Source organism: Stenotrophomonas sp. VV52 (assembly GCF_002893095.1).
In the GTDB taxonomy this organism is placed as follows: Bacteria; Pseudomonadota; Gammaproteobacteria; order Xanthomonadales; family Xanthomonadaceae; genus Stenotrophomonas; species Stenotrophomonas aracearum.
On the sequence record NZ_PKQQ01000009.1, the window covers coordinates 57,205 to 112,473 of the forward strand.

At 67.6% G+C, this 55,269-nt stretch carries 56 protein-coding genes (1 of these 56 only partly in view); 24 read left to right on the forward strand and 32 right to left on the reverse strand.

Annotation, left to right across the window (positions count from 1 at the left end; all coding sequences use genetic code 11):
- Nucleotides 1-106 precede the first annotated feature (106 nt).
- Nucleotides 107-1,186 carry a DNA polymerase IV gene (dinB, locus tag C2U58_RS14730; RefSeq protein ID WP_102946536.1) on the reverse strand — a complete coding sequence of 360 codons (1,080 nt, stop codon included), beginning with the start codon at nt 1,184-1,186 and terminating at the stop codon, nt 107-109.
- 242 nt (nt 1,187-1,428) lie between these two features.
- Here dinB and fabA point away from each other — a divergent pair, with 242 nt between their 5' ends.
- Entirely contained in the window at nt 1,429-1,944 is a 516-nt protein-coding gene (gene fabA, locus C2U58_RS14735; protein WP_102946537.1) for a 3-hydroxyacyl-[acyl-carrier-protein] dehydratase FabA, read from the forward strand.
- Nucleotides 1,944-3,152: a beta-ketoacyl-ACP synthase I gene (gene fabB / locus C2U58_RS14740; RefSeq protein WP_070208983.1), complete on the forward strand. Its 1,209-nt coding sequence runs from the start codon at nt 1,944-1,946 to the stop codon at nt 3,150-3,152. The genes fabA and fabB overlap by 1 nt, the downstream gene beginning before the upstream one ends.
- A 57-nt stretch (nt 3,153-3,209) precedes the next feature.
- Here fabB and C2U58_RS14745 read toward each other — a convergent pair whose 3' ends face one another.
- Genes C2U58_RS14745 through C2U58_RS14755 form a run of 3 tightly spaced genes read right to left on the reverse strand, consistent with a single transcriptional unit; the run spans nt 3,210 to nt 5,670 of the window.
- Nucleotides 3,210-3,890: an HAD family phosphatase gene (locus C2U58_RS14745; RefSeq protein ID WP_102946538.1), complete on the reverse strand. Its 681-nt coding sequence runs from the start codon at nt 3,888-3,890 to the stop codon at nt 3,210-3,212.
- Entirely contained in the window at nt 3,887-4,591 is a 705-nt protein-coding gene (locus C2U58_RS14750; protein ID WP_102946539.1) for a pseudouridine synthase, read from the reverse strand. Before C2U58_RS14750 ends, C2U58_RS14745 begins: the two co-directional genes overlap by 4 nt.
- Complete coding sequence (locus C2U58_RS14755) at nt 4,588-5,670, reverse strand: class I SAM-dependent methyltransferase (RefSeq protein ID WP_102946540.1); 1,083 nt, start codon at nt 5,668-5,670, stop codon at nt 4,588-4,590. The genes C2U58_RS14750 and C2U58_RS14755 overlap by 4 nt, the downstream gene beginning before the upstream one ends.
- 152 nt (nt 5,671-5,822) lie before the next feature.
- On the opposite strand from C2U58_RS14755, the gene C2U58_RS14760 reads away from it, so the two are divergent.
- The gene (locus C2U58_RS14760) at nt 5,823-6,086 is read left to right on the forward strand and encodes a hypothetical protein (RefSeq protein WP_102946541.1); all 264 of its coding nucleotides are present in this window, start codon (nt 5,823-5,825) and stop codon (nt 6,084-6,086) included.
- 24 nt (nt 6,087-6,110) lie between these two features.
- Here C2U58_RS14760 and C2U58_RS14765 read toward each other — a convergent pair whose 3' ends face one another.
- The gene (locus tag C2U58_RS14765; RefSeq protein WP_102946542.1) at nt 6,111-6,401 is read right to left on the reverse strand and encodes a DUF3247 family protein; all 291 of its coding nucleotides are present in this window, start codon (nt 6,399-6,401) and stop codon (nt 6,111-6,113) included.
- Between the two features lie 68 nt (nt 6,402-6,469).
- Entirely contained in the window at nt 6,470-8,488 is a 2,019-nt protein-coding gene (locus C2U58_RS14770) for an ATP-binding protein (protein ID WP_102946648.1), read from the reverse strand.
- 216 nt (nt 8,489-8,704) lie between these two features.
- Here C2U58_RS14770 and C2U58_RS14775 point away from each other — a divergent pair, with 216 nt between their 5' ends.
- Complete coding sequence (locus C2U58_RS14775) at nt 8,705-9,274, forward strand: DUF3016 domain-containing protein (protein ID WP_102946543.1); 570 nt, start codon at nt 8,705-8,707, stop codon at nt 9,272-9,274.
- Here C2U58_RS14775 and alr read toward each other — a convergent pair.
- Both alr and C2U58_RS14785 read right to left on the reverse strand, forming a co-directional pair.
- Nucleotides 9,261-10,337, reverse strand: a complete 1,077-nt coding sequence (alr, locus tag C2U58_RS14780) for an alanine racemase (protein ID WP_102946544.1) — start codon at nt 10,335-10,337, stop codon at nt 9,261-9,263. The two genes, C2U58_RS14775 and alr, sit on opposite strands and share 14 nt — an antisense overlap.
- Nucleotides 10,316-11,629: a D-amino acid dehydrogenase gene (locus C2U58_RS14785; RefSeq protein ID WP_102946545.1), complete on the reverse strand. Its 1,314-nt coding sequence runs from the start codon at nt 11,627-11,629 to the stop codon at nt 10,316-10,318. Before C2U58_RS14785 ends, alr begins: the two co-directional genes overlap by 22 nt.
- A gap of 148 nt (nt 11,630-11,777) precedes the next feature.
- Here C2U58_RS14785 and C2U58_RS14790 point away from each other — a divergent pair, with 148 nt between their 5' ends.
- Both C2U58_RS14790 and C2U58_RS20080 read left to right on the forward strand, forming a co-directional pair.
- Complete coding sequence (locus C2U58_RS14790) at nt 11,778-12,257, forward strand: Lrp/AsnC ligand binding domain-containing protein (RefSeq protein WP_070208992.1); 480 nt, start codon at nt 11,778-11,780, stop codon at nt 12,255-12,257.
- Nucleotides 12,254-12,556, forward strand: coding sequence for a hypothetical protein (locus C2U58_RS20080; protein WP_172448153.1), 303 nt, complete (start codon nt 12,254-12,256; stop codon nt 12,554-12,556). Before C2U58_RS14790 ends, C2U58_RS20080 begins: the two co-directional genes overlap by 4 nt.
- A 75-nt stretch (nt 12,557-12,631) precedes the next feature.
- On the opposite strand, the gene C2U58_RS14800 is transcribed toward C2U58_RS20080, so the two are convergent.
- Nucleotides 12,632-13,039 (reverse strand): classical arabinogalactan protein 4, encoded by a 408-nt coding sequence (locus C2U58_RS14800; RefSeq protein ID WP_102946547.1) that lies wholly within the window; start codon nt 13,037-13,039, stop codon nt 12,632-12,634.
- Between the two features lie 125 nt (nt 13,040-13,164).
- Here C2U58_RS14800 and msrB point away from each other — a divergent pair, with 125 nt between their 5' ends.
- The 5 genes from msrB (at nt 13,165) to C2U58_RS14825 (ending at nt 16,448) form a co-directional block, all read left to right on the forward strand.
- Nucleotides 13,165-13,632, forward strand: coding sequence for a peptide-methionine (R)-S-oxide reductase MsrB (msrB, locus tag C2U58_RS14805; protein ID WP_102946548.1), 468 nt, complete (start codon nt 13,165-13,167; stop codon nt 13,630-13,632).
- Between the two features lie 126 nt (nt 13,633-13,758).
- On the forward strand, nt 13,759-14,613 hold the full coding sequence (gene motA / locus C2U58_RS14810; RefSeq protein WP_102946549.1) for a flagellar motor stator protein MotA: 855 nt from the start codon (nt 13,759-13,761) through the stop codon (nt 14,611-14,613).
- A 9-nt stretch (nt 14,614-14,622) separates the two neighbouring features.
- Nucleotides 14,623-15,600, forward strand: a complete 978-nt coding sequence (gene motB / locus C2U58_RS14815) for a flagellar motor protein MotB (RefSeq protein WP_102946550.1) — start codon at nt 14,623-14,625, stop codon at nt 15,598-15,600.
- 51 nt (nt 15,601-15,651) lie between these two features.
- Complete coding sequence (locus tag C2U58_RS14820; RefSeq protein WP_102946551.1) at nt 15,652-16,152, forward strand: hypothetical protein; 501 nt, start codon at nt 15,652-15,654, stop codon at nt 16,150-16,152.
- Between the two features lie 14 nt (nt 16,153-16,166).
- A complete protein-coding gene (locus C2U58_RS14825) occupies nt 16,167-16,448 on the forward strand; it encodes a DUF4031 domain-containing protein (RefSeq protein WP_102946552.1) in 282 nt (93 codons plus the stop codon).
- A gap of 82 nt (nt 16,449-16,530) precedes the next feature.
- Here the strand turns inward: C2U58_RS14825 and C2U58_RS14830 are convergent, their stop codons facing one another.
- Entirely contained in the window at nt 16,531-17,073 is a 543-nt protein-coding gene (locus tag C2U58_RS14830) for a hypothetical protein (protein WP_102946553.1), read from the reverse strand.
- 136 nt (nt 17,074-17,209) lie between these two features.
- On the opposite strand from C2U58_RS14830, the gene C2U58_RS14835 reads away from it, so the two are divergent.
- Nucleotides 17,210-17,461: a DUF3297 family protein gene (locus tag C2U58_RS14835; protein WP_102946554.1), complete on the forward strand. Its 252-nt coding sequence runs from the start codon at nt 17,210-17,212 to the stop codon at nt 17,459-17,461.
- 246 nt (nt 17,462-17,707) lie between these two features.
- Here C2U58_RS14835 and C2U58_RS14840 read toward each other — a convergent pair whose 3' ends face one another.
- The 3 genes from C2U58_RS14840 to C2U58_RS14850 all read right to left on the reverse strand — a co-directional run bounded on the left by C2U58_RS14840 (nt 17,708) and on the right by C2U58_RS14850 (nt 23,274).
- Nucleotides 17,708-19,351: a Na+/H+ antiporter gene (locus tag C2U58_RS14840; protein WP_102946555.1), complete on the reverse strand. Its 1,644-nt coding sequence runs from the start codon at nt 19,349-19,351 to the stop codon at nt 17,708-17,710.
- Between the two features lie 71 nt (nt 19,352-19,422).
- On the reverse strand, nt 19,423-20,217 hold the full coding sequence (locus C2U58_RS14845) for a class III extradiol ring-cleavage dioxygenase (protein WP_102946556.1): 795 nt from the start codon (nt 20,215-20,217) through the stop codon (nt 19,423-19,425).
- A gap of 108 nt (nt 20,218-20,325) precedes the next feature.
- Nucleotides 20,326-23,274, reverse strand: a complete 2,949-nt coding sequence (locus tag C2U58_RS14850; protein ID WP_102946557.1) for an EAL domain-containing protein — start codon at nt 23,272-23,274, stop codon at nt 20,326-20,328.
- A gap of 315 nt (nt 23,275-23,589) precedes the next feature.
- On the opposite strand from C2U58_RS14850, the gene C2U58_RS14855 reads away from it, so the two are divergent.
- Nucleotides 23,590-25,713, forward strand: a complete 2,124-nt coding sequence (locus C2U58_RS14855; RefSeq protein WP_102946558.1) for a M13 family metallopeptidase — start codon at nt 23,590-23,592, stop codon at nt 25,711-25,713.
- A gap of 189 nt (nt 25,714-25,902) precedes the next feature.
- Here C2U58_RS14855 and C2U58_RS14860 read toward each other — a convergent pair whose 3' ends face one another.
- Nucleotides 25,903-26,817, reverse strand: a complete 915-nt coding sequence (locus C2U58_RS14860) for an oxygenase MpaB family protein (protein ID WP_102946559.1) — start codon at nt 26,815-26,817, stop codon at nt 25,903-25,905.
- 322 nt (nt 26,818-27,139) lie between these two features.
- On the opposite strand from C2U58_RS14860, the gene C2U58_RS14865 reads away from it, so the two are divergent.
- On the forward strand, nt 27,140-27,754 hold the full coding sequence (locus tag C2U58_RS14865; RefSeq protein ID WP_172448154.1) for a hypothetical protein: 615 nt from the start codon (nt 27,140-27,142) through the stop codon (nt 27,752-27,754).
- Between the two features lie 45 nt (nt 27,755-27,799).
- Here the strand turns inward: C2U58_RS14865 and C2U58_RS14870 are convergent, their stop codons facing one another.
- The 11 genes from C2U58_RS14870 to C2U58_RS14920 all read right to left on the reverse strand — a co-directional run bounded on the left by C2U58_RS14870 (nt 27,800) and on the right by C2U58_RS14920 (nt 39,159).
- Nucleotides 27,800-28,573, reverse strand: coding sequence for a LytTR family DNA-binding domain-containing protein (locus tag C2U58_RS14870; RefSeq protein ID WP_102946561.1), 774 nt, complete (start codon nt 28,571-28,573; stop codon nt 27,800-27,802).
- The gene (locus C2U58_RS14875) at nt 28,563-29,825 is read right to left on the reverse strand and encodes a histidine kinase (RefSeq protein WP_102946562.1); all 1,263 of its coding nucleotides are present in this window, start codon (nt 29,823-29,825) and stop codon (nt 28,563-28,565) included. Before C2U58_RS14875 ends, C2U58_RS14870 begins: the two co-directional genes overlap by 11 nt.
- A 126-nt stretch (nt 29,826-29,951) precedes the next feature.
- Entirely contained in the window at nt 29,952-31,601 is a 1,650-nt protein-coding gene (locus C2U58_RS14880) for a M28 family metallopeptidase (protein WP_102946563.1), read from the reverse strand.
- A 196-nt stretch (nt 31,602-31,797) separates the two neighbouring features.
- Nucleotides 31,798-33,432, reverse strand: coding sequence for a CsgG/HfaB family protein (locus C2U58_RS14885; RefSeq protein ID WP_102946564.1), 1,635 nt, complete (start codon nt 33,430-33,432; stop codon nt 31,798-31,800).
- An 18-nt stretch (nt 33,433-33,450) separates the two neighbouring features.
- Nucleotides 33,451-34,113 carry a hypothetical protein gene (locus tag C2U58_RS14890; protein WP_102946649.1) on the reverse strand — a complete coding sequence of 221 codons (663 nt, stop codon included), beginning with the start codon at nt 34,111-34,113 and terminating at the stop codon, nt 33,451-33,453.
- Nucleotides 34,114-34,157: 44 nt separating this feature from the next.
- Complete coding sequence (locus C2U58_RS14895; protein WP_102946565.1) at nt 34,158-35,258, reverse strand: hypothetical protein; 1,101 nt, start codon at nt 35,256-35,258, stop codon at nt 34,158-34,160.
- Complete coding sequence (locus C2U58_RS14900; RefSeq protein ID WP_253256745.1) at nt 35,249-36,451, reverse strand: hypothetical protein; 1,203 nt, start codon at nt 36,449-36,451, stop codon at nt 35,249-35,251. Before C2U58_RS14900 ends, C2U58_RS14895 begins: the two co-directional genes overlap by 10 nt.
- A 100-nt stretch (nt 36,452-36,551) precedes the next feature.
- Nucleotides 36,552-37,805 (reverse strand): sigma-70 family RNA polymerase sigma factor, encoded by a 1,254-nt coding sequence (locus tag C2U58_RS14905; protein ID WP_102946566.1) that lies wholly within the window; start codon nt 37,803-37,805, stop codon nt 36,552-36,554.
- 57 nt (nt 37,806-37,862) lie between these two features.
- Nucleotides 37,863-38,270, reverse strand: coding sequence for a VOC family protein (locus C2U58_RS14910; protein WP_102946567.1), 408 nt, complete (start codon nt 38,268-38,270; stop codon nt 37,863-37,865).
- Between the two features lie 16 nt (nt 38,271-38,286).
- Nucleotides 38,287-38,712, reverse strand: a complete 426-nt coding sequence (locus C2U58_RS14915) for a VOC family protein (RefSeq protein ID WP_102946568.1) — start codon at nt 38,710-38,712, stop codon at nt 38,287-38,289.
- A gap of 27 nt (nt 38,713-38,739) precedes the next feature.
- Nucleotides 38,740-39,159 (reverse strand): YciI family protein, encoded by a 420-nt coding sequence (locus C2U58_RS14920; protein WP_070208768.1) that lies wholly within the window; start codon nt 39,157-39,159, stop codon nt 38,740-38,742.
- A gap of 213 nt (nt 39,160-39,372) precedes the next feature.
- On the opposite strand from C2U58_RS14920, the gene C2U58_RS14925 reads away from it, so the two are divergent.
- Nucleotides 39,373-39,747: a YciI family protein gene (locus tag C2U58_RS14925; protein ID WP_102946569.1), complete on the forward strand. Its 375-nt coding sequence runs from the start codon at nt 39,373-39,375 to the stop codon at nt 39,745-39,747.
- A gap of 9 nt (nt 39,748-39,756) precedes the next feature.
- On the opposite strand, the gene C2U58_RS14930 is transcribed toward C2U58_RS14925, so the two are convergent.
- Nucleotides 39,757-41,841 carry a gluconolaconase gene (locus tag C2U58_RS14930; protein ID WP_102946570.1) on the reverse strand — a complete coding sequence of 695 codons (2,085 nt, stop codon included), beginning with the start codon at nt 41,839-41,841 and terminating at the stop codon, nt 39,757-39,759.
- 142 nt (nt 41,842-41,983) lie between these two features.
- Here C2U58_RS14930 and C2U58_RS14935 point away from each other — a divergent pair, with 142 nt between their 5' ends.
- Complete coding sequence (locus tag C2U58_RS14935) at nt 41,984-43,492, forward strand: tetratricopeptide repeat protein (protein WP_102946571.1); 1,509 nt, start codon at nt 41,984-41,986, stop codon at nt 43,490-43,492.
- A gap of 15 nt (nt 43,493-43,507) precedes the next feature.
- Here C2U58_RS14935 and C2U58_RS14940 read toward each other — a convergent pair whose 3' ends face one another.
- Nucleotides 43,508-44,281, reverse strand: coding sequence for a lytic transglycosylase domain-containing protein (locus C2U58_RS14940; protein WP_102946572.1), 774 nt, complete (start codon nt 44,279-44,281; stop codon nt 43,508-43,510).
- Between the two features lie 197 nt (nt 44,282-44,478).
- Between C2U58_RS14940 and C2U58_RS14945 the strand changes: the two genes are divergently transcribed.
- The 3 genes from C2U58_RS14945 to C2U58_RS14955 all read left to right on the forward strand — a co-directional run bounded on the left by C2U58_RS14945 (nt 44,479) and on the right by C2U58_RS14955 (nt 48,416).
- Nucleotides 44,479-46,080: an EAL domain-containing protein gene (locus C2U58_RS14945; RefSeq protein WP_253256746.1), complete on the forward strand. Its 1,602-nt coding sequence runs from the start codon at nt 44,479-44,481 to the stop codon at nt 46,078-46,080.
- A 175-nt stretch (nt 46,081-46,255) separates the two neighbouring features.
- The gene (locus C2U58_RS14950; RefSeq protein ID WP_102946573.1) at nt 46,256-47,866 is read left to right on the forward strand and encodes an ABC-F family ATP-binding cassette domain-containing protein; all 1,611 of its coding nucleotides are present in this window, start codon (nt 46,256-46,258) and stop codon (nt 47,864-47,866) included.
- A 178-nt stretch (nt 47,867-48,044) separates the two neighbouring features.
- Nucleotides 48,045-48,416, forward strand: coding sequence for a MerC family mercury resistance protein (locus tag C2U58_RS14955; RefSeq protein WP_102946574.1), 372 nt, complete (start codon nt 48,045-48,047; stop codon nt 48,414-48,416).
- A gap of 94 nt (nt 48,417-48,510) precedes the next feature.
- Here C2U58_RS14955 and C2U58_RS14960 read toward each other — a convergent pair whose 3' ends face one another.
- Nucleotides 48,511-48,786 carry a metal-sensing transcriptional repressor gene (locus C2U58_RS14960; RefSeq protein WP_102946575.1) on the reverse strand — a complete coding sequence of 92 codons (276 nt, stop codon included), beginning with the start codon at nt 48,784-48,786 and terminating at the stop codon, nt 48,511-48,513.
- A gap of 52 nt (nt 48,787-48,838) precedes the next feature.
- Between C2U58_RS14960 and dmeF the strand changes: the two genes are divergently transcribed.
- The gene (dmeF, locus tag C2U58_RS14965; protein ID WP_102946576.1) at nt 48,839-49,894 is read left to right on the forward strand and encodes a CDF family Co(II)/Ni(II) efflux transporter DmeF; all 1,056 of its coding nucleotides are present in this window, start codon (nt 48,839-48,841) and stop codon (nt 49,892-49,894) included.
- Nucleotides 49,895-50,069: 175 nt separating this feature from the next.
- Here dmeF and C2U58_RS20315 read toward each other — a convergent pair whose 3' ends face one another.
- The gene (locus tag C2U58_RS20315) at nt 50,070-50,411 is read right to left on the reverse strand and encodes a hypothetical protein (RefSeq protein WP_253256747.1); all 342 of its coding nucleotides are present in this window, start codon (nt 50,409-50,411) and stop codon (nt 50,070-50,072) included.
- A gap of 111 nt (nt 50,412-50,522) precedes the next feature.
- Between C2U58_RS20315 and C2U58_RS14975 the strand changes: the two genes are divergently transcribed.
- Complete coding sequence (locus tag C2U58_RS14975; RefSeq protein ID WP_102946577.1) at nt 50,523-50,948, forward strand: hypothetical protein; 426 nt, start codon at nt 50,523-50,525, stop codon at nt 50,946-50,948.
- 258 nt (nt 50,949-51,206) lie between these two features.
- Here the strand turns inward: C2U58_RS14975 and C2U58_RS14980 are convergent, their stop codons facing one another.
- Together C2U58_RS14980 and C2U58_RS14985 are read right to left on the reverse strand one after the other, a co-directional pair.
- Nucleotides 51,207-51,743: a transposase gene (locus C2U58_RS14980; RefSeq protein WP_253256748.1), complete on the reverse strand. Its 537-nt coding sequence runs from the start codon at nt 51,741-51,743 to the stop codon at nt 51,207-51,209.
- An 82-nt stretch (nt 51,744-51,825) separates the two neighbouring features.
- On the reverse strand, nt 51,826-52,632 hold the full coding sequence (locus C2U58_RS14985; RefSeq protein WP_102946579.1) for a hypothetical protein: 807 nt from the start codon (nt 52,630-52,632) through the stop codon (nt 51,826-51,828).
- A gap of 162 nt (nt 52,633-52,794) precedes the next feature.
- Here C2U58_RS14985 and C2U58_RS14990 point away from each other — a divergent pair, with 162 nt between their 5' ends.
- The 3 genes from C2U58_RS14990 to C2U58_RS15000 all read left to right on the forward strand — a co-directional run bounded on the left by C2U58_RS14990 (nt 52,795) and on the right by C2U58_RS15000 (nt 55,125).
- Nucleotides 52,795-53,175, forward strand: coding sequence for a hypothetical protein (locus tag C2U58_RS14990; RefSeq protein ID WP_102946580.1), 381 nt, complete (start codon nt 52,795-52,797; stop codon nt 53,173-53,175).
- A gap of 27 nt (nt 53,176-53,202) precedes the next feature.
- Entirely contained in the window at nt 53,203-54,081 is an 879-nt protein-coding gene (locus C2U58_RS14995; RefSeq protein ID WP_102946581.1) for an MnmC family methyltransferase, read from the forward strand.
- Between the two features lie 114 nt (nt 54,082-54,195).
- Nucleotides 54,196-55,125, forward strand: coding sequence for a GAF domain-containing protein (locus C2U58_RS15000; RefSeq protein WP_102946582.1), 930 nt, complete (start codon nt 54,196-54,198; stop codon nt 55,123-55,125).
- A 75-nt stretch (nt 55,126-55,200) separates the two neighbouring features.
- Here C2U58_RS15000 and C2U58_RS20085 read toward each other — a convergent pair whose 3' ends face one another.
- On the reverse strand, nt 55,201-55,269 hold the 3' end of the coding sequence (locus C2U58_RS20085; protein WP_172448155.1) for a hypothetical protein. The gene runs 105 nt beyond the window's last position; the window shows 69 of its 174 coding nt (coding positions 106-174); its start codon lies beyond the right edge, outside the window; it ends in the stop codon at nt 55,201-55,203.

Genomic DNA, 55,269 nt, shown 5'->3' on the forward strand with positions numbered 1-55,269 from the left:
TTCCCCGGTAGGGTCGCGTCCCAATCGACCGCCGATAACGGTGATCACACCGGCGAAGGCATGACCCCGGATCGAAGCAGCACCCACCCGACAAGCACGCCCACGGTCACCCGTTCAGCGGATCGAACAATCCCAGCTGCATCACGCCTTCACGTTCGCGGAATCCCCCCAACCCCACGCCCACCAGGCGATAGCGCGTCTCCGCCGGCAGGTCTACCCGCGCGCGCAGTGCCAGCGCGATGTCGCGCAGCTCTTCCAGCGTTTCCGGCGGCGATTCCGGGGTGAAGCTGCGGGTGATGATGCGGAACTGCGAGGTCTTCAACTTCAGCACCACCGTGTGCCCCACCCGCTCGGTCTTGCGCGTGGCCTGCCAGGTCTTGCCCGCCAGTTCCACGATGGCCGGCTCCAGCGCCTCCAGCGGCAGATCCTCGGCGAAGGTGTCTTCAGAGGAAATCGACTGCACCTGCTGGTCCGGCTCCACCGGCCGCTCGTCGATGCCGCGCGCGCGCCGGTACAGGCTGCCGCCATAGCTGCCGAAGCGCGCTTCCAGCAGCTCCAGCGGCAGCGCGCGCAGGTCGCCGACGGTGACGATGCCAAGCTCGGCCAGCTTGCCCTCCATCACCTTGCCCACGCCCGGCACGCGCTTCACCGGCAGTGGGGTGAGGAACTGCTCGATCCGGTGCGGCGGCACCACGAACTGGCCGTCCGGCTTGCGCCAATCCGAGGCGATCTTGGCCAGGAACTTGTTCGGCGCGATGCCTGCCGACGCGGTGAGCTGGGTCTCTTCACGTATCTGCGCGCGGATCTGCTGGGCGATCTCGGTCGCCACGGTCATGCCGCCCTTGTGCACGGTCACGTCCAGGTAGGCCTCGTCCAGCGATAGCGGCTCCACCAGGTCGGTGTGGCGCAGGAAGATCTCGCGCACCTGGCGCGATACCGCCTTGTAGCGCACGAAATCGGGCGGCACGAACACCGCGTCCGGGCACAGCCGTTCGGCGCGCAGCGCGGGCATCGCCGAGCGGATCCCGAACACGCGCGCCTCGTAGGAAGCCGCGCAGACCACTGAGCGCGCACCCTTCCACGCCACCACCACCGGCTTGCCGCGCAGCGACGGATCGTCGCGCTGCTCCACCGACGCGTAGAACGCGTCCATGTCGACGTGGATGATCTTGCGTTGTGCGGACACGGCGGTGGCTCAAGGCCCAGGGCGGAAGAAAGATATGAACAGATTACAGCCACACGCCTGGGTATGGTCTTTTCATAACAACAACATGCGTTTTTCAAGCTGAAAACACTACGCCGGCGTACGGTTAAAACGTTTGATTGAATGAAAAATACGCTGCACTCTTGGGCACTTTCATTGGCAACCAACAGCCGCCTCCGGGCCGGCGCCAACACGATGTCACCTTCCTCAGGATTGCGTTTTCCATGACTCGTCTCCACGCGTTCTCGCGCGAACAGCTGCTGGCCAGTGCCCGTGGCGAACTGTTCGGGCCGGGCAGCGGTCGCCTGCCCAACGATCCGATGCTGATGTTCGACCGCATCACCGACATCCGCGATGAAGGCGGTCCACACGGCAAGGGCTACGTGCGCGCTGAGCTGGATATCCGCCCCGACCTGTGGTTCTTCGGCTGCCATTTCATCGGTGACCCGGTGATGCCCGGTTGCCTGGGCCTGGACGCGATGTGGCAGCTCACCGGCTTCTACCTCACCTGGCTGGGCGCGCCCGGCCGTGGCCGCGCACTGGGTTGCGGTGAAGTGAAGTTCACCGGCCAGGTGCTGCCGGACGCCAAGCTCGTCACCTACGAAATCGACATCACCCGCGTCATCAACCGCAAGCTGGTCATGGCGCAGTCCGATGCGCGCATGCTGGTCGATGGCCGCGAAATCTATACCGCAAAGGACCTCCGCGTAGGTCTGTTCACTTCCACCGAGAACTTCTGATGCGTCGTGTCGTCATTACCGGAATGGGCATCACCTCGTGCCTGGGCAACGATCTGGACACCGTGTCCGCCGCACTGCGTGAAGGCCGTCCCGGCATCCGCAACCTGCCCGACCATGCCGAAGCCGGCCTGCGCAGCCACGTCGGCGGCAACGTCGAGCTGGACCTGGACGCGCAGATCGACCGCAAGCTGAAGCGCTTCATGAGCGATGCCTCGGCCTACGCCTACATCGCCATGCGCGACGCCATCGCCGACGCCGGCCTGGACGAGTCGCAGGTGGTGAATCCGCGCACCGGGCTGATCGCCGGTTCCGGCGGCGGTTCCAGCCAGTGGCAGGTGGAGTCGGCCGACATCCTGCGCGCGCGCGGCGTGCGCAAGGTCGGCCCGTACATGGTGCCGCGCACGATGTGCTCGACCGTGTCGGCGTGCCTGGCCACCGCGTTCCAGATCAAGGGCCTGAGCTATTCGCTGTCGGCCGCGTGCGCGACCTCGGCACATTGCATCGGCGCCGCCGCGGACCTGATCCGTCATGGCGCGCAGGACGTGATGTTCGCCGGTGGCGGTGAAGACCTGCACTGGTCGATGAGCGTGATGTTCGATGCGATGGGCGCGCTGTCGACCCGCTTCAATGAGACCCCGGCTACTGCCTCGCGCCCGTACGACAAGGACCGCGACGGCTTCGTCATCGCCGGTGGCGGCGGCATGCTGGTGCTGGAGGACTACGACCACGCTGTTGCCCGTGGCGCGCGCATTTACGCCGAGCTGATCGGCTACGGCGTGACCTCCGACGGTGCCGACATGGTCGCCCCGTCCGGTGAGGGCGCGGTGCGCTGCATGCACATGGCGATGAAGGATGTGAGTGGTCCGATCGACTACCTCAACACGCATGGCACCTCGACCCCGCTGGGCGACGTCACCGAGCTGAAGGCGGTGCGCGAAGTGTTCGGCGAATCGATTCCGCCGCTGTCCTCGACCAAGGCGCTGTCGGGTCATTCGCTGGGCGCGGCGAGCGTGCATGAAGCGATCTACTGCCTGCTGATGATGCGCGATGGCTTCATGGCCGGTTCGGCCAACATCGGCGAACTGGACCCGGCCGTGGAAGGGTTCCCGATCGTGCGCGAGAGCCAGGACGTGCAGTTGAACACGGTGATGTCCAACAGCTTCGGCTTTGGCGGCACCAATGCGGCGCTGGTGTTTGGCCGGGTGTAATTCCGGCCCGCATCCACAGAAAACCCGGCCATGTGCCGGGTTTTTTGTGCACGCGACTCAGCGCGACAACAGCGGCAGCAGCAATGCGTGGGCGTCGTGCAGGGAATTCACGATGCGGTGGCCGAGGGCGCGCAGCGCTTCGTCCGGGTGCACCAGGTCGGGCACCTGGATCGCGGTCATGCCGGCGGCGAGCGCGGCGCGGGTACCGGCCGGGGAGTCTTCCAGCGCCAGGCAGCGCGCGGGGTCCTTGCCCAGCTTGTGCGCGGCCAGCAGGTAGATGTCCGGCGCCGGCTTGGGGTGGGCGACCTGATCGCTGGTGACCACGTGGTCGAAGTACGGCAGCAGGCCGGCCGCAGCCAGCTTGCGGTTGGCGCGCGGCTGCCGGGTGGAGGTGGCCACCGCGCGCGGAATGCCGTGCGCCTGCAGCAGCTGCAGGAGCTCCATGATGCCCGGGCGCAGCGGCAGGCCCTGCTGGGTGCGCGCTTCGTACAGGTCGTGGCAGCGCGCGTACAACGCGGCCACCTGGTCGGCGCGGATGTGCTGCAGCAGCAGCTGTTCGCAGTCGCGGTCGCCCAGCCCGACCAGCCCCAGCCAGAAGTCATCCGCGAACGGCAGCTGCAGCTCCTGCGCCGCCTGCGACCAGCAGGCGATGGAGACCCGCTCGCTGTCGATCATCAGGCCATCCATGTCGAAGATGACCGCCTCGGGCAGGAACGGCAGCGCGGGGATCATGGTCATGGCACGTTGAACAGCGTTTCCAGGTCGGCCGCATCGAGGATGCGCCACTCGCCTTCCGGCAGGTCGCCCAGCGAGAGCCCGCCAATGCGGCTGCGGTGCAGCGCCTGCACGTGGTTGCCCACGGCAGCGAACATGCGCCGTGCCTGGTGGTAACGCCCTTCATGCAGCACCAGTTCGGCCTCGCGCGGCGAGCGCACGTGCAGCTCGGCCGGCAGCAGCGGTTTGTCGTCTGATTCCAACATCAAGCTGCCGCTGGCGAAACGCGCGGCCTCGTCGCCGTGCAGGTCCTGCGCCAGGGTCACCTGGTAGGCCTTGTCCAGGCGCGACTTGGGCGAGACGATCCGGTGCAGCAGCGCGCCGTCGTCGGTCATCAGCAGCAGCCCGCTGGTGTCGCGGTCCAGCCGGCCCACCGACGACAGCAGCGGCGAGCGCTCGCGGTAACGCGGCGGCAGCAGGTCGTAGATCAGCCGGCCCTTGTCCTTGGTCGAACAGGTGTAGTCGCGCGGCTTGTGCAGCATCAACGTAAGCCCCGCCGGCGGATCCAGCGGCTCGCCTTCCACCCGGATCGCGGCGTGCTCCACCTGGTCGTCGGCATACAGCACCTCACCTTCCGCATCGGTCACCAGGCCCTCGCGGAACATCAGCTGGACCTGCTTGCGGCTGCCATAGCCGAGGTTGGCCAGCAGCTTCACCAGCTTCATGCGCGCTTCCCGCTGCGGACCGGAGCCGCCTTCGCCTTGGTCGCTTCGATCAGCTTGAAGCCATCGCGCTCGGCGGCGACGCGAACGTCGCCAAAGCTTTCATTGAGGATCTGCTCATACGGCAGGTGGCGGTTGGCTACCAGCCACATCCGACCACCCGGGCGCAGCGCCTCGGCGGCCACGGCAATGAAGCGACGGCCGATGTCCGGGCGGTCGCCACGCGACGGGGTGTGGAACGGCGGGTTGGTCACGATGAAGTCGTACTGGCCGGTAATGCCGGCAGTGACGTCGTGCCAGTGGAAGCCCAGCTTGGCCGGCGACGCCAGCTTTTCCAGATTCTCCCGGGCCAGCGCCAGCGCGCGGCCTTCGGCCTCGAACAGGTCAAGCCCGGTCACCTGCGGGCAGCGCTGCAGCACCTCGGTGGAGAGGTAGCCGTAGCCGGAGCCGAGGTCGGCGCCGCGCCCGGCCAGGTCGGCCGGCAGCTGCTCCACCAGCAGGGCGGACGCCGGGTCGATCCGGTCCCAGGCAAAGATGCCCGGGCGGCTCTGGAAGCGCCCGCCCAGGATCGCGCGCGGCGCGTCCAGCGCGGCCCAGCGCTGGGCCAGCGCGGCGTCGTGCTGGCCGTTGAGCGGCGCGGTCCAGTACACCCGGCAGTGGTTCTTGGTCATCTTGCCGCCCAGCCCGGCCAGCTGCTGCAGGTCGCCTTCGCCGGAGCGCGCGCCTTCGTTGTTGTGCTGGCAGGCCACCACGATGCCGCCCGGGGCGGCCAGGGCCAGGGCCCGGGCAAACAGGGCGCGGGCTTCCTCGCGCTGGCGCGGCGGCAGCACCAGCACCACGGCGTAGCGGGTCGCGTCCTCGCCCAGCTGCTGCTCATCACGCACGGTCCAGCCACTGGCTTCCAGCGCGTCGGCGAACGGGCGGAAGCTCTGTTCGCAGACCAGCTGGCCCGGCTGCGCGCGTTCACGCAGCGGCCAACCGTCGCGGGCGCGCAGGAACAGCACCGGACCGGCCGGCCAGGTGAGCGCGCCGCCGAAAGGCAGGAACAGGGTTTCCAGGGGAGCGTCGTGCTGGGCAGCCATGCGGGGGCAGATCTTGAAAAGTGACCGCCATTCTAACGTTTTGCCCGATCCGCCTCGTTCCTGTCGCGATTTGCGTTTATTCAACGCTGTCTTGATGCCACCGCAACATGCCGTCGGTCAGGGTGAAGGCTCACTTGCAACGGAGGTAGCTCATGCGCGCATTGTTCGTCGGGGGCGTGGTCGACAACAGCGAGATGGACCTGGAAGGCGCACAGCCGCCGGTTCATTACCCGGAAGACACCGGCGGCGGGCACGCGCGGTACCGGCTGCACCAGGTGGGCAAGAAGGACGACGGCGCGGTCGCATACGCGGTGTACGGCGCGCCGGACCTGGCGGACGAAGAGGTGTCACGCGTGGCGGACGAACGTGCGTACGCGCGCCGGTTCGAGGCGACACCCGAGGTTTTCCAGCACTGAAGCAGCGCCGGGCCCTGCCCGGCGTTACGGGTGCGGCGGCAGCTCGCTGACCGATGCGATCTGGTCCAGCCACAGCAGATGCTGCTGGGCCGGGTCGTTCAGGTCGTCCAGGCGCAGTTCGCCGTTGGTGCCTTCGTTTTCATCCGCATCGCGGTACTGCTGCACGGTGGGCTGTACCGCAACCGTGCCGGACACGCGGGTGCCGTCCTTCAGCGTCACTTCGACCTGGGTCTGGCCCTTGAGCTGGGGCAGCAGGGCTTCCAGCGCGGCGATGTCGGCCTGGTGGGTGTGAATGGTGGGGGCGTAGCGGGACATTCTGGATCCTTTGGGTTGCACAGCCACGCAGGGCGTGGCTCTACCGGGTTGTCGGAAACCGGGCTCTTTCAGCGCGCTGCCGCGGATTCGCGGTTGGCTGCCAGCACCGTGCGCACCGCCGAGACCAGCTGGGCCACCGAATACGGCTTGGCTACGTGCTCCTGGAAACCCGAGGCGAGCGCACGCTTGCGGTCGTCGGCGCGGGCCAGCGCGGTGACTGCCACGATCGGCAGGGCGGCGGCGTCCAGCCCGAACTCGTTGCGCAGCGCGGCGGCCAACCCATAGCCGTCCATGCCGGGCATGCCGATGTCGGTCAGCAGTACGTCCACGTCTTCATGGCCGCCGTCGTCCAGCAGCGCCAGCGCTTCGGCCGCCGAGGCCACCGCCGTGACCTGGGCGCCCTGCTCTTCCAGCAGCCGGCGCAGGTATTCCAGCACTTCGGGCTGGTCTTCCACCGCCAGCAGGCGCAGGCCCTTCAACGGGTATGGCTCGATCAGCTGCTCGTGGATCGGGCCACTGAATACTTCACGCAGCGGTCGGCCGTCGGCCTGCGGCTGGTAGCGCGGCAGCTGCACGGTGAACTCCGCGCCCAGGCCATGGCCTTCGCTGTTGGCCGCCACCGTGCCGCCGTGCAGTTCCACCAGCTGCTGCACGATCGCCAGGCCCAGGCCCAGCCCGCCATGGCGACGGGTGGTGGTGCCATCGGCCTGGCGGAAGCGGCTGAACAGATGCCGCAGGAATTCGGGGGCGATGCCATCGCCGGAGTCGGCCACGCTGACGGTCCAGTGCGCCCCGTCGGTGGACAGGGTGACAGTGACCGAGCCGGCCGCCGGGGTGAACTTGATCGCGTTGCTGAGCAGGTTCCACAGCACCTGCTGCAGGCGGGTGCCGTCGCCCAGCACCAGCGCCGGTTCGTCCGGCATCACCAGCTTCATGTCCAGCGCCTTGCCTTCGGCGACCAGCTCCTGGGCGCGCAGCGCCTCGGTGAGCTGCGCGCGCAGGTCCAGCACTTCCACTTCCAGCTGCACCTTGCCCAGCAGCATGCTGCTCAGGTCCAGCATGTCCGAGATCAGCCGCTTCTGCGCCATCGCGCTGTTGGCGATCACGCCCAGGCCCTTGTACAGCGGGCTGGTATCGTCCACACGCTGCAGCAGCAGTTCGCTCCAGCCCAGGATGGTGGTCAGCGGGGTGCGCAGCTCGTGCGAGAGCGTGGCCAGGAACTCGTCCTTCAGGCGCGCCATGCTTTCAGCGGCGTTGCGCGCGGCGCGCTCGGACTGCAGCAGCTCTTCGCGCGCCATTTCGATTTCGCGGCGCTCGGTCACATCGGTGCTGCTGCCGGCCAGGCCAATGAAGCGGCCGGCGCGGGAGAAGCGCGGCTTGGCATTCATTTCCAGCCAGCGCCATTCGCCGTCGGCACGCAGCCCGCGCACCAGCACCTGCATCGAACGCTGCGCGCGCAGCGCGGCCTGCAGCTCGTAATCGAACACCGAGACATCGTCGGGCTGCACCAGCCCGCGCCATAAATCTTCCGGCACGCGCTGTTCGTCGCCACCGAAGAATTCACTGAAGGCACTGTTGACGAAGCGCGCATGGCCCAGTTCGTCCAGCACCCATACCGGCATCGGCAGGCCGTCGGCCAGCGCGCTGAAGCGCGCCTCGCTTTCGGCCAGCTCCACTTCGATCTGCTTGCGGTTGGTGATGTCGAAGAACAGCACCGCCACCCGACGCTCATGCGCCTCGCCCACCCGCATCGCTTCCACCGCGTACCAGCGGCCCAGCGCGCGGGCTTCCAGCTCGAACTGCTGCGAACGGCCGGTCATCGCGATCTGGCCGTACACCCGGTACCACTCGGGCTCATGGGTGGGCTGCAGCTCGCTCATGAGCCGCCCGGAGGCTTCGCTCAAGCCGGTATTGCGCTCGAAGGCGTCATTCACTTCCAGGAAGCGGTAATCCACCCCGACGCCATTCTCGATCATCACCTCGATGATGCAGAAGCCCGCACTCAACCCCTCCAGCACCGCGCGGTGCAGGGAAGGATCGGGCACTGGGGCCGCATGCGGCGCACGTGTGAAGGTCGAGGCGGTCAGGCTGGACAAGGGCGTCAAGAGAGGTAGCGGATGGCGCGGAGGGACACAGCATCGTTCAGAGCGCGTATTCGTCGCGTCAAACAACGGCCCGGTTTTGACGTAAGTGAACCATGCCCAGACGGGCCGTGGCGTATCGTGGAAGGCAATTGTTCCGTCGCGTGAACAGGATCACACTCCATAGCGTCTCTCCTTCAAGACCCTGACCGAGGCTGTGCCATGAACCGCAAACCCTTGCTGGCTGGTGCTTTGAGCTGTCTGATGCTGCTCGTGGGCTGCTCCTCGGGCGGCGGTGCCCGCACGGTCACCGCGCCGGACGCGCCGCGTGCGCTCACGGGTACCAGCCCGGTCCAGGTGAAGTGGACCGACCCGGCCCAGTTCACCGAGATCCGCAACAGCCCGAACCAGTTCGAGGCGCGCAGCGGCAACTGGGTGTACCAGCTGGCGGACTACCTCCGGACCAGCGCCAGCAAGCGGCTGGCGCCGGGCCAGACCCTGGACGTGGAAATCACCGACATCAAGCGGGCGGGCGATTTCGAGCCGCAGAATGGTCCGCGCGGCAACGACATCCGGATCATGCGCAACATCTACCCGCCGCGGATCAGCCTCACCTTCACCCTGCGCGATGCCCAGGGCGCGGTGCTGCAGCAGGGCGATGAGAAGCTGATCGACATGGGCTACCTGACCAACACCGGGCTGCTCAGCAACAACGACCCGCTGCGCTTCGAGAAGCGCCTGCTGGACGACTGGCTGCGCCGCCTGCTGCCGTCACCGTCTAGCCGCCGCTGAGGACCCGTGCCACGCGCTTGACCGCGCACGGCAGCTGATACGCGCTGACCTTGCACAGCGGGGCCAGCACGTCCAGGCGGGGCGCGTCGCCCCACAGGGTGACCGTGCTGCCCACCCCGGCCTGCGGCAGGTCGGTGAGGTCCACGGTCAGCATGTCCATCGAGACGCGGCCGATCAGGTGGCCGGGCTGGCCGTCGATCTGCACCGGGGTGCCGTTCGGGGCGAACTGCGGGTAGCCGTCGGCATAGCCCAGCGCCACCACGCCGACCCGGGTCGGGCGCTCGGCGACGAAGCGGGCGCCGTAGCCGACCGGTTCGCCGGCGGCGATCTCGCGGGTGGCGAAGATCTTCGACTGCATGGTCATTACCGGGCGCAGGCGCTCGGTGTAGGCGTTGTGCGCGGCCAGCGGGTTGGCCCCGTACAGCATCAGGCCCGGGCGCACCCAGTCGCTGCGCACGTCCGGCCAGCCCAGCAGGGCCGGCGAGTTGCACAGGCTGGTTTCGCCGGCCAGGCCTTCGATGGTGGCGGCGAACAGGTCGGCCTGTTCGCGCGTGCGCGGGCTGTCCAGTTCGTCGGCGCGGGCCATGTGGCTCATCAGCACCATCGGCGCCACCTGCGGCAGGGCCGACAGCCGCGCATGCGCGGCGCGGAACTCGGCCGGGGCCAGGCCCAGGCGGTGCATGCCGCTGTCCAGCTTCAGCCAGATCTGCAGCGTGGCGTCGGTCTGGAACGCTTCCACCGCGTCCACCTGCCACGGCGCGGCCACCGCGAACCACAGCTTGTGCTGCACGATCAGTGGCAGCTCGTCGGCGTCGAAGAAGCCTTCCAGCAGCAGGATCGGGCCGCTGATGCCGGCCGCGCGCAGTTCCAGCGCTTCTTCAATGCAGGCCACGCCGAACGCGTCGGCCTCGCCGTCCAGCGCGCGCGCGCAGGCTACGGCACCGTGGCCATAGGCGTCGGCCTTTACCGCGGCCAGGGTCTTGCGACCGCCGCCCAGTTCACGCGCCAGGCGGAAGTTGGAGCGCAACGCATCCAGGTCGATCAACGCGCGGGCTGGACGCATGCTTTGGGTTCACTGTGTTGGACGGACGCGGCGTGGTGGCCGCCATAACGGAAGATATCCAGGCCTTCGGTGCTGATCTGCGGCTGGCGCGCGCTCATCAGGTCGGCCAGGTAACGGCCCGAACCGCAGGCCATGGTCCAGCCCAGCGTGCCGTGGCCGGTGTTGAGGAACAGGTTGCGGTACGGGGTGGCGCCGATCACCGGCGTGCCGTCCGGGGTGGCCGGGCGCAGGCCGGTCCAGAACTCGGCGCGCGAGAGGTCGCCGCCGTCCGGGTACAGGTCGCGCACCACCTTTTCCAGGGTGGCACGGCGGCGCGGCGACAGCGACAGGTCGAACCCGCCCACTTCGGCCATGCCACCCACGCGGATGCGGTCGTCGAAACGGGTCACCGCCACCTTGTAGCTCTCGTCCAGGATGGTCGAGGTCGGCGCCATTGCCGCATTGGTGATCGGCAGGGTCAGCGAGTAACCCTTCAGCGGGTACACCGGCAGGTGCATGCCCAGCGGCGCCACCAGCGACGGCGAGTAGCTGCCCAGCGCGACCACGTAGCGGTCGGCGGTTTCCACCTTGCCGTCGATGCGCACGCCGGTGATGCGGTCGCCGTCGGTGACCAGCCCGGCGATGTCCTGGTCGAAGCGGAATTCCACCCCGGCGTCCATGGCCATCTGCGCCAGGCGGCGGGTGAACAGCTGGCAGTCGCCGGTCTGGTCGCGCGGCAGCCACAGCGCGCCGACCAGCGTGTCGGCGACGCTGGCCAGTGCCGGTTCGTGGGCGATGATGCCGGCGCGGTCCAGCACTTCATACGGCACGCCGTACTGGGCCAGCACTTCGATGTCCTGCGCGGAGGCGTCCAGCTGCTGCTGGGTGCGGAACAGCTGGGTGGTGCCCAGGTCGCGGCCTTCGAACTCGATGCCGGTCTCGGTGCGCAGCTCGTTGAGGCAGTCGCGGCTGTACTCGGACATGCGCACCATGCGCGCCTTGTTGATCGCGTAGCGCTCGTGCGTGCAGTTGCGCAGCATCTGGGCCAGCCAGCGGTACTGGTTGAGGTCCAGCCCGGGGCGGATCGCCAGCGGCGCGTGTTCGGAGAACAGCCACTTCACCGCCTTGAGCGGCACGCCCGGGGCGGCCCACGGCGAGGTGTAGCCGAACGAGAGCTGGCCGGCATTGGCGAAGCTGGTTTCCAGGGCCGGACCGGGCTGCCGGTCGACCACGGTGACTTCAAACCCGGCCTGCCGCAGGTACCAGGCACTGGTCGTGCCGATTACCCCACTGCCAAGGACTAGAACGCGCATGAGACCTCTCCAACCGGATCATTCCCTGCACTGGAGCGTGCGGGGACCATAATTGAGGAAGTATATTCCGGCCAAACCATGCAATTTGTCTGTTTTTGGCGGCTCAGGCAGGGTATTGTCGCGCCAACACCCCCGAGAGGCTGACGCCATGGCCGCCCGTTCCCGCGAGCTGGACAAGATCGACCGCAAGATCCTGCGCATCCTGCAGGAGGAAGGGCGCATTTCGTTCACCGAACTGGGCGAGCGGGTGGGCCTGTCGACCACCCCCTGTACCGAGCGCGTGCGCCGGCTGGAGCGCGACGGCGCGATCACCGGCTACTACGCCCGGCTCGACCCGCAGTACCTCAAGGCCAGCCTGCTGGTGTTCGTCGAAATCAGCCTGGCTTACAAGTCCGGCGACATCTTCGAGGAATTCCGCCGTGCGGCGCTGAAGTTGCCCAACGTGCTGGAGTGCCATCTCGTCTCCGGCGATTTCGATTACCTGCTGAAGGCGCGCATCAGCGAGATGGCCTCGTACCGCAAGCTGCTCGGCAGCACCCTGCTGACGCTGCCGCATGTGCGCGAATCGAAGAGCTACATCGTGATGGAAGAGGTCAAGGAAACGCTGACCCTGCCCATTCCGGATTGATCGGCGCACAGCAGAAGGGCGGCGCGCTCATGCGCACCGCCCTCGGAGCTGTTACCAGCGCATCAACGCTGCTGTTTCTGGTCCGGGTTGCGTTGATCCTGCTGCTTGCCACCCTTCTGGTTCTGCTGATCCCACTGCTGCTGGTTCTGCTGGCCGGGTTTCTGGTTCTGCTGGCCCTGCTGGTCCTGCGGCGACTTGCCGGGATTCTGGTTCTGCTGGTTAGCCATAAGAATTACACCTTCTACCGTTGGGATGCGCGGTGTTGCGGCGCACGTACAGAATCCCGCAAAACCGGTTAATCACAGGCGAAAAATCAGTGAGGTGAAACGTTGACACCGCTGACTGAGGGCCTGCGTTGGTAAAGCGTTCATGCATCACGGCTTGACGCGCTGTCCATCACCGGTCGGCACGGAATCGTAGTAACGCCCGGTGCGCGTATCGAGCACGCGGTTCGGCCCCGCCTGCTGCATGCCCGGCACGATGCGTCCGTTGCGGTCATACACCTTGACGGGTGCGGTGGTGGCCGGTGGCGCAGGCGGCACCACGCGCGCCGGGCCCTGGCTCTGGATCGGCTGCGTTCGCGGCGGCTGCATGCCCTGTACAGGCGCTGTTACCGGCTGCGGTGGCGCGGACAGGGTGTCTGCGGGACGCGCAGGCTGGGTCGGCGTGGGAGCGGTCACCGGACGGGTGTCGGTGGGTTTGCGCGGCGCGGCGATCTGCGCTGCTGCGACCAGCGGCAGCAGCGCCAGCAGGGACAGGGCCAGGCGGGAAAGATGTTTCATGGCACGTGCTCACGACAGGACAGGCATTCACCCTGCGCCAGCGCGCGTGTCAGCACCATGAACACCTTCGCTTGTCCAGGGCGCCGCCCGCCCCCATCTTGCCGTCACCCCTACGAGGACCGCCCATGACTGCTTTCGACCTCACCCCGCCCAGCGATGCCCAGCGCCAGGCGCTGATTGCCGGTCTCAGCGCAGACGAGCGGGCCGTGCTGATCCAGCACGGTACCGAACGTCCGTTCTGCGGCGTGTTCCTGGACAACAAGCAGGACGGCGTCTACTGCTGCCGGCTGTGCGGCCTGCCGCTGTTCCGTTCCAGCACCAAGTTCGACTCCGGCACCGGCTGGCCGAGCTTTTTCGCCCCGTTCGACCCGGCCCACGTGCGTGAAATCCGTGACACCAGTCATGGCATGGTCCGTACCGAGATCGTCTGTGCGCGCTGTGACAGCCATCTGGGCCATGTGTTCCCGGACGGCCCGCTGCCGAGCCTGGAGCGGCACTGCCTCAACTCGGTCTCGCTGTCGTTCACCCCCAATGGCGAGCCGTATCCCGATCCGCTGCAGCGCGGCGGGGCCGAGGCCGAGCCGGCCGGCTGATGCCGGTAGGTACCCACCGCTGGTGGGTACGACGGACTTCAAAAGTGTGACGTCGAACGGACGTCACCCTTCAGAAACCTTCACCTGGTGCCGACAACGAGGTATCCCCACCTCCGCGTCTGCACCATGCTCATCATTGTCGGTTTCCTCATCGTCATCATCAGCGTGCTCGGCGGCTACGTCGGCGCGCACGGCAAGCTGGGCGCCCTGTGGCAGCCCTATGAGCTGGTCATCATCGGCGGCGCGGCGCTGGGCGCGTTCCTGGTCGGCACCCCGATCAAGACGGTCAAGCAGACCCTGCAGGCCTCGATCGGCGTGTTCAAGGGCCCGCGCTACAAGCAGCAGGACTACATCGACGTCCTCAGCCTGCTCTACGAACTGCTCAACAAGGCCCGCCGCGAGGGCTTCATGGCGCTGGAAGACCATGTCGAGCGCCCGGCCGACAGCGCCATCTTCGCCAACTACCCCAAGGTGCAGTCCGACCACCACCTGGTGGATTTCATCACTGACTGCCTGCGCCTGATGATCGGCAGCAACATCGAGCCGCACGAACTGGAACCGCTGCTGGAAATGGAGCTGGAAAAGCACCATGCCGAAGCCATGCAGCCCTCGGCCGCGCTCAACAAGGTCTCCGACGGCCTGCCCGGCTTCGGTATCGTCGCCGCGGTGCTGGGCATCGTGATCACCATGGGTTCGATCGGCGGCGCGATCGAGGAAGTGGGCGCGCACGTGGCCGGCGCGCTGGTGGGTACCTTCCTGGGCATCCTGATGGCGTACGGTTTCGTCAGCCCGCTGGCCGCCGCCGTGGAAGCGCGCGCCGAACAGGACAGCCGCATCTACGAGTCGGTGAAGACCGCCCTGCTGGCCTGCCTGCGCGGCTACAACCCGAAGATCGCGCTGGAATTCGCCCGCAAGACCCTGCCGTCGAACGTGCGCCCGGGCTTCAGCGAGTTCGAAGCCCACCTGAAGACGGTCAAGTAAGGCATCGCCATGGCCGAGAACAAACCCACCGTCATCGTCCGCAAGGTCAAGAAGGCCGGGCATGGCGCGCACCACGGCGGCGCCTGGAAGGTGGCCTACGCCGACTTCGTGACCGCGATGATGGCGTTCTTCCTGGTGCTGTGGCTGATGGCGGCCACCACCAAGCCCGAGCGTGCCGCCATTTCCGAATACTTCCGCAATCCCAGCCCGCTCACCGGGCAGAGCTCCACGCCCGCCCCGGGCATGGCCGGCCCGGGCGGCGCCAGCACCTCGATGATCAAGCTGGGCGGCGCCACCGACGTGTCGCGCGGCAACAGCAACGACCCGTTCCAGAACCAGCAGGCCGAACGCCCGGTGCCGCAGGAAGACGAGCGCGAGCGTGAGAAGAAGCAGCTGGAAGTGCTGAAGCAGGAGCTGGAAGAGGCGATCAGCAAGAGCCAGGCGCTGGAGCCGTTCAAGGACCAGCTGCTGCTGGATTTGACCCCGGAAGGCCTGCGCATCCAGATCGTGGACAAGCAGAACCGGCCGATGTTCGACGTGGGCAGCGCGGCGCTGAAGGGCTACACCCGCGACATCCTCCGCGAGCTGTCGCAGTTCATCAACCACGTGCCGAACCGGATCAGCATCACCGGCCACACCGACATCACCGCGTACAACGCCGCGCACGGCTACAGCAACTGGGAGCTCAGCGCCGACCGCGCCAACGCCGCCCGGCGTGCGCTGCTGGACGGCGGCATGGCCGATGAAAAGGTCACCCGCGTGGTTGGCCTGTCGTCCTCGGTGCTGTTCGACAAAACCCAGCCGGACAACCCGATCAACCGCCGCATCAGCATCGTGGTGATGACCAAGGCCGCCGAAGCCGCCGCCCTGGCCGGTTCCGGCCAGGAAGTGGCGCTCTCGCCCACCGTGCAGGATGCCGATATCCACGCCCCCCAGGGCGCCCCGGCACCCGCCCCGGCCGCCGCGCCCCCTACCGCCTCACCCTGAGGCGGCGGGGTCGTACAATGGGGACTTTCCGCATTACATAGAACGAACCCCATGTCCAAGCAGTCCAAAGCCAAGCGCGACAAGCGCAGGAAGCTCCAGCCGAAGCGCCCGATCAACCGCCTCAACGCCCAGCAGCCGGTGCAGAACCATGCCGTGCTGACCAACGAAGAGGGCCAGGTCGTCGCCGCGATCGGCCTGCAGGGCACCGAATGGCTGCTGGCCATTGGCGGCCAGACCATGGGCAACGCCGACAACCCGGTGCCGATGCTGGCCATGCTCAAGCACCTCTCCAACGTCCAGGAAAAGGAAGGCCGCAAGGTCACCCTGGAGTACTCGACCCAGCTGCAGCAGCTGATCGACGACCTGGCCGCCGACGAAGGCAAGACCGCCGACGAGTACCTGGCCCAGCTGGTTTCCGAGTTCGAAGGCGTGGAAGAGGCGGAAGGCGAGGAAGGCGACGACGCTGAAACCGCTGACGCCTCGACCGAAGACGCCCCGGCCGACGACAAGGCCGACGCCGCCCCGGCCAGCGACGACAAGCCGCAGGCCTGAGCCCCGGCGACCCGGTGACGGTCTATATCGACGATGCGGTACACCCCTGGCGGGGCGAGCGCTGGGCGCATCTGATGGCCGACACCCTGCCCGAGCTGCACGCCATGGCGGCGCAGCTCGGGATACCGCGGCGGGCCTTCCAGAACCGCCGCAGCGGCGCGCATTACGACGTGCCGGCGCCGTTGCGCGAGAAGGCGATTGCGTTGGGTGCGAGGGCGATTTCCAGGCACACTGACCGCGAGTTGGTGAAAGAGGTCATCGCCAACGCAAGATCGCAGTACACCGACCCGACGTAGTGCCGGCCGCTGGCCGGCTCCTCGCAATGCCGGCACCGTGCAGAGCCGGCCAGCGGCCGGCACTACGGATTTCGAGCGTCGGTTAGAACGGGTCTGAACCCGGCCGCACTTCCACGCCCAGCAACGAACACAGCGCCAGCATGGCGTCTTCGTCTCGGTTCAGCGCCATCCAGCCGGCCAGGCCGCCGTTACCGGTGTCCACGCTCCACAGCGAGTAATTGTGCTCACGCAGCCGGTCGTAGGCCGTGGCCATCAGCATCGGCGCGTCCACGTCGGCGGCGAAATCCTCATCGTCGAGGTCGCCGCCCCAGTCCACCTGCACGTTGAAGCGCGCCGACAGCTCGTTTACCGCCGACACCAGCGCATCGGCGTCGTCGCGCTCCACCTCGAAGCCCGACTGCCAGGCGATGGCGGTCATCAGCGGCGGCAGCCATTCGGCCTCTTCGTCGACCTCCTCACCGCTTTCCAGCAGCGCCTCGCGCCAACGGTTGAACTGCTGCAGGGCCAGCTCTTCGTCGCCCGGGTTGATCAGCACCAGCAGGTTCCAGATCCGCGCCTCGAAGTCGTCTTCGTCGAAATCGCGCTCGTCTTCTTCGAAGTCGAAATAATCGCTGTTGTCGGGCATGACCGGTATTCCTGGAGACAGGCAGGCATTCTGCCGTGGCCGGGCGTTGGCAGGAAGCGAAATTCGGCCCCGGCGGCGACTCGGTTTATCCTGTGCGCCTGAAGACGGCCGTGGTGGCCCTCAACGACCGATACCCATGAGCGATACCCCTCCCGACCACCTGGCGATCAACCCGGCCAGCCCCTTCCACGATGCCGCAGCGCTGGAGCGTGGCGTGGGCATCCGCTTCAACAATGTCGAACGCGACAACGTTGAGGAGTATTCGGTCAGCGAAGGCTGGATCCGCGTGCAGGCCGGCAAGTCCCGCGACCGCCGCGGCAACCCGATGACGATCAAGGTCAAGGGGACGGTGGTGGCGTATTACCTGGATCAGAAGCCGGCCGAATGACCGGCCGTGCATGACGGCATGCGTGGACGGCCCTGCGGCCGTCCACGATGCAACCTGGCGCCGGTAGGGTCGGTTCCCAAACGACCGCACGTACGCGATCGACGTTCGTTGACGCATGGACCGCAAAACGAAGGCGCGTTTCCGTTCGAGGTCATGCGTCCCAGAGCCGATCACCGTTATCGGCGGTCGTTCGGGAACCGACCCTACCGATGAATCGCCCGGAATCAGGCCCCGTTGGCAGGGTCGTCAATCCCGTTGCCGGGTCTCCAACAGGTCCAGGTTGCGGATCAGCTTCCGCGAGATCTCGTCGGAAATCCGTCCGCGCCGGGTCAGCCGGAACAATTCTTCACGCTCGGCGGTCAACCCCGCGCTGCGCAGCTGCCGATACCCTTGCTCCATCCTGCGCACCTTCTCCGGGTCCGCATCCGGGCCATCATCCTTTTCCAGCACGCGCTGGTACAACAGGCTCACCCGTGAGGCCGCGTCGTTGTACAGCTGTACGTTGTCGGTGGTCTGGTTCTGCACCAGCTGCTGGCGCATGCGCTCGACCCCGGCCAACGCCGCTTTCGACGCCAGCCTGCGCGCCAGGTCTTCTTCCTTGCGCTCACCCGAATCGGCCGGCAGTTCCAGCCCCTTCAACAAGCGCGGCAACGCCACGCTGGCGCCGACCAGCGAGACCAGGATCACCGCCGCCGCCAGGAAGATCACCAGGTCGCGCGCGGGGAACGCCGTGCCATCGGGCAGGAACAACGGCAGGGTCAACACGCCGGCCAGCGTGATCGCCCCGCGCACGCCGGCCAGCGAGGTGGCCACCACGATCCGCCACGAGGTGCCCTGCCTGGCCTCGCCGCGATGCCGCGCACGCAGCAGGCTCCAGCGCAGCGACAGGTACACCCATGCCAGGCGCAACAGCACCAGCGCCAGGTTGATCACCACCACGTACACCAGCAGCCACCACGCACTGTGGTGGCCGCTTTCGCTCACCGTGGTCATCGCGCGGTCGACAATGCCGGGCAGCTGTTCGCCAAGCAGCACGAACATGATGCCGTTGAAGGCGAACTGCAGCATGTTCCACACCGCCATGCGCTGCACGCGCATGCTGCCGGAAACACGGCCGGTGAGCTCCACGTAGCTCATGGTGACGCCCGCCGACACCGCCGCCAGGATGCCCGAGGCATTGGCTTCTTCGGCCAGCAGGTACGCCGCGAACGGGATCAGCAGGTTGACCAGCATCGCCGCGCCGGGCTCTTCGCCGAAGCGGCGCCACAGCCAGCGCTGGAACGTGGAAACACCCAACGTGACCGCCACGCCGATCGCCAGCCCGGCCACCGCCACCCACAGGAAGGTCAGCGAGGCGTCGGCCAGCGAGAACGCACCGGTCATCACCGCCGCCACCGCGAAGCGGAAACAGACCAGGCCGGAGGCATCGTTCAACAGCGACTCGCCTTCCAGGATGTGCATCAGCCGCTTGGGGATCGGCGCGCTCTTGGCGATCGAACTGACCGCCACCGGGTCGGTCGGCGAGATGATCGCAGCCAGCGCGAACGCCACGCCCAGCGGCATCACCGGAATCAGCCAGTGGATCAGCAGGCCGGCACCGAGCACGGTGAAGACCACCAGCCCGAACGCCAGCTCCAGGATCACACCCTTGTCGCGGAACAGGCCCTGCTTGGGAATCTTCCAGCCGTCCAGGAACAGCAGCGGCGGCAGGAACAGCAGGAAGAACAGGTCCGGCTCCAGCGCGTGACCGCGGTTGAATACCCCCGCAATCACTGCCCCCAGCCCGATCTGCACCAGCGGCAGCGGCACCGACAACGGCAATACGCGAACCAGGTAGCCGCTGGCGACTACCGCCACCAGCATCGCCAGGACGACTTCAATCGTATGCATGCATTTTCCAGGAATCCTGGAAAAAAATTACCACACCCATCCGTAACCGCGTACGACAGGCGCCCCGCGCGTCAGTGCGCGGGGCCGTCGAAGCGGTAGATGTCCATCGCCAGCATGCCGGCGTCGATACCGGCATCAATGCGCTGTGCGCCGAGCGTATCGCCGCCAACCGCGCCGAGTGCGAAGTGCAGCGGCTGGAAATGCTCGTCGGTCGGATGTGCCCGCTCGGCATACGGCGCCTGGCGGCGGTAATCGAGCAATGCGGCACTGTCGTCGGCCTGCAGGCGCTGCTCCACCCATTCGATGAAGGGGCGCACATAGGGCGCTTCGCCACCGCTCTGGTATTCGCGGAAGTCGTGCAGGTTGTGGGTGATGCTGCCCGAGCCGACCAGCAGCACGCCCTGCTCGCGCAGCGGCGCCAGCGCGCGGCCCAGCGCGAACTGGTGGGCCGGTCCCTGCAGCGGCTGCAGCGCCAGCGGCACCACCGGAATGTCGGCCTGCGGGTAGAGCAGGCGCAGCGGCACCCAGGCGCCGTGGTCGAGGCCACGAGTGGGGTCCTGCAGCGTCGGCAGGCCGGCCTTGTCCAGGCGCTCGGCAATCTCGTCCGCCAGTGCCGGGTCGCCCGGCGCCGGGTACTGGATGTCGAACAGCGCCTGCGGGAAGCCGCCGAAGTCGTGGATGGTGGGCGGCTGCGGGTGCGCCCCCACTACCGGCTGGCGGGTCAGCCAGTGCGCCGAGGCCATCACGATCGCGCGCGGGCGCGGCAGCTGCGCCGCCAGCTCGGCCAGGCGCACGCCCACCAGCCCCGGCTGCAGGGCGGTCATGGGGGAACCATGCGAGATGTAGAGGGACGGCAGGCGGGTCATGGCGGAGCTCCGGGGAATCCAGAACACCAGCCTATTCCCAATATCAGTGTAGTTAAAGGCCAGCAAATACCGCGATTCGTTCCATTCTCAGAACAAAACGGTCGCCGATCACACCGCGGCCAGCTCCAACCGCCCGATCACATCCACCAGCGGCGCGGGCCTACCCAGCAGGTAGCCCTGCACCTGGTCGCAGCCGTGCGCGGCCAGCCATTCGTGCTGGCCCGGGGTTTCCACGCCTTCGGCGATCACGGTCAGGCCCATGCTGTGGCCCAGCGACAACAGCGCGCGGCAGATGGACGCGTTGCGCGGGTTGGTTTCCACATCGGCCACGAAGCTGCGGTCGATCTTCAGGATGTCCAGCGGCAGGTGCTGCAGGTATGACATGTTCGAGTAGCCGGTGCCGAAGTCGTCCAGCGAAATGTGGATGCCCTGCTCGTGCATGCGCTGCATGGTCTGCTTGGCCTGGCCCGGTTTGCGCATCAGGCTGCTTTCGGTCAGCTCCACGTGCAGCGCGCCGCGCGCCAGCCCGAATTCCTGGCTGGCGCGCTGGAACTCGGCCACCAGGTCGCTGTTGAAGAACTGCACCGCCGACACGTTCACCGCGATCGGCAGGTCCCAGCCGGCATCCACCAGCTGGCGCTGCGCGCGCGCCGCTTCGCGGATCACCCAGCGCCCCAGCGCCAGGATCAACCCGGTGTCTTCGCACAGCTGGATGAACTCGCCCGGCGGAATGAAGCTGCCGTCGGGCTGCGGCCAGCGCAGCAGCGCTTCCAGCGCCGCCGGGGTGCCGTCGCTGGCGTGGCAGATCGGCTGGAAGTACAGCTCGAATTCCGCATCGATCGCACTGTGGATGCGCCCGGCCAGGCGCAGGCGATCGGCCAGCCGCGAACTCACCGTGTTGTCGAACCAGGCAATCACGCTGCCCTCGTCGCGTGCGGCATGCGCGGCCTGCGCGGCCATGCCGATCACCTGTTCGGCACTGACCACGTCGCCTTCGAACTTCACCGCCACGCCAATGCGCGGCTCGAACTGGTGCAGCCAGTCCTGCCCACGCACCGGTTCTGAAACGGTCTGCACCAGCGTATCCAGCGCGGTCTGGCGCTCGTGGTCGTCGCGGATGGCGAAAATGAAATCCTCGGCCGGCTGGAATGCCAGCAGGCCATAGCGCACGCCCAGTCCGCCCAAACGCTTGGCCATGGCCTGCAGGACCACGTCGCCCACTTCGCGGCCCAGCGTGTCGGCAACCAGCTGCAGGCCACGGAACTGCACGTAGGCAATGGTGTAGCTGCCGCCCTCTTCGTCCAGCTGCGCGGCCAGCGCGCGCGTGTTGAGCAGGCCGGTGGCCGGGTTGTGGGTGGCGTGGTAGGCCAGGTCGCGCTCGTAGGCCATGCGGTCGCTGATGTCCTCGGCCAGCACCAGGCACGCCTCGCGCCCGTCGAAGTCCAGCCGCGCCAGGTGCGCGCGCACTTCGAACACGGTGCCGTCCTTGCGCCGGTGCAGGCGCACTTTGGCGTCCTGCAGGTCGCCATTGGCGGCACTGGCGATGGCGCCCCTGATCTCTTCCCAGCCTTCGCGCGGGCGGATGTCCAGGATGCTCATGGCCAGGAATTCGTCGCGGCTGTAGCCGTACTGGCGCACCGCCGCTTCGTTCACTTCCAGGAAGCGCAGGGTGTCCGGGTCGAACACCCAGAACGGCGCCGGGTTGCGGTCGAACAGCAGGCGGAACTGGCGCTCGGCCTGCTGCGCGCGCGCCAGCGCCTGGACCCGCTCGCTCACGTCGGTAAGCGCGCCGATCATGCGCCGTTCGTGGTCGCTGCCGCCCACCTGCTGGCCGCGCGCGGAGACCCAGTGCGTGGTGCCACCCGGCAGCACGATGCGGAACATCTCATCCAGCACGCCATTGCCGGCGAACGCATGGTGGAAGGCGTCCTGCAGGCGCGGCGCGTCTTCGTGGTGCACGCGCTGGAAAAATTCCGACACCGGCAGCGAATCGATCGGAATACCGAAGATCTCGCGGGCCAGCGGCGACCAGCGCAGCACGGCGGCGTCTTCGTCCACGGTCCAGGTGCAGATCTTGCCGACCTGGTGGGCCATGCGCAGCTCCGCATGACCGGTGCGCAGCTCGGCGCTCATCGCGTCCTGGCGGCGGGTGGCGCGGCGCAGGCTGGTGTAGACCAGCGCGAACGCGCCCCAGTACAGCAGGAACAGGCCCACCGAGGCCTGCACGTACGGCCACCACGGCGCCAGCACGTCCTGCCGGCCCAGCCCCGCGTACACCGCCAGCGGGTACTCGGCCAGCGTGGTCAGGGTGGAAATGCGCTCCACCTTGTCGATCGGGCTGTACTCGATACCCAACGCGAGCACGGCATCGCGTCCGATCAGGTCGCGCCGCTGCAGTTTGAACTGCTTCCCGGTCAGGCCTTCGTTGTCCGGGCTGCGCGCCAGCACATGCCCGGCCACGTCGCTGATCGAGATCACCCCGTGGTAGCCGATGTCCAGCCCGCTGATGATCGACTGCAGCTCGCTGGTATGCATTCGGGCAAGCAGCCAGCGGTCTTCACCCATGCGCAGGGCCAACGGCAGCACCCAGCGCCGCATGCCCAGGTCCTGCGGCGGACCCAGGTAGAGCTGACTGTCGGCACCGCGATGGTTTTCCACGATCCAAAGTGGAAGGGTCAGATCGCCGCCGCCACTGGTCAGCGCGCGCCCGAACTGGTCCACCACGACGATGCTCTCCAGTTCGCCGTGGCGCTGCAGGACCCCGTCGATGGATTCATCCAGCAGGTCCGGCGCCTGCGTCGGCACGCTGTCGAACAGCTGCGCGCCGTCGGCGGCGATGCCGCGCATGGCGCGCTCCAGATTGCGCAGTTCCACGCGCAGCAGGCGCTGCGAACCGGTTGCCAGCGCCGAGCTCTGCCGCTGCGCGGCGTCCTGCCGGCGCTGGAAGTCATTGGCCAGCATCACCACCAGGCCCACGCCCAGCAGCACGCCCAGGGCGGTGCCCATCCACACGATCGTCCGCAGCGGCCGCGCCATCGGCTGGCTCAGTGCGGGCATTGCATACCTCTACCAGCGTGACGGCCTGACTTCATGTAAACGCTTCCTGGTTTCCCCAACCTGAGCGGCCGACGTCGCAATTTCTTGACGCCCTGCGGACCCGTTCCCCACGGGCCAGGCCTTGGCCCAGCGCCTTGGCCCCAGCATGCACCAGCCCGGGCGCCTCGGGAAGGGGTGAGACGGCCGTCACAGGTTTATCGCCACCGGCCGGGCCGTGAACCCTCCATGATCGGCACCGGCCGCGGCGGTACTCAGCAAAGAACCGGGACACCCGGGCGGATTAGACTTGCGGTTTCCCCGTTGCCTGAGAAGTCCATGTCCAAGCTGCGCCGCCCCACCCTGATGCTTGCCATTGCCGCCAGCCTGTCGCTGGGCCTGGCCGCCTGCGACCGCGATGCGGCCGCGCCGACCACCACCCCGGCCGCCGACAACGCCGCCACCCCGCCCGCCGCGCCCAAGCCGCAGCTGGGCAGCTTCGGCTTCGACGCCACCGGCATGGACCGCAGCGTCGCCGCCGGTGACGACTTCTTCGGCTTCGCCAACGGCAACTGGGTGAAGAACACCGAGATCCCGGCCGACCGCTCCAGTTTCGGCAGCTTCAATGTCATTTCCGAGAAAACCCTGGCCGACACCCGCGCCATCCTCGAGGGCGCCGCCGCCGACACCAAGGCCGAGGGTGAGACCAAGCTGATCGGCGATTACTACGCCGCGTTCATGGACGAGGCCGGGATCGAATCGCGCGGCATGGGCGTGGTGAAGCCGGAACTGGACGCCATCGGCGGCATCGCCGACAAGTCCGCGCTGGCCACCGCGCTGGGCGGCACCCTGCGCGCCGACGTCGACCTGCTCAACGCCACCAACTTCTACACCGACCGCCTGTTCGGCACCTGGGTATCGGTGGACCTGCTGCAGCCGGACCGCAATGCGCCGTACCTGGTGCAGGGTGGACTGGGCCTGCCCGACCGCGACTTCTACCTGCAGGGCGGTCGCATGGCCGAGATCCGCAAGCAGTACCAGGCCTATATCGCCCAGGTGCTGCAGCTGGCCGGCGTGGCCGACCCGGCGGCCAAGGCGCAGCGCATTGTCGCGCTGGAAACCCGCATCGCCCAGGCGCATGCCACCCAGGAAGAAACCAACGACGTGGCCAAGGGCGCCAACGCCTGGAAGCAGGCCGACCTGAGCGCCAAGGCACCGGGCATGGACTGGGCCGCGTTCCTGGCCGCCGCCGGCCTGGACAAGCAGGACGACTTCATCGTGTGGCAGCCCAAGGCCGTGGCCGGCATTTCGCGCCTGGTCGCCACCGAGCCGCTGGACGTGTGGAAGGACTACCTGACCTTCCACGCGCTGGACCGCGCCGCACCGTACCTGCCCAAGGCGATGGCCGACGCGCGTTTCGCCTTCCACGGCACCACCCTCAACGGCACCCCGCAGCAGAGCGAGCGCTGGAAGCGTGCGGTGGATGAGAGCAACAACGCGGTGGGCGAAGCGATCGGCAAGATTTACGTCGAGAAGCATTTCGATCCGGCCACCAAGGCCCGCGCCGACGAGATGGCCAAGAACATCATCGCCGCCTTCGCCAAGCGCATCGACGCGCTGGAATGGATGTCGCCGGAAACCAAGGCGCATGCCAAGGCCAAGGTGGAAGGGCTGACCGTGGGCATGGGTTACCCGGACAAGTGGCGCGACTACAGCGGCCTGGAAGTGAAGCGCGACGACGCGCTGGGCAATGCCGAACGGGCCAGCCTGTTCGAGTACCGCCGCAACCTGGCCAAGCTGGGCCAGCCGGTGGACCACAGCGAATGGGCGATGCTGCCGCAGACCATCAACGCGATGAACGTGCCGCTGGAAAACCGCCTGGTGTTCCCGGCCGCGATCCTGCAGCCGCCGTTCTTCGACGGGGCGGCCGACGACGCAGTGAACTACGGCGCCATCGGTGCGGTGATCGGCCATGAGATCAGCCACGGCTTCGACAATGCCGGCGCGCTGTTCGACCAGACCGGCAAGTTGAACAACTGGTGGACGGCTGAGGACCTGAAGAAGTTCAACGCCGCCGGCGACGCGCTGGCGGCGCAGTTCAGCAGCTACCAGCCGTTCCCGGGCGTGTCGGTGAATGGTCGCCTGACCCTGGGCGAGAACATCGCCGACGTGGCCGGCCTGGCCACCGCGTACGACGCCTACCAGCTGTCGCTGCAGGGCAAGCCGGGCCAAACCCTGGAAGGCTTCACCCCCGACCAGCGCTTCTTCCTGGGCTTTGCCCAGGCGTGGCGCAGCAAGGCGCGCGAGCAGGCGCTGCGTAATTCGCTGCTGACCAACGTGCACGCGCCGGGCCAGTTCCGCGCGCTCACCGTGCGCAACCTGGACGCGTGGTACCCGGCGTTCGCAGTGAAGGAAGGCCAGAAGCTGTACCTGGCCCCGGAGAAGCGGGTCAAGGTGTGGTGATTGGCAGCAATGGTTGAATGAAAAACGGACGCCTCGGCGTCCGTTTTTCTTTGGTTTCGATCAGCAGTACGTGGGACACGCATGGCGTGTCGCTACGCGTCCGCCGATGCACATACCGGGCATTCGCGGGGCACACCTGCGTAGCGACACGCCATGCGTGTCCCACGCGGTGCCAGCCCCAGGCGACCCTCACCAATGCGCCAACACGCTCGAAGGCACGCCCACCCGCGCACACGCGCGCGGCGCGGTTCCGTCGGGCAATGCGCGGCGGAACAGCGGCGAAATCCCCTGCAACACCTTCGCCGAAGCACGCGCCTGTGCGCGCTGCAACGGCGTCCGCTCCAGCATCGTGTTGGCCCACTCCGGCAGCATCGCCGCGCCGGCGCTGAGGAACAGGTCGCGCGACACCCCGGGCAGTGGAACCGGCAGGCGGATGCCGGAAAGCACTGCCAGCACTTCGCGCGAACGCGCGTCGTAACGCAGCACCGGCAGCTGCCGCTCGAAGTACGCGGTCACCGCCGCTTCGGTCGCCGGCACGTCGGTCGCCCCCAATGCTTCGGCCACGCGGCGGTACTCGTTGTAGTAGCGGTCCGCGATCGCTTCGGGCACATCGCGGCAGTAGCGTCGGCAGCCCTGCAGGAAGCCATAGGCCTCGGTCACGTGCACCCACGTCAGCAGGTCCGGATCATCGGCCGAGTACGCCTGCCCGTCCGCCGTGGTTCCGCGCACCTGCGCGTGGATGCGCTTCACCTTGGCCACCAGCGCTTCCACTTCGCCCGCCGCCGCATAACTGGTGCAGGCCACGAATGAAGTGGTGCGACGCAGGCGCCCGACCAGGTCCTCGCGGAAATTGGAGTGGTCATACACCCCGGCCAGCGCCAGCGGATGCAGGGTCTGCAGCATCAGCGCGCACAACCCGCCGGCCAGCATGCCGGGCAGCTCGGCGTTGACCCGCCAGGTGGCGCTGTCCGGCCCGAACCAGCCCGGATCGCCCAGCGGATGGTCGTAGTCGATGCCGCTCTGATCGCGCGGAAACGCCTCCAGCACCCAGCGCCGGATCGGCAGCGCGGCGGGGCGGGCAAGGCGGTGCAGCAGTGACGACATTGCGGGTTCCTTGGGGGATCGGGACACCGCCGTCCTGCGCGGTTGCGTCAATTCTGCGTGATGTACGACTCACCGGCCACGTCCGTTCGGCGCCGTCGTTCAAAATTGTGCGACTGCAACACAAATCGAGTGGCTTTTTCTGGTTTCGGCCCGGGTTCTTCATGATGCGCCGCGCAAGATTTCCCGCACCCCGCCCATTCAGCCAGACCCCCTGCGGCGTTTTGTCGCACTGCCCATTGCCAAGCGCGGAGAACCTGCTTAGAACTGAACCCGCCTCACCGTAAGTCCAATGCGCTGCTGCACGTTCCCGAAGGAGCCCGTGATGATCGCTTTGTTCAAAGGTTTGGGTTTACTGCTCCAGGACAACGAGCTGTACAGCAGCCCGTTCGAGAAGCAGGTCGCGCATTGGCGCAACAAGAGTGAGCAACAGATCCGCGAGGAAGTGGCCACCCTGGCCAAGGCCAAGGGCCAGTGGCTCATGGCGTCCATCGTCGGCTGGCAGGCGGCGTCGCTGCTCATCCTCGGCCTGATCGCCAACTACCTGTGGAAGGACGACTTCCATATCACCTTCACCCGCGTGGTAATCGTGTTCGGTTCGTGGGTCTCGATCCTGTTCGTGATCTGGTTCATGGCCAACATGTTCGACCACACTGCCGGTTTCGAGCGCTGGATGAAGGCGTTCAACAGCCGCGCGCGGATCACCTCCGACGCCGACACCGTGGAATGCGTGGCCGAAGCGCTGGACATGGCCCAGCATTACCCGGAAGTGCTGGACTACAAGCAGGCGGTCACCGCCCGGCGCGAGCTGCGCCACGAAGACATCCGCATCATGCGCGAGATCGGCCGCATGAAGCAGCATTCGGAACTGGTGGGGCAGCTGAACCATGTGGGTGAGCCGGACCCGCAGCACAACATGCACCTGCAGCCTGCGTTCTGAATTTCACGCATGGAAAAAACGCCGGGCACCGCCCGGCGTTTTTCGTTACATCCCCCGGAACAGGCTCATGAACGGCTGGCTGACATTGAGCAGCTCCGGGCGCTGCTTCAACCGCAGCTGCCCGCGTCCGGTGTCATCGCGCGTCACTGCCGCGACCGCTTTCATGTTGACGATGGTGGAACGGTGCACCTGGCGGAAGCGCTGCGGATCCAGCACTTCCAGCAGCTCGCGCAGCGGCGTGCGCAGCAGGCTTTCGCCGGCTTCGGTCACCACCGTGGTGTACTTGCTGTCGGCGCGGAAGTAGACCACGTCTTCCAGCATGATCAGCTGCGTGTCGCGGCCGTTGCTCGCGGTGATCCACGCCAGCGGCGGCGCGTTCGAGTGCGCGGCCGGCTGCTGTCCCAGCCGCTGCAGCAGCTGCTCCAGCACTGCGTTGTCCGGGCGCCCCATCTGCATGCGCGCCAGGATCCGCTCGCGCGTGGCCAGCAGGCGTTCGTCGCTGACCGGCTTGAGCAGGTAGTCGATGGCGCCCTGCTCGAATGCATCGATCGCGTACTGGTCGTAGGCGGTCACGAACACCACCTGGGTGCGCGGGCTGAGCTCGGGCAGCGCGCGCGCCACGTCGATGCCGCTGATGCCGGGCATGCGGATGTCGAGCAGGGCCAGGTCCGGCTTCAGCTCGGCCAGCCGTTCCAGCGCGCTGGCACCGTCTTCGCATTCGGCGACCAGCCGCAGTTCCGGCCACAACCGCTGCAGCTGGGCCACCAGCGACTGGCGCAGCAGGTCTTCGTCTTCGGCAATGAGGGCATCAAGCTGCATGGATCGCCTCGCGTGCGTCGCGCGGCAGGGTGATCGTTGCCGCCACGCCGCTGGGGAAATTGGACACGATGGCTACGCCGGCGCGTTCGCCGCAGGTCAGGCGCAGCCGCTCGCGCAGGTTCTTGAGCCCGATCCCGGTACCGCTGCTGCCGCCTTGGCCGAAGCCCAGTCCGTCGTCGGCCACGGTGAGGGTGACATGGTCGTCGAAGGCGCGCGCGATGATCCACACCGTGCCGCCACCGGGCTTGGGTTCCAGCCCGTGCTTGATCGCATTTTCAACCAGGGTCTGCAGCGCCATCGACGGCAGCGGCAGGCTGTTGAGCGCGGGCGGAACATCCACGTGCAGCGCCAGCCGCGCGCCCATGCGGATCTTGAGGATTTCCAGATAAGCCTGGGTACGCTCCAGCTCCACGCCCAGGGTGGACATCGACTCGTCCACGCTCGGCAGCGAACTGCGCAGGTACTGGATGAGGTGCCCCAGCATCTGGTCGGCGCGCGGCGGGTCGGTGCGGGTCAGCACCTGCGCGTTGGCCAGCGTGTTGTACAGGAAGTGCGGTTCCACCTGGGCGTGCAGCAGGTTCAGGCGTGCCACCGACAATTCCTTCTCGGTAGCGGTCTGCTCGGCTGCGGCCTGTTCGTCGCGGCGTTGTTCGGCCACGTGGCGGGTGATGGCGCGGCCGACCGCTTCGGCGTTCTCGTAGTTGCTGCCTTCGTCCACCGCGAGCAGGTCGGCCCAGACGCCAGCATCGGGTTCGAAGACCAGGGTCACGCTGCTGGTGCCCTGCCCCGGGGTGACCGTGGCCAGCACGGTGTTGCGCTTGATCGCCCAGCGCGCCGGCAGGTTCCAGCGCGAGGGCGGGCGGCCGTTGTAGGGATCCACGCGGCGCACGCAGGCGCGCACCTGCAGGCTGCCGGCCGCGCTTTCGATGTCTTCCACGCGCGGCAGTTCCTTGATCGCCTGTTCGACCAGGCTGAAGGCGGCGCCGGCGTCCATCGGCAGCTCGATCTGGCGGCGCTGGCGGCTGGAGAGGGTGGCCGAATCCAGGCGGCCGGCCAGGGTCGAGACCCGGCGCAGGTGGGTGATGCAGCTGCCCAGCGCGGTGACCATCAGGAACAGGGCCAGCAGGCCGAACACCCAGCCCGGGCCCTCGTCCATGCCGTGGAAGAAGCCGCTCCAGACGAAGCCGGCCACGACCAGTGCGGCGGCCCAGGCCAGCAGGATACGAAGAATCAGGGATAGGCTGGCAAACACGGCGGCGTCTTCACGATGGGATGGTGTGAGGATAGCCGCGCCGCCGGCGGGAACAAGCGGCATGCGATGGAGGCAGGGAATCGTGGGATGAAACGCCCCGCCGGCGGGTGCCGGCGGGGCCGTACATCATTTCCGGTCGGTCGCCGAGGCGTCCCGGGTGGCACGGAACTGGGAATCATCGCTCCAGTTCGGCCAGGCGCGGCTGTTGGCCAGCTGGTTGCCCAGCGTGTACAACACTTCCAGGTCGCGGGCGGCGCCGGCGAACTTCCAGTCCGGCTGCCATTCGTCGCCCTGCTGGTGGTAGCGCTTGGCGGTGTAGTCGTCCGAGGCCTTCTTGCCCGCCTCAACCCCACCGTCCACCCAATCCTGGCCCGCCGAGTACGACACCGCCGGCACGCCACGCTTGGCGAACGGGAAATGGTCGGAGCGGAAGAACAGGCCGGCTTCCGGCTTCGGGTCCGGGGTGTAGCGGATGTCCCAGCCCTTGGCCACGTCCTTGAGCTGGTCCAGCAGTTCCAGCTTGGCCGAACCATAGATGCCGAAGTCGCGCGACGGGCCGAACGGCGCCATGCCGTCCATGTTGATCACCGCCACGGTCTTGGCCAGCGGGTACAGCGGATGGGTCGCGTAGTACTCCGAACCCAGCAGGCCCTTTTCTTCAGCGGTCACCGCCAGGAACAGCACCGAACGCTCCGGGCGCGGGCCCTTGGCGAAACCACGGGCCAGTTCCACCAGCGAGGCGGTGCCGCTGGCATTGTCCAACGCGCCGTTGAAGATGGTGTCGCCGTTCGCGTCCGGCTTGCCCACGCCGATGTGGTCCCAGTGCGCGCTGTACACCACGGTTTCATCCGGGTGCTTGCTGCCTTCCAGGCGCGCGGCCACGTTGTGCGAGGTGATCACCTCGGTCTTCACCGCGTACTTGGCCGACAGCGTTTCGCCCTTCAGCTCCACCGGCTTGAAGTCCGGGCGTTGTGCCTTCTTCTTGAGCGCCTCGAAGTCCTGCCCGGCGCGCTTGAACAGGTCCACCGCCAGGTCGCGCTGGATCCAGCCTTCCAGCAGCGGGTGCGCCTCGGCCGGGTTGTCGCGGACCACGTCGAACATGGTGTTGGTGTTGGAGCCCGCCACCGTGGCCCAGCCGTAGGAGGCCGGCGCGGTTTCGTGCACGATCAGCACGCCCAGCGCACCCTGGCGGGCGCCCTCTTCGTACTTGTACGTCCAGCGACCGTAGTAGGTCATGCCCTTGCCGTCGAAGCTGCCTTCGCCGGTTTCAAAATCGGGGTCGTTGATCAGGACGACGGCGATCTTGCCCTTCAGGTCCACGTCCTTGAAGTCGTTCCAGTTGCGCTCCGGCGCGTTCACGCCGTAGCCCAGGAACACCAGCGGGGCGTTCTGGATGTCCACTTCGCTGGCGCCGTTCATGGCCGCGCGCACCGCGATTTCCTTGCCCTGGGTGAGGGTCTGCGGCTTGCCCTGGCTGGTCAGCGCCAGGCTCGGGGCACCGACGATGTCGCCCTTGCGCAGCGGCACGGCCTGGGTCCACAGGCGCTTGCCGTCCTTCAGGTCGCCGCCCGGCTGCAGGCCGGCGGCCGCGAACTGCTTGCGGAGGAAGGCGATGGTTTTCTCTTCGCCGGCGGTAGCCGGGGAGCGGCCTTCATAGGCGTCGGACGCCAGTTCCTTCACGTCGGCGGAGATCCGCGCGCCGTCGAATTTCGGCGTCGCCGCCATCAGGGCGCTGGACACCGACAGTGCCAGCACGCTCAATACCACTCGCTTCATTGCTCTCTCCGCTGCAGGGGAATTCCCCATCATCAACGGATAGTACCCGCGTCGCACGTGCCGAAGGGTACGGGGAGCCGGCCAGCGGCCGGCACTACGTCAACGGGCGCGTTGCCGGTCGCTGGCCGGATCCACGTTGTAACCGGGTCACCCCGTCATGCGTAGTGCCCGCCGCTGGCGGGCTCCACGCGATCCCTCACCAGTTCGGATCTTCCGCCGGCGCCGCTGCCTTCGGCGCGGCCGCGCGGGCCGCCTTGGGCTTGGCGGTGCCGGATGCGGCGGCCTTCTCTGCCACCTCCTTCACCGCCCCCGCCTGCTGGCGCAGCTCGATCGAACCCGGCTTGAACGCGCTGCCGCCCACGTCCGCGCCACCTTCAATGGTGCCGTAGGACGTCTGCGACGCCACCCGGTCCACCCGGATCGTGCAGCACGGGGTTTCATTGCGGCCCAGCGAACGGCCGGTCTGCGGGTCCTTCAGCTCCTCGCCCAGCATCACCGCCTGCCAGCGCTGGCCCACTTTCAGCGTGTCGCCCCCCTGGCTGAGCACCACCTGGTCGCCGGTCATCGCCACCACCGACACCGGGAAGATCTCGGTGATGATCGCGGTGCCGATCTGGCCCGACAGCGACTCCATCATCGCCGCCGCCATGCCCTTGCCATCCACCACGCGCGGCAGGGTGCTCGGGCCGGTCGACGCCAGCTGGTGGTCGAAGCTGTCGGACATCACCACCTCGCCGGTGGTGGCATTGATCAACCGCAGCGTGATGCGCCCGCCACCGGAGTACGAGCTCACCTGGCGGTCGGACATGCGCAGGTTGCGCACGCTGCGCGGGTACTCGAAGCGCTCGATGGTCGGAATCAGGATCAGGTCGGTGGCCAGCTGCTGGCCCAGCCGCGCGGTGTCCTGCAGGCGCACGTTGCCGCTGTTGATGTGGTCGATCTCGGCCTGCATCTCCTCGCCGAACTCGCGGTCGAGCACGATGAAGCGCTTGGTCTGGGTCAGCGTGTCGTTCAGGCGCGCGCGGATCGCCGCAGCCACGTCTTCGCTGGCCACGCGGCCGTCGCCCACCGCGTAGCTGCCGCTGCGCACGTGGGGCTGCGCCACCACGATCTTCGGCCGGCCCTGCTCGTCCGGTGCACGGTACTGGGCGATGTCCGCGCGCACGCGGACCTTCCAGTAGCTGCGCATCGTACGGCGGCTCACGTCCGACTCGAACGATTGCGCGCCGCGCTCGGCCTTCACACTGGCCTGTTCCTTGTAGCTTTCCTTGATGCTGGCCGAGGCCGACGCGGAACCGTCGGACGCTTCGGCCTGCGCCTGCCCCGAGCCACTGGCCGATGCAGACGCCGAATACTTGTAGCCGGCGTCGCTGGCGCGCACGCGGGCAATCACTTCTTCATCCAGCTGGGTCACTTCTTCCTGCGAAAGGATTTCATAGCCCAGCACCGCCCCCTGCGAGGCAGCGATCATCTGCTGGGCGAACGCGTCGGCGCGGATATCGCCGACGTGTTCCCCATCCACGTCCACATGCAGGCCCGCACGCAGGCTCTGCATCTGGCTGGCCACGCGCACGCCATTGACCTGTGCCACCGCCGACTGCAACGCCGCCAGCACCGCCAGCTCCGGCGTGCTGCCGACACCATCGGCTTCGCGCGCCACCCTGGTGGTGCCGCCGAAATCCGGCGAGCCACGCAAGGGCTTCTCAGCCGGGGCTTCCAGCTTCGAGTCCTGCTTGGGGGCCGCCGCCTCCACCGGCGCCTCCTGCTTGCCGCAGGCGGCAAGCAGGGAAGCGGTGAGGGCCAGGCTGATCAGTCGGGTTGCGGTCTGCATGCGTGGCGCTCCTTTCTCTTACAGGGTGTCGAGCAGCGACTCGGCGTTGCCCGGCACCTTGATCTTGCTGGCGCGGGCAAAGGTCAGCGCCGCCTTGGACGAGCTGTACAGACCCTTCAGGTAGCCCGGCGATTCCTTTGCCACCCAGGCACCGGCGACCAGCTTGCGGCCCACGGTGGCTAGCTGGGTCGCGCCCAGGTTCTTCATGCCGTTGGCGAAGTTGCTGGCTTCACCGCTCAGCTTCTGGCCTTCCACGGCCGAAGCGGCCAGCGCGATCAGGCCGTCGGTGTAGTGCTGCTTGGACTCGGCGCTCAGCTCCGGCTTGGCTGCCACGCGCTCGTCGATCGCCGCCTGGGCGGCTTCGCTGACCGAGACCGACTTCTTCATCTGGTCCACGTTGACCGAACCGGACGACAGCGCCTGGCGCTCGGCTTCCAGCAGCTGCACCTGCTCGGCCAGGCCGAAGGCCTTGGCGAACGCGGTCTGTGCTTCCAGCGAGTGCGACTGCGAGGCGGCGAAACGGCGCACCAGTGCTTCCTGGTCGGCTTCGCTCGGCGCGGCCGACGAGGACGACGACGACGAACCGCCGCCGGCCAGTTGCTTCAGCTTGCCGAACTGCGCGTGCGCCGGTGCGGCGAAGGTGGTGGCCAGGGCCAGTGTGATGAGGGTCTTGCGGATCATGGTGTAGTCCTTGATGAAATGCGGGTTGCGGTGTCGGCGTGCGATCAACGCACGGCCTTGACGTTCAATTCGTTGATCATCTGCTGCGCGCCCTTCTCAGACGCGATCTGCAGCGCGTTGGTGCGGGCCACGGTTTCGTTCGGGCCGGTACCGGAGAACTGCACGGGACCCACCGACGACACCGTCTTCGGGAAACGGCCGCTCACGTCCAGCACCTTGCCGGTGACGGTCACGAACACGCGGGTATTGCCGCTGACCGGATCGCGATCGCGCATGCCCACGTCCAGCGTGCCGACGGCCAGGTACGGAATGTTGGCGGCCTTGATGCCGTTGGCGGTGTCGCGCAGGGTCGCCGGCGAGAGATCGTTGCCGGTGCTGAAGTCCTTGCGGATGCGCTCGATGCTCAGCAGGCCGCGGCTTTCGCCTTCCACGTACTCGGCTTCCACCACTTCGTAACCGGCAGCGCTGAACGCACCGGTCATGGCCGTGTTGATCTCGTTGGCGTTGGCCACCTTCCAGCTGACGTTGTCGCTGCGCGCGGTGGTGCTGCCACCGGAGGTGATCGACACCGACGCGTTCTGGTTGATGCTGCCGTTGGTGCTCACCGAGTTGCCACGGAAGCTGTCGCCTTCGCGGGTCTTTTCGTCATAGCTCTGGCTGGCGTCGACGCGGCGGTATTCCTTGTCCTGGAACGACTGCACGGTGTCCTGCGAGCGCGCCATGAACAGGAAGGTCAGCAGCGAACGCTCATTACCGCGTGCGCCGGCGGTGGCCGAACCGGCGTCCAGCTTGGTCTGCAGCAGGGTGGCGTTGATCTCGGCACGCACGCTGACCGTGTAGGTCTTGGCCTTCTTGTCTTCGGTGTCCGAGAGCGGCACCGCCGACAGCACGTAGCGGTCGATCTCGCCGATGAACTCGGCGCGGCGGTCTTCGAACAGGCGCAGCTTGGCCGCACCGGACTCGGCGATGTACGCCTCCAGCGCGTTGACCTTGGCTTTCTTCAACGCTTCGGCACGGGTGTCGGCACTCAGGCGCAGGCCATAGCTGGCCGAACCGGTACCCCGGGAACTGGCGGTCTGCGCCGACACCGGCGCGGCAACCATCAGGGCAATGAGAATCAGCAGTACGGCACGAATCAACGGCATGAGGCGATCAACTCCTGGAGGGCTTGGGTCTGTTGCTGCAGCGGCTTGCCGCCGGGCTTCTGTTCGTCCAGCCAGGCGCGCGCATCGGCACGCTTGGCGGCGGCACCGGCGAAGGCGTCCAGCCCGGCCAGCACGGTTTCATAGCTGGCCGACCACTGGTCCACGTGCCACTGCGTGGCCGGCACCACCTTGGTGGCACCCTTGCGAAGCGGCTGGTCGAAGAACACCTTGCCCGAGAACGGCTCCACCACCGTGGCCTGGAAGAACGCGCCGAACAGCATCGTCTTCATCGCCGGGGTTTCATTGATCACGCCGTTCTTCAGCGCGTCCAGGCGCAGCTTCACCACGTAGTCCGGCTCGGGAATCTTCAGCTGGTAGACCTTGCCGTCGGCAAAGCGCGCGGCCATCGCCCCGCCGATGGCCTGGCCACTGGCCGGCGGCAGCAGGCCGATGCCGGTGTTGGACGAGAGCGTCTTGGACAGTTCATGCGCGAGCGTGGCGCGCAGCACCTGTTCGTTCACGGCGTCGGGCAGCTTGGCGCGCACCGCGTCGGAGAGAGTCACTTCGCCCACCTGCAGGCGGCGGGTGGACGCGGCCGGCAGTTTCGCCTTGGCCAGCGTGTCGGCCAGCACCTGCGGCAGGCCGGTGGCGGCGTTGCCGTACAGCAGGTCGGCGACGATGGTGTCGATCTCATCGTCGTCGGGCAGGTACTCCATCACGTCGATCCGCTGCAGCGTGATCGGATAGGAGGCCACTACCTGGCGTTCGCGGAAGTCGAAGAACAGCGCCTGCAGCGCTACTTCCACCAGCACCTTGTACTGCCCGCCGATGGGCTCGATCGAAACCAGTTCGCGGTCCAGCGCGGTGGCCAGCACCGTGGCGCTGGTGGTGCCGTCGAGCATCGCCAGCGGCTGGTCGATCAGTTCCAAGGTCGCCGGCGGCTTGGCTTTCAGGCGCGCCCACAGGGCCTGGTTGAGTGGCGCCAGGCCACGCGCTTCCAGCACGGCTGCTGTACGCGGGGTGCTGGCCTCTACGGCGCTTTGTTCGGCGGTGTAGGCGAATCCGGCCCAGTAGGCCTGCTGCGACTTGTCGGCAGCCTGTGCGCTGCTGGCTGCGCTGATCGCCACAATGACGAACCCGCACACCAGCAGCCACGCGCCATGCGCGCGCGTGCGCTTCTTCCCTGAAAACATCGTCCCGCGTCCTTATCGGCTGGACCTGGGCAGGTGCCCGGTCACTTTTGTGAAGTGCGACACGATAGAAGATGAATGCGACGCAATCAAGTCAAGCGGGTCAGCGGGAACCCGCTCGTGCCTGCAGAAGCGCCCGTTCCCGGGCATTGGGCGTAAGCCGCGCCGCGCGCGCAAAGGCTTCCGCAGCTTCCTCATTCCGGCCCATCTGCGACAAAAGGTCACCCTGCACCGCCGCCAGCGGCGCGTACTCCTGCAACCGCGGGTCCTCGGCCAGCGCTTCCACCAGCGGCCATGCCGCGGCGGCGCCTTCCGCGCGCGACACTGCCACCGCGCGGTTGAGTTCGACTACCGGCGACGGCTGCACCTGCGCCAGCCGCGCATACAACGCGGCCATGCGTGCCCAGTCGGTCTGATCGGCGCGACGCGCGCGCGCATGGCAGTCGGCAATCGCGGCCTGCAGCACGTAGCCATCGTCCGCGCCGCCCAGCGCCAGCGCCTGGCGCAATGCGGCCTGGCCGCGCGCCACCTGCAGGTGGTCCCAGCGGGTGCGGTCCTGCTCGGGCAGCAGGATCGGGTTGCCGTGTGCGTCCACCCGTGCCGCCGCGCGCGAGGCCTGCAACTCCATCAGCGCCAGCAGCCCATGCACCTGCGGCCACGTTGGCAGGCGCTGCTGCAGCACCCGGCCCAGCCGCAGTGCTTCCTCGCACAGCGCCGGCCGCATCCAGTCATCGCCGCTGCTGGCCGCATAGCCTTCGTTGAAGATCAGGTACACCACCGCCAATACCGAACCCAACCGTTCCGGCAACGCGGCCTGGCGCGGCACTTCGAACGGCACCTGCTTCGCGGCCAGCGTGCGCTTGGCGCGCACGATGCGCTGGGCGATGGTCGGTTCGGGCTGCAGGAACGCGCGTGCGATCTCGTCGGTGGTCAGCCCACCGAGCAGGCGCAGGGTGAGTGCCACCCGTGCATCGGCCGACAGCACCGGGTGGCAGGCCACGAACATCAGCCGCAGCAGGTCATCGCCGATGTCGTCCTGCAGTGCGTCGCTGTCGTCGGGCAGCGGCAGCGGTTGCGGCTCCAGTTCCGTGCCCCACTGCGCATGCTGGCCGGCCACGCGCTGGTGCTGGCGCAGCACGTCGATGGCGCGATTGCGTGCGGTGGTCATCAACCACGCTCCCGGATTGTCCGGAACGCCCTGCGTGGGCCAACGCTCCAGCGCGGCCAGCCAGGTGTCCTGGGCCAGTTCTTCGGCACGCCCGATGTCGCCCCCCAGCATCCGCGCCAGGCGTGCGATCAGGGCCGGCGACTCCATCCGCCAGAGGGTATCCAGTCGTTGCGTGAGTGCTGCATCCATGCGGCGAATGAGAGCATCGCCCACCGCGCCGCACAAGGTGCGGCGCGGCAGTGGGCGTCAGCCAGGTTCGCCGTCCATGTGCGCCACTTCCCAGAGGTGGCCGTCCGGATCGGCGAAGCTGCGTTGGTACATGAAACCGTAGTCGCGCGCCTCGGTCGGCTCGGTGCCGCCCGCGGCCTTGGCCTTCTCCACGGTGGCGTCCACGGCGGCGCGGCTGGGCGAGGACAGCGCCAGAATCACCTGCGCCTGTTTGTGCGCATCACCGATCGGCCGGTTGATGAAGGTGGCGAAGAAGTCCTCCTTCAGCAGCATCAGCATGATGGTGTCGCTGATGTTGAAGGACGCCGCCTTTTCATCGGTGTAGGTCAGGTTGGGGGTGAAGCCCAGTGCGGCGAAAAAGGTCTTGCTCCTCTCCAGGTCCTTGACCGGGAGATTGACGAAGATCATCTGCGGTGCATCGCTCATCGTGTGCTCCTTGCGATCAGGGGGCTTTCATGCAGTTGACCATCCACGGCTTGCCGTACTTGTCTTCCAGCATGCCCCAGCGCTTGGCCCAGAAGGTTTCGCCGATCGGGAAGGTGATCTTGCCGCCTTCAGCCAGCGCCTTGAACACGCGCTCGGCTTCCTCTTCGGTTTCCACATCCACGTTGATGGTGGTGCTGCCGTTGTCGCCGGAGCCCGGGCCATCCGCGGCCATCAGGATCGCGTCGCCCACCTCCAGCTGGCTGTGCGCGATCAGGTTCGGATCGCTCGGACCCGGGTTGTCGCCGCAGCCTTCCATGTTGTCGCTGGGCGGCATGTCGCTGTACTTCATTTCCGAGGTGACCTTGCCACCCAGGGCCTGGGCGTAGAACGCCATCGCTTCGTGGGTCTTGCCGTTGAAGCCGAGGAACGGAATCAGTTTCATGGGACTCTCCAAAGGGTCGGGGGTGGGTCAGTCGGCCTGGCCGATCTGCTCGCGCAAACGCTGTTCCTGTGCACGTAATTCCGGGGTGAAGGCTTCACCGAAATCTTCCTCGGTGTAGAACGGACGGATCTCGACCACGTCGCCGGGCAGGAACGGGGCGCGCTTGAGCCATTCGGTGGCTTCGTCCACCGAACGCACCTGCCACAGCCAGAACCCGGCCACCAGCTCGCGGGTTTCGGCGAACGGTCCGTCGATGACCTGGGGGGCGGCACCGGTGTAGGCCACCCGGCGGCCATGCGAGCTGGGGCGCAGGCCGTCGCCGGCCAGCATGATGCCGGCGTTGATGAGCTCTTCGTTGAAGTCGCCCATCGCCTTGAACTGCGCTTCGGTCGGCAGCTGCCCGGCCTCGGTGGCCTCGGTTGCCTTCACGATCACCATGACTTTCATTGGTCTGTCCTCGATGCCGGCCCGGTTGTCGGGCCCTTCACTGGTTACGACGCCCCAGTGGACCGGAAATCGACACGGTCGCCAAACAAATATTCCAGGGCCGCCACGCCGTGTCGGATACAGCCCCTGAACAGGCCGTGGGCGCTGCACTGCAACAGGACTGTCGCGCCGGCTGGGGCATCATGGCCGCTCCCCCGCACCGAGGTCGCCGCCATGCAATACCTGCTGCTGATCTATATCGACCCGACCCTGATCCAGGACCTGCCGGCCGACGAGTACGACCGGGTGATGCGCGGCTGCATCCAGCACGCCGACAAGCTCGAGGCCGAAGGCACGCTGGTGCTGTCGCAGCGGCTCGAGCCGGTCAACCAGGCGCGCACACTGCGTACGCGCGATGCGCAGGCACGCATCACCGACGGTCCCTTCGCCGAAACCCGCGAACTGCTGGCCGGCTTCAACCTGATCAACGCGCCCAACCACGAAGAAGCCATGCGCATCGCCCAGCAGTTCCCGTGGTCGCGCTACGGCAGCATCGAAGTGCGCCCGGTGGAGGACATGAATGTTGAGCGCGAGCGCGTAGGCGCGTGACGTTGCCGGTCACGGCAACAACGTGACCTTCAACTCGCGCACGCCAACCGCCTCATTCCCACTGTAATCGCGCGCACTCGCACGGATCACGTACTCCCCCGCAGGCAACGCATCCGGCTGCCACCGTCCGGTTTCCACCAACCCGTCACGCACGATGTTGGTCACCAGGTACCGGAACCGCGTGACCGCACTGCCATGCACCGTGATTCCGCTGTCCGGCGCATACGCCACCACCGTGGCACTGTTCTCGCGCGGCATTCGGTTGAACACGATGTTGAAACGCGGCTGCTCATAGCCCGGCAACGGCGTGCTGGCCGCGTCCAGGATCTGATACCCCACCTGGTACGCGCCCAACCGCCGACGCGGCAGGTTGTTGTCCACCTGGTCCCACGCCTCCACCACGATCTGCACGCCCGGGCCCTGGCGCGGAATTTCCACGCGGCCCCCGGGGCCTGCCTTGATCGGCTGGTCCCTATCGTCCAGCAACGCCACCTCGGTGATGCGCGGTGCAAAACTGTCGGCGTAGTCCACGAAGCCCAGCGCCACTGCATTGCGCTGGAAGCCACCGGCGCCCACGCTGAGATGCACATGCGCCATGCGGTTGATGCTGCCCAGCGCGTCGCCCGCCTTGAACCGCGTGCCACGCCGCACCCGTACCCGCTCCAGCTTGCCATCCAGGTCGCGCAGCTGCGGCCAGCGCGCATCGAACGCACGGTCGCGCGCATCGCGGCCCACCTTCATGTGGATGTAGCGCAGCCGGTCCAGCGAGAACCCCTCGCCCTGGCCGCCGACCGACCAGCTCGAAAACGGGCTGCTGACCTTGCCATCGGCAATGGCCAGCACCGTCTGGCCCACGTCCCCGCGGATATCGAAACCATCGTGCAGGTGGTGCCGGCTCTCGCCACTGAAGTTGCCGCGCACCTCGCCCAGCGTGCCCACCACTTCGTGCCAGCCTAGTTGCGGTGCGAGCGGCCAGCGTCCGCCGGTGTCGGGCAGTGGCGCATCGGCGGCCGGCCCGATCAGCGCGGGTGCCGGGGTCGCCCCGGCGGTCAGCGCGCGCACCCGGTGCACGCGGTACGACGCCGCGTCGGACAGGTACAGCCCACCCTCCGCATCCAGCGCCAACCCGGCCGGCCGCGAGAAGCGCGGCTGCGGTTCCGCGCCACCCAGCGCCAGCACGTGGCCCTGCGCGGTGAGCTGCACCACCTTGCCGTCGAAGTCGCTGATGTACACGACGTTGTCGTGGGTCACCGCCAGCGCCATCGGTCCATTGAGCAGGCTGCCGTCGGCCAGCAGCGTGTCCACCGTGCCGTCCGGCGCCAGCCGGCGTACGGCGTTGTTGAGCATGTCGGCGACCAGCAGGTTGCCGTGGCCATCCAGCGCCAGCGCCACCGGGGTGTCCAGTCGTGCGCCGACGCCGGCGCCGTCCACGTTGCCCGGCGCGTCGCCGCCAGCCAGCGTGCGCACCTGGCCATCGGTCTCGATCACGCGGATCCGGTCGTTCCAGGTATCGGCCACATACACGCGGCCCGCGGTGTCCACCGCCACGCCCATCGGGCCATCGAAACGCGCCTGCGCAGCCGGTCCATCCACGTATCCCGCCGTGCCATCGCCCGCGATCGTGGTGACATTGCCATCGGTGCCGATCCGGCGGATCACGTGGTTGCCGGTGTCGGCCACGAACACGTTGCCGGCCGCATCCAGCGCGATCGACGAAGGGGTGTTGAACTGCGCCTGCAGCGCAGGGCCATCGCGCCAGCCCTCGCCCTGCCCGGCCAGCGTGTCCACCCGGCCGTCCGGATACACCCGGCGGATGCGGTTGTTGTCGCCGCCATCGGCCACGTACAGCACGCCCTGCGCATCTAGGGCCAAGCCGTAGGGATCGGCGAAACGCGCCTGCGCGCCTGCGCCGTCGCGCATGCCGCCGACACCATCACCGGCCAGCAGCGCGATGTCAGGCGTCCAGCCCAGCACGGTCGCCGCCGGGCCCGGCGGTGGCGCCGGTTCGGCCGGCGTGCGCAGGAAGGTCCAGGCCAGCGCAGCCGCCACCATTACGGCAACCAGCACCGCCATCGTCCATCGTGCACGCGTCATCGCGATCCTTGCCTGCTACCGTTCGGGCCATGACCTTAGCCGGTGCAGGCGCGCGTGCAAACCCCGCGTGTACGTGCCGCGACTTGTCTGGAACCCGCGTTCCGGTTTCAATCGAGGCCCACGCCAAGGAAGGAAGTCCCGCATGACCTGCCGCACCGGCATTGCCCTCGCCCTCCTGCTGTCGCTGTGCGCTGCCCCGCTGGCGGCCACCGCTGCAGCGAGCGTGGATGCCACCGCCCCGGTACCCGAAGGCGACCGCGCCTTCTACATGGAGGTCGGCGAAGCCATCCAGCAGGCCGAACGCGGCGACACCCTGGGCGCGTCCATCGTGTTCGAGCGCCTGCTCGCCGACCCGCGCCTGGCCACGCTGGCAGTGGAAGGCCGCAGCCACGTATGGGCCTCGGCGGCGATGGTGGCGGCCGAGCAGAAGGATTTCGCCCTGGCCACCCAGCGCCTTCAGCAGGCACTGGCGATCAATCCGCACAACGCGTACGCGCGCCTGCGCCTGGCCTGGTTCCAGCTGCACGGCCAGCAGACCGTTGCCGCCGCCGACAGCGTCATCCTCGGTGCCGCCGACAGCGAGGACTCACCGGACATCACCACCGAGATGGTCTGGCAGCTCGATACCGGGCTGAAGGACCTGCCCGAGAAGCGACTGGCGCTGCTGCAGGCCTTGTTCGACAGCAACTGGAAGAACGACGGCGTCGAGCCGGTGGAACTGTGGGTCATCCTTGCCACGCTGCAGGTCGAAGCCGGCCGTGGCGACAGGGTGCCGGCCACGCTGGAGCGCATCGACGCGCCCATCGCGCTCGTGCGCCTGCGCAGCGACAAGCGCTTCGACCCGTATCTGCAGCGCGACGTTGCACGCTATGAGCCGGTGGCCGCCGCGCGCCGGCAGATCGACCGGCTGCGCGTGGAGACCATGCTGCGGCCCGGCCTCAACGAAACCGCCGTGGAACTCGCCACCGCACTGATGATTGCCGGCGACCTGGGCGACGTGGTCGGCATGACCGACCAGATCGCCGCCGCTGCCAACGCGGCCACCCAGGCGCCGCAGGAGCAGGCCTTCGCCATCGGCTGGATGCTGGACACCCGCAGCCGTGCGCTGCGCCGGCTGGGCCAGAACGACCGCGCCGTGGCCAACCAGCTGATTGCGGTGCGCATGGCGGAAGGCAGCGACACGGTCAGCCAGAAGCTCAACCTGGCCGCGCTGTACATGTCGCTGCATCGGCCGATGATGGCGCGTGAGGTGCTGCGCGAGACGGACGACGCCAACCTGAGCGCGTACGGCGTCAGCAGCCACGCGCTGGTCTCGCTGATGACCGCGCGGCAGTTGAAGGACGACACCGCTGCGCAGCGCGCGTGGACCGTGCTGGAGGCGAACCGCACCGAAGCGCCCGGCCAGTACCGCGACGCCCTGCTCACCGACAACCGTATGGACGAAGCGGCGCAGGTCGTGATCGCGCAGCTGGCCGACCCGCTGGAGCGCGGCCAGATCCTGCTTGAACTGCAGGACATGCGCGAAGGCCCGGTGCTGGAAGGCGAACGCGATTATCACGAGCGTTGGGAGCAGATGGAGAAGCGTGCCGACGTGCAGGCCGCGGTGGCCAAGGTGGGGCGCATCGCCACCTATCCGCTGTTCTCTTACTGATCCGGCCGGCGAGACTCAGCGTGCCGGGGTCTCCGGCTTGAAGCCCATTGCTTCGCGATAGCGTGCGTACAACGTGCTTACCTTCTCCACGTACGCCATCGTTTCGGCGTACGGTGGTACGCCCTTGTAGCGCGTCACCGCACCGATGCCGGCGTTGTAAGCCGCCGCCGCCAGGATGCGGTCGCCCTTGTAGCGCGCCAGCAGTGCCTTCAGGTAACGCGCGCCGCCGTTGATCGACTGCTCGGCCGACAGCGGGTCTGAAACACCCAGTTCGGTGGCGGTGTCGGGCATCAGCTGCATCACGCCCTGTGCGCCCTTCGGCGACACCGCGCCGGCATCGAAGTTGCTTTCCGCATGCGCGATGGCACGCAGCCAGGCATCGTCCACGCCGGTGGCGCGCGCCGCTGCCTTGAACTGCTTCGCGTGGCGGTTGAGCTGCGGTTTGCCGATTTTGCCCATGCCTTCGTGGGCCGGTTCGCCGGGCGGCGTAGCCACGGTGAACTTCAGGAATACCCGCGAACCGGGCAGGTTGCGGGTGGAATACACCAGCTGCCCGTCCTGCTCCCGCTCGTACAGGGTGCCGCTGAACACCCCCATGTTGCCCCACAGGTTGGGTGCCTGCACCGCGTTGTCATCCACCTGCTGTGCCTTGCACTTCGAGCCCGGCTCGGGCGCCGTGGCCAGGCTCACGGTGTTGTTCTGCACGCAGCGATAGACTGTGCGCGCCGCCGCCGTACCGGGCATCAGCAGCGGCATCAGGGCCAACGCGACGGGCAGGAGGGGCTTCATGGTGGCGCGATCATCCTGCCGGGGGCGCGAACCGCAGGTGAACCCGCCAGGGCGTGTCGGCTTCACCCGGCCCCGGCGGACTGATATCGACACTGGGGAAAACCCGACAGGATTGTGCGGAAAGCCCTGTTTCAAACCACGGGGCCAGGTGGTCATATAGCGCTCATTCCCACGCCCGAACCGGCAGAGAGGTCCGCTTGAAGCGCGTCAGCACCATCGCCGCCATTGCGCTAGCCGCCGTGCTCGGGGCCATCCTGCCGATGGCCGCGCTGCTCTACGTGAGCTGGAGCCGTGCCCAGGTGGCCGAAGCCGACCGCCTGGAGCGCACCGCCGTGCGCACCCTGCAGCGCGCGCACCGCGCCTATGAAGGCGGCCTGCTAGCGCTGCGCAAGCTCAACCAAGCGGCCCTGCCGGCCTGCTCGCCCGAACACATCCGGCTGATGCGCAGCCTGGCACTGGCCACCACCTCGGCCGAGCAGGTGGGCTACTTCTCCGAAGGCCGCCTGCGCTGCACCTCCTGGGGACCGGCCGACGCACTGGTGCCCGAGCCCACCCCGGACCACATCACCGCCGACGGCGCCGCCATCACCCTCGGCGTGCGCCCGGCCGCCGGCGACGGGGCCGGCACCCTGCTCTCAGTGCAGCTGGGCGGCCACGACATCCTGATGGACCCGGAGCGCTTCATCGATGTCATCGCCGAGCCCAACGTCCGCCTGGCCGTAGCCACCCCCGACGGCCGCCTGATCGCCCAGCAGCCCATCGGCGACCCGGAGCTGCTGCAACGCCTGCTGCGCGAGCCACACAGCGGCCACACCCCGCGCACCCTGCATGCCACCGCCCAGGACCAGGAATGGCTGGCAATCGCCATCGCACCCCGCACCGGCCTGCTCGCCGCCCTCCAGCAGCAGTTCTGGCAGCTGCTGCCGCTGGGCGCGGTGGGTGCGTTGCTTGCCGTCGCCGGCGGCATCTGGCTCTCGCGCCGTCGCCTGTCGCTGCGCAGCGAACTGGCCACTGCCGTGCGCCGCCGCGAGTTCCGCATGCACTACCAGCCCATCATCGAACTGGACACCGGCATCTGCGTCGGCGCCGAAGCATTGGTGCGCTGGACGCGCGCCGACGGCACCCAGGTACGGCCAGACCTGTTCATTCCGGTGGCCGAAGAAACCGGCCTGATCGAACCGCTCACCGACCACGTCATGGACCTGGTGCTCGGCGACATGCGAGAGCTGCTCATCCATGACCGCAGCGCGCATATCGCCATCAACCTCTCCGCCGGCGATGTCAGCAGCGGGCGCGCGTTGAAGGTACTCACCGGCAAACTGATCGGCACCGGCATCCACCCGCAGCAGATCTGGCTGGAAGCCACCGAGCGCGGCATCCTCGACATCCAAGCCGCACGCACCTCGCTGGCCGCCGCGCGCCGGGCCGGGCACTGCGTGGCCATCGACGACTTCGGGGTCGGCTATTCCAGCCTGCAGTACCTGCAGCAGCTGCCGCTGGATGCTTTGAAGATCGACAAGTCGTTCATCGACTCGATCGGCACCCACAGCGCCACCAGCCCGGTCACCTCGCACATCATCGACATGGCCCGCACGCTGGGGCTGTTCACCGTGGCCGAGGGGATTGAGACGTCCGCGCAGCTGGCCTATCTGCAATCGCGCCAGGTCGAATTCGGCCAGGGCTGGCTGTTCTCGCGCCCGCTGCCGGCGGCGGAGTTCATCGCCTACCACGAGCACCGCCGGAGCCAGTACGGTGAGGCGCCCGAGGACATGCAGAACCCCAACACCCTTCGCGAGTAGCGCTGTGCCGGCATTCATCGCCCCCCGTCGGCGGGTGCCTATAATGGCCACGCGGCATCCAGCCGTCCCCGTAATGAGGTGTGCCTGCATGCGCCAGTAATGCCGCCGTCGTCTGACGGCCAGTCTCCTTCCCGCCCTGTCCGCAGGGGGAGTCCTTGGCATTCCTGGAGGTCGCATGACCGCATTCGCCCTCACGCTCGACCGCGTGACACTCACCCTGCCCGACGGCCGGGTGCTCTTCTCCGAACTTTCCGCTTCGTTCGACACCACCCCCACCGGCCTGGTCGGTCGCAATGGCGTGGGCAAGAGCGTGCTCGGCCGGCTGCTGGCTGGCGAGCTTTCGCCCAGCGGCGGGCACATCCAGCGCCTCGGCAACGTGCACCTGCTTGCACAGCACAGTGGTGTGCAAGCCGGCCGCATCGCCGACCTCGCAGGTGTTGCGCCGGTGCTGGACGCACTGGACCGCATTGAAGCCGGTAGCGTGGACCCGGATGATTTCGCCGTGGTCGGTGAGCGCTGGACCCTTCGCGAACAATTGCAGGCGCAATGGCAGCGGTTTGGATTGCCTACGCTGGACCCGGCCGCGCCGGCATCCCGGCTCAGCGGTGGCCAGGCCATGCAAGTGGCACTGGCGGGCGCCCTGTTGTCTGACGCTGACGCACTGGTGCTGGACGAACCCAGCAACCACCTCGACAGCGCGCACCGTACGCGCCTGATCGACGCCCTGGCGCAGTGGCGTGGCGGCCTGATCGTGATCAGCCACGACCGCGCCTTGCTGCGGCAGATGCAGCGCATTGTCGAACTCAGCCCCAGCGGGCTGCGCAGCTACGGTGGCAACTACGACCATTACGCCGCGCAGCGCCAGGACGAACAGGCCACTGCCGAAGCGCAGCTGGCGCTGCGCAAGCGCGAGCGGCGGCAGGAGCAGAACGCATTGCGCGAACAGCGCGAGCGCCAGGAGCACCGCCAATCGCGCGCGCAGCGCGACGCACGCACCGCCAACCAGGCACCGATCCTGCTGGGCGGCATGAAGAACCGCGCCGAAAACAGTGCGGGCCGTTTGCAGGCGCAGCACGCCGAACGTCGTGCGGCGGCCGACGGACGCGTGCGCGAAGCCGCTGCGGAGGTGGACGTGGCCACGCAGATCGCCATCCTCGGCCCATCGCTCGCCACCCCGGGCCCACAGCAGGTGGCGTCGCTCTCTGGCGTGGCCCTGCCGTGGGTGGATCCGCGTTGGCAGCACATCGACCTGTACCTGCAGCGCGGTAACCGCATCGGCGTGCGCGGTCGCAACGGCAGCGGCAAATCCACCCTGCTGCGGGTGTTGGCGGGTGAGCTGGAACCACTGGCGGGCGAGGTGAAGCGCGCAACGGGAACCGCCCTGCTCGACCAGACCCTGTCATCGCTGCCCGCGCAGGACTCGGCGCTGCAACTGCTCCAGCGCGCGAACCCGCAGGCCAGCGACGCCACCCTGCGCACCCGGCTGGCCCTGCTCGGGCTGGACGCCGAACGCAGCCTGCGCCCGCTGGCCACGCTTAGCGGAGGTGAACGCATGAAGGCCGCACTCGGCGCCGTGCTGTATGCCGAAGTACCACCGCAGTTGCTGCTGCTGGACGAACCCGGGAACCACCTGGACCTGGCCTCGCTTGCCGCGCTGGAGCAGATGCTCAACCAGTACCGGGGCAGCGTGGTGATCGTGTCGCACGATCAGGCGCTGCTGGATGCGGTGCAGCTGACCCACCAATTGGATGCGACGGACGAGGGGTGGGCGCTGAAGCTTCTATAGGCCAAGCCGGTGGCCGATGATCAGGGATACAGGCCGCAGGCGCGTTGCAGGTAGCACCTGCGGGTCGCACATGACCCGCAGCGTTCCACCGCAGGCTTCAAATCAGCGGTGGCCGTCCGTGCATCAGTCGGCATTGAATGTTACTGTATAACACCATCTGCTCCAGGCCCCCACGCCCATGAAGCCAAGTTCCGCGCTGCTCGACGCAGGCGCCATTGCCCTTTCCAGTCTCTGCCTGCTGCACTGCCTGGCGCTGCCTTTGCTTGCGGCCGCGTTGCCGCTGATGGGTGTGTGGGCCGAAGCCGAATGGGTGCACATCGTGTTCGTCGCCATCGCCGCGCCGACCACCGGCTTCGCGCTGTGGCGTGCGCACGTCCAGCATCCGTTGCCGGCTCTGGCGCTCGTCAGTGCCGCCTCGGGTCTGCTGCTGCTCCTGGCCGGCGCTGCCGGATGGCCCAGTCACGAGGCCGAAACCCCCATGACCGTGGCCGGCAGTCTGCTGCTGGCGAGCACCCACATCTGGAATGCGTGGCGCCGCCACCGGCATTGAGCGGCGCGCCCTGCTGCGCCGCAGCCCGCGTGCTATCGGGATCTAACGGCTGCGGCCAAGCCGGGCACGGCCCGGCTCTACCCCCGGCCTTGTGTCAGCGCCCGTAGGCCCGCAACAACTTCACCAATACCTGCGCTTCCGCCGCCCGCTCTTCCGGGTCCTCCGGCGACACCACGTGCGCCTGCAGGTGGTCATCCAGCAGCGCCATCAGCAGCGCGTGCGCCGCACCGCGCACCGCCGAAGCCTGCATCAGCACGTCCGTGCAATCGGCCGCCTCTGACTGCAACGACGTCTCAAGGGCAGACACCTGCCCCGCCATCCGCCGCACGCGTGCCAGCAGAGCCTTACGTTGTGATTGAACATGCGCCATGGGGCCGAAGCATATACCCTATGGGGGTATCTTCCAAGGCTCAGATCTTCCCATGTCCCTCGCCGCAACCGCAGACGCCCGCCGCCACAGCCACCGTTTCGACGACGGCAACCCGCTCGCCGAACGCCGCACCCGCCAGGCCCTGTACCTCACCTCCGTGATGATGGTGGTCGAGATCGTCGGCGGCTGGTGGTTCAACTCCATGGCCGTCCTCGCCGACGGCTGGCACATGAGCTCGCACGCCCTTGCGTTGGGCATGGCCGCATTCGCCTACGGCTGCGCACGCCGCTACGCGCACGACGGCCGCTTCGCCTTCGGCACATGGAAAATCGAAATCCTCGGCGGCTACACCAGCGCCATCGCCCTGCTCGGCGTAGCCCTGCTGATGGCCGTGCAATCCATCGAACGCCTGTTCTCGCCCAGCAGCATCCATTACAACCAGGCCATCGCCATTGCTGTTGTCGGCCTGGTGGTGAACCTCATCTGCGCGTGGTGGCTGCATGAGAGTGACGGGCATGGGCATAGCCACGGCCACGGCCATGGCCATGGTCATGGTCATGGTCATGGGCACGGACACAGTCACGGGCATGCTCACGGTCACGCTCATGACCACGCAGATCACGGCGCACACGATCACGATCACGCCCACGCGTCACACACCGGCAACGCCCACGCCACAGACCTGAACCTGCGCTCGGCCTACCTGCACGTCATCGCCGACGCCGCCACCTCGGTCCTCGCCATCGTCGCGCTGATCGGCGGCAAGCTCTGGGGCGCCGCATGGCTGGACCCGCTGATGGGCCTGGTAGGTGCCGTACTGGTCACCGTGTGGGCGATCGGCTTGCTGCGCGACACCGGCCGCATCCTGCTGGACGCCGAGATGGACGCGCCGGTAGTGGAGGAAGTGCGCGAAGTGATCGAAGAAGGCCCGTGGGCCGCACACCTCGCCGACCTGCACGTATGGCAGGTAGGACGGGGCAAGTACGCCGTAGTGGCGAGCGTGGTCACCGATTCAGACGTCACGCCCGATCAGGTGCGCGAGGCCCTGTCCGTGCACGAAGAGCTGGTCCACATCACAGTCGAACTGCACCGCCCGCTTATCGCCTGACGCGGACTGATGCATCACGCGAAGAGCAGCCGGGCAGAGCCCGGCGCTACGGCGTAGAGCCGGGCTCTGCCCGGCTGAGCAGCGCCACACCCCCCCGCGGTAGAGCCAGGCCCTGCCTGGCTGAGCAGCGCCAGCGAACCCAAAGGTTGCGCAGAGCCCTGCCCGGCCGTGCGCCTCAGAACCGGAACAACATCCCCGCCAGGAACAACAGCAACGGCAGCGCGCTGATAACCGCGCCGACGATACCCACCCACGGCCAGCGCTCCCCACGAACCCGCGACCCAATGGTGCAGAGCAACCCCAGCACCGACGACGCCAGCACCCCCACGGCAACCCCGGCACTCCCGACCAGGAACCGCGCCACCTCCGGGGAAGCCTGCGCGGCCGCATAAGCGGCCAACAACAGAACTGGCGCCACCAGCCAACTGAGCGCCCCCAGCAGCGGCCAGCGCCGGTGGACAACGGTGGGTTGTCGGGCGGCGGAATTCGATAGCGGCGTTGCGCCGTGCTCTGACATGGGACGTGCTCCGTGTGATGGCTCAACCGTACACCATCAGCGCCCGTGCACATCCCCTCACCTGGCATAGGCGCACCATGTCCCCACACCTTTCCCAGGGGGGAATCCAACATGCGCAAACTGCCTTTGGTGCTTCTTCTGCCGAGCGCCCTGCTACTCACCGCCTGCGGCAACCGCGACACCAGCCCCGGCACGTTCTCGTCCGACCCCATGCTGGGCTGCTTCTCCACCCATCCGCGCAAGCCGGCCGAATTCCGCATCGAACAAGAGGCCGGCCAGTACTTCGTCTCCTTCAACCGCGACGAACAATGGCAGCGCGACAGCACCCCGCTGCAGGTCTCTTCGCGCGCCGACATCACGCATTTCTTCAAGGACGATGCCGACCAGATCGACAAGGCGCTGGTGCGCCCCACGGGCGGCTTCGGAATCTTCCACTTCAACCCCGGCGCCACACTGAAGGGCAAGGACAACGACAGCGACTACATGGCGCTGGTCCTGATCGGTGCCGGCCCTGTGTTCCAGGTCAACTGCCCCTAAGCGCCGCATCGCTGGCGCACCCGTAAGGCGATCCACGAATATGCAACTGCCGCCGGCGTTGCCTCGTCGGCGCGGTTCCCCTCCGCGCCCAACCCCGGCGTGACCCATGCATGCAGTGTCGAAGCGTTCGCCGTATTCCCCTTCCCCTGTAACGCGCCCTGCAGGCAATGCTCCCCACCTGCAACGGCGCCACAGGCCATGCCCCCGCATGGCCGTGTTCCATCAGCCGCGGACTGAGAACCAAGCTCCAACCAAGCGTCAGCATGGTTCCTCCTCCCCAGCCCGCCTGCGGTGAATCGAGCTGTACGGCCACTCGCAGGCATCCCGCACCAACCCATGCCGGACCGGGTTGTCATGCACGTAGGCAATGTGCCGCTGCACATCCTCGGCATCCACCAACCGGTGTTCGCGGAAGTCGTCGTGCCACAGGGGCCGCACGCTGCGATCACGGTGCACCATCGCGCGCGGCGGCTGCCCCGGCAACTGACGATCGAACACGGCCTGGATCTGCAACCACCGCCGGTGGCCATCCTCATCACCCGCCGGCAGCGTCCACACCCCGTGCAGGTGGTTGGGCAGCACCACGATCGCATTGATCCGGAATGGTCGCGCCTGCTGCGCCACGCGGAACGCCAGCCCGAGCGCCCGCGCATGCTCCACCAGCAGGTCGCTGCGCCGATCGCGCAGGTGCGCACTGAAGTAAAACGCGGCGCCGGGTTGCCAGGTGTCGTGTGGAATGCCCATGCACGCAGTGTGCAAACCCGCACGCACCCGAACGATCAGGCCAGAACGCACCCCAACGTCAGTAACAACCCCATATCACCGTAAGCCCCTCAACCCCGTAGCGACACGCCACGCGTGTCCCCGATAAACCCAACTACCTCGCGCCCTCCACCTCAGCCCCACACTCCGCAAGCGCCGCCCACTCCACGCTGTGGGCCAACATCTCCGAAGGATCCCGCCCCAGCCGCTGCGCCGCCTGCGAATCCAACGGCAGCAACCGCCGAACCGCATCGCTCACCGGCGCCGACCAGCTCAACGGCGCCTGCGCTTCTTCCGACTCGGGAAAATCCCCCAGCGTCCAAGGCAGCATCAGCAGTTTCTGCGAGCGGGAGGTAATTACCCGGTCCGGTCCACGACGAAAACTGATCACGACCCGCATCACCGGGTCATCGTCAGTCCACATTCCGCTCTGGTAGTGCGCATCCACGCCCGAGCGCAGCGCCGCCCCTTCCATCTGCCTGTACATCCGGTTGACGATCTCATCGGATGTACACCCCGGCGCATCGCCCTCCATATTGCCGCCGAGATGCTCAAGCACCGCGAGCGGACGCACCCGCCGCGCCACCACCTGCACCGCGCGCTCGCGCGGCCACGGCGGCGCCGACAGCGCCCACAGCAGTTCACCTACCCGTTGCTCAGGCACCGTTGCGTGGGTGGTTTCAACACCGTCTCCCGCCTCCACCTTCGAGGTCCGCGTAAACGAGCGCTGGCCCGGACCGCGCTGCAGGCGATGCACCTCATCCGCGCGCCCCCAGCCGCTGTACTGGTACAGGATCTCCACCGAGCGCACGTCCTCCACGGACGCCGCCGCCGGAGCGCCGGCCGGCCCGGAGCAGGCAGCCAGGAACACAGCAAACCCGCAGCCCAGAACAACCAACCCAGCACGAATGAGAGAGGTCATGCCGGCATTCTAGACCCAAGCGCAATCGGCCCGTTTCCGTACGACGCACTTCACACTTACGCGCGTTCCAATCGGCCGGTTTCCGCAGCTGCGACCCAGCGCACACCCGCAGGCGGAGCACGCCGAACAGACTGGCCGCCCCTGACCCATGGGCGACCTGCGATGTATACCCTGATGCTGTGGCTGCTCACTGCCACCACCGAGCCGTTCCCACCGGGCTTCCACGACCGTCCGGGCGTAGCCGAGGACGGCACTGCCGTAGTGATCCGCACCGGACTATGGGACGACTTCCGCGGCGGCAAAGCCGCCGTGGAGCAGGTCCTGATTCCCAACGAGGACGGCTCATTCACCTACCACTACACGCGCCAGTCCCGGCTGACCCGCATGTACCACGCAACCTACTGTGGGTACGAAAACATGTACCCCGGCGAGGGCGATGCGGTGTTCAGTGGCCCCGGCACCTACGGCGGATGGCACTGCAGCCGGGTGACCGAGACGCGCCCCTCCACCGAACTGGAGCACCTCACCGAACCGCCCACCTGACCCAGCCTTCCGCCCATCTCGGTTACGATGCCCACCCTTGCTGATCCGCCCCATCCTGATCCCGTGCCCCATTACACCGGTCCCCTGCTTACCCGCCCCCATGCCGAAGCCCTGGTCCGCGCGCGCGACGCCGGTGCCACCGAATGGACCGGTTCGCTGGACCTGGCGCGCTCCACCGGCACCGCGCAGCTGGGCCAGGACAGCTGGCAGTGGAAGGGCGAAACCTATGCCTACCCGGGCAAGACCAAGGACCGCACCCTTTACTACTGGGACGGCGAGGAGTTCCTGGCGGTGTCGCGGTTTGGCTCGGCGTTGATCAAGCTGGTGCCTACCGAATGGGACGCACCCACCTTCGAAATCGACGGCATCAAGATGCTGCCCAGCGCGCAGGTCTCCCCCTACGAGGACGCGCGCCGCAAGGTGGCGCTGGTGGCCCCGGCCGGCAAGACCGTGCTCGACACCTGCGGCGGGCTGGGCTACTTCGCTGCCTGCTGCCTGGAAGCCGGGGTCACTCGCATCCAGTCGTTCGAAAAGAACCCCGACGTGCTGTGGCTGCGCACCCTCAACCCGTGGTCGCCCGACCCGGACGCGGCCAGCAGTGGCGGCCGTCTGTCGTTGACCCACGGCGATGTGTCGCAGGCCATCGAAGGCCTGGAGAGCAGCTCGGTGGACGCGATCCTGCACGACCCGCCGCGCTTCGGCATTGCCGGCGAACTGTACTCGCAGGTGTTCTACGACCAGCTGGCGCGGGTGATCCGCAAGGGCGGGCGCATGTTCCATTACACCGGCGCCCCCAACAAGCTCACCAGCGGCCGCGACGTGCCGCGCGAAGTGGCCAAGCGGCTGGAAAAAGCCGGCTTCAAGGCCGAGCTGGCGCTGGACGGGGTGCTCGCGGTCAAGCGTTGAGGCATCAACCGCACGCGCAGGTGAACCGGCATTGCGACCTCCACCCGGGCTTAACCTGAACCGGAAGGACCTGACCTAGGCTAGGGCAATGTCCCATGTCTTACAGGTACCTGCATGAGCCTGAGCGCCACCGCCACCCTTGACGAATCCGAGCGCCAACGCGCCCTCGACGCGCTGCATATCGTGGGCAGCCTGCCCGAACCGGCCTACGACGACATCGTGAAAGTGGCCGCCGCCGTGTGTGGCACACCCATGGCGCTGGTCACGCTGATCGACCGCGACCGCCAGTGGTTCAAGGCACGCACGGGTGTGGAAGGCCTGCAGACCGAACGCAACCTGGCCGTGTGCGACCACGCCATCCGCCAGCCAAATGAGCTGTTGGAAGTCGGCGACCTTTCCAGTGATGTACGCTTCGCCCACAACCCACTTCTGCAGGACCTCGGGGCGCGCTTCTACGCCGGCATGCCGTTGGTGACCGACGAAGGTGCCGCGGTCGGCGCGGTCTGCGTGCTGGACATGAATCCCCGTGAGCTCAACCCGACCCAGCGCGAAGCCCTGCAGGCCCTGGCGCGCCTGACCATGACCCTGATGGAGGGTCGCGGCCGCGAACGCGAGCAGCAGGTAGCGGAGATTCTCGACAAGGGCGTGGCCGAAGAAGCCGCCGCCGCGCCCGACGCCGCAGGCGCCTACAGCGTCGTCATCCTGGAAGTGCAGGATCTCACCGAGCTGACCCAGCGGCTGGGCGAACGCACGCTGGAACGCCAGCTGCAGCACCTCGACCAATCGCTGGAACAGTGCCTGCAGCCGCAGCGGGGCGACAGCATCAACCGCGTCAGCGGCAGCGGCGAATTCATCGCGGTGCTTGGCAGCAGCGATGTCGAAGAGACCCTCACCCGGTTCAAGCAGGTCGCCCGCGAAGCCAACCAGAATGCAGGGGCCACCCTGCTGCTGGGTGCGGCCTATACCAGCACCGGCGAATCCACCACCGCCGTGTTCCTCCGGGCCGACCAAGCCCTGAGTGCTGCCAAAGACGCCTTGCGCTGATCCCACTTCAACGCAGCTACAACAACGGCGAGGTGATCAATCACCGCGCCGTTGTCATTTACGCCAAGCGGTCTATCAGTCCCCGCGTGGCAGCTTCTTAGCCCACATGTTATCGACCAGGTTCGGGTAAGCGCGCCCATTCTC

Coding starts and splice junctions, on each gene's coding strand:
- C2U58_RS14855 (WP_102946558.1), top strand. CDS start 23,590: ATGTCCAAGCTGCGCCGCCCCACCCTGATGCTTGCCATTGCCGCCAGC.
- C2U58_RS14760 (WP_102946541.1), top strand. CDS start 5,823: ATGCGCGCATTGTTCGTCGGGGGCGTGGTCGACAACAGCGAGATGGAC.
- C2U58_RS14910 (WP_102946567.1), bottom strand. CDS start 38,270: ATGAGCGATGCACCGCAGATGATCTTCGTCAATCTCCCGGTCAAGGAC.
- C2U58_RS14750 (WP_102946539.1), bottom strand. CDS start 4,591: ATGAAGCTGGTGAAGCTGCTGGCCAACCTCGGCTATGGCAGCCGCAAG.
- C2U58_RS15000 (WP_102946582.1), top strand. CDS start 54,196: ATGAGCCTGAGCGCCACCGCCACCCTTGACGAATCCGAGCGCCAACGC.
- motA (WP_102946549.1), top strand. CDS start 13,759: ATGCTCATCATTGTCGGTTTCCTCATCGTCATCATCAGCGTGCTCGGC.
- C2U58_RS14895 (WP_102946565.1), bottom strand. CDS start 35,258: ATGCCGTTGATTCGTGCCGTACTGCTGATTCTCATTGCCCTGATGGTT.
- C2U58_RS14800 (WP_102946547.1), bottom strand. CDS start 13,039: ATGAAACATCTTTCCCGCCTGGCCCTGTCCCTGCTGGCGCTGCTGCCG.
- C2U58_RS14840 (WP_102946555.1), bottom strand. CDS start 19,351: ATGCATACGATTGAAGTCGTCCTGGCGATGCTGGTGGCGGTAGTCGCC.
- C2U58_RS14865 (WP_172448154.1), top strand. CDS start 27,140: ATGATCGCTTTGTTCAAAGGTTTGGGTTTACTGCTCCAGGACAACGAG.
- C2U58_RS14890 (WP_102946649.1), bottom strand. CDS start 34,113: ATGATCCGCAAGACCCTCATCACACTGGCCCTGGCCACCACCTTCGCC.
- C2U58_RS14930 (WP_102946570.1), bottom strand. CDS start 41,841: ATGACGCGTGCACGATGGACGATGGCGGTGCTGGTTGCCGTAATGGTG.
- C2U58_RS14870 (WP_102946561.1), bottom strand. CDS start 28,573: ATGCAGCTTGATGCCCTCATTGCCGAAGACGAAGACCTGCTGCGCCAG.
- C2U58_RS14985 (WP_102946579.1), bottom strand. CDS start 52,632: ATGACCTCTCTCATTCGTGCTGGGTTGGTTGTTCTGGGCTGCGGGTTT.
- motB (WP_102946550.1), top strand. CDS start 14,623: ATGGCCGAGAACAAACCCACCGTCATCGTCCGCAAGGTCAAGAAGGCC.
- C2U58_RS14845 (WP_102946556.1), bottom strand. CDS start 20,217: ATGACCCGCCTGCCGTCCCTCTACATCTCGCATGGTTCCCCCATGACC.
- C2U58_RS14925 (WP_102946569.1), top strand. CDS start 39,373: ATGCAATACCTGCTGCTGATCTATATCGACCCGACCCTGATCCAGGAC.
- C2U58_RS14900 (WP_253256745.1), bottom strand. CDS start 36,451: ATGTTTTCAGGGAAGAAGCGCACGCGCGCGCATGGCGCGTGGCTGCTG.
- C2U58_RS14835 (WP_102946554.1), top strand. CDS start 17,210: ATGAGCGATACCCCTCCCGACCACCTGGCGATCAACCCGGCCAGCCCC.
- C2U58_RS14785 (WP_102946545.1), bottom strand. CDS start 11,629: ATGCGCGTTCTAGTCCTTGGCAGTGGGGTAATCGGCACGACCAGTGCC.
- C2U58_RS14935 (WP_102946571.1), top strand. CDS start 41,984: ATGACCTGCCGCACCGGCATTGCCCTCGCCCTCCTGCTGTCGCTGTGC.
- C2U58_RS14915 (WP_102946568.1), bottom strand. CDS start 38,712: ATGAAACTGATTCCGTTCCTCGGCTTCAACGGCAAGACCCACGAAGCG.
- C2U58_RS14940 (WP_102946572.1), bottom strand. CDS start 44,281: ATGAAGCCCCTCCTGCCCGTCGCGTTGGCCCTGATGCCGCTGCTGATG.
- C2U58_RS14955 (WP_102946574.1), top strand. CDS start 48,045: ATGAAGCCAAGTTCCGCGCTGCTCGACGCAGGCGCCATTGCCCTTTCC.
- C2U58_RS14960 (WP_102946575.1), bottom strand. CDS start 48,786: ATGGCGCATGTTCAATCACAACGTAAGGCTCTGCTGGCACGCGTGCGG.
- C2U58_RS14830 (WP_102946553.1), bottom strand. CDS start 17,073: ATGCCCGACAACAGCGATTATTTCGACTTCGAAGAAGACGAGCGCGAT.
- C2U58_RS14990 (WP_102946580.1), top strand. CDS start 52,795: ATGTATACCCTGATGCTGTGGCTGCTCACTGCCACCACCGAGCCGTTC.
- dmeF (WP_102946576.1), top strand. CDS start 48,839: ATGTCCCTCGCCGCAACCGCAGACGCCCGCCGCCACAGCCACCGTTTC.
- alr (WP_102946544.1), bottom strand. CDS start 10,337: ATGCGTCCAGCCCGCGCGTTGATCGACCTGGATGCGTTGCGCTCCAAC.
- C2U58_RS14765 (WP_102946542.1), bottom strand. CDS start 6,401: ATGTCCCGCTACGCCCCCACCATTCACACCCACCAGGCCGACATCGCC.
- C2U58_RS14860 (WP_102946559.1), bottom strand. CDS start 26,817: ATGTCGTCACTGCTGCACCGCCTTGCCCGCCCCGCCGCGCTGCCGATC.
- C2U58_RS14920 (WP_070208768.1), bottom strand. CDS start 39,159: ATGAAAGTCATGGTGATCGTGAAGGCAACCGAGGCCACCGAGGCCGGG.
- msrB (WP_102946548.1), top strand. CDS start 13,165: ATGACTGCTTTCGACCTCACCCCGCCCAGCGATGCCCAGCGCCAGGCG.
- C2U58_RS14820 (WP_102946551.1), top strand. CDS start 15,652: ATGTCCAAGCAGTCCAAAGCCAAGCGCGACAAGCGCAGGAAGCTCCAG.
- fabA (WP_102946537.1), top strand. CDS start 1,429: ATGACTCGTCTCCACGCGTTCTCGCGCGAACAGCTGCTGGCCAGTGCC.
- C2U58_RS14775 (WP_102946543.1), top strand. CDS start 8,705: ATGAACCGCAAACCCTTGCTGGCTGGTGCTTTGAGCTGTCTGATGCTG.
- C2U58_RS14950 (WP_102946573.1), top strand. CDS start 46,256: ATGACCGCATTCGCCCTCACGCTCGACCGCGTGACACTCACCCTGCCC.
- C2U58_RS14975 (WP_102946577.1), top strand. CDS start 50,523: ATGCGCAAACTGCCTTTGGTGCTTCTTCTGCCGAGCGCCCTGCTACTC.
- C2U58_RS14850 (WP_102946557.1), bottom strand. CDS start 23,274: ATGCCCGCACTGAGCCAGCCGATGGCGCGGCCGCTGCGGACGATCGTG.
- C2U58_RS14880 (WP_102946563.1), bottom strand. CDS start 31,601: ATGAAGCGAGTGGTATTGAGCGTGCTGGCACTGTCGGTGTCCAGCGCC.
- C2U58_RS14905 (WP_102946566.1), bottom strand. CDS start 37,805: ATGGATGCAGCACTCACGCAACGACTGGATACCCTCTGGCGGATGGAG.
- C2U58_RS14995 (WP_102946581.1), top strand. CDS start 53,203: ATGCCCACCCTTGCTGATCCGCCCCATCCTGATCCCGTGCCCCATTAC.
- C2U58_RS14790 (WP_070208992.1), top strand. CDS start 11,778: ATGGCCGCCCGTTCCCGCGAGCTGGACAAGATCGACCGCAAGATCCTG.
- C2U58_RS20315 (WP_253256747.1), bottom strand. CDS start 50,411: ATGTCAGAGCACGGCGCAACGCCGCTATCGAATTCCGCCGCCCGACAA.
- C2U58_RS14755 (WP_102946540.1), bottom strand. CDS start 5,670: ATGGCTGCCCAGCACGACGCTCCCCTGGAAACCCTGTTCCTGCCTTTC.
- fabB (WP_070208983.1), top strand. CDS start 1,944: ATGCGTCGTGTCGTCATTACCGGAATGGGCATCACCTCGTGCCTGGGC.
- C2U58_RS14745 (WP_102946538.1), bottom strand. CDS start 3,890: ATGACCATGATCCCCGCGCTGCCGTTCCTGCCCGAGGCGGTCATCTTC.
- C2U58_RS14885 (WP_102946564.1), bottom strand. CDS start 33,432: ATGCAGACCGCAACCCGACTGATCAGCCTGGCCCTCACCGCTTCCCTG.